Source organism: Streptomyces sp. NRRL S-920, from assembly GCF_000717945.1.
GTDB classification, from domain to species: domain Bacteria; phylum Actinomycetota; class Actinomycetes; order Streptomycetales; family Streptomycetaceae; genus Streptomyces; species Streptomyces alboniger.
The window spans coordinates 1-57,671 of sequence record NZ_JODF01000024.1; the positions used below are offsets into that span (position 1 = coordinate 1).

General features: G+C 71.5%; 49 protein-coding genes and 1 riboswitch. Of the genes, 37 read left to right on the forward strand and 12 right to left on the reverse strand.

From position 1 onward, the window contains the following. The coding region (locus IG54_RS0118740) for an alpha/beta hydrolase (protein ID WP_030785135.1) at nt 1–1,539 on the forward strand (1,539 nt) is incomplete at its 5' end. A gap of 31 nt (nt 1,540–1,570) precedes the next feature. Here the strand turns inward: IG54_RS0118740 and IG54_RS0118745 are convergent. The 4 genes from IG54_RS0118745 to gcvT all read right to left on the reverse strand — a co-directional run bounded on the left by IG54_RS0118745 (nt 1,571) and on the right by gcvT (nt 5,977). Continuing rightward, nucleotides 1,571–2,956: an L-serine ammonia-lyase gene (locus IG54_RS0118745; protein WP_030785138.1), complete on the reverse strand. Its 1,386-nt coding sequence runs from the start codon at nt 2,954–2,956 to the stop codon at nt 1,571–1,573. 180 nt (nt 2,957–3,136) lie between these two features. After that, nucleotides 3,137–4,396: a serine hydroxymethyltransferase gene (gene glyA / locus IG54_RS0118750; RefSeq protein ID WP_030785141.1), complete on the reverse strand. Its 1,260-nt coding sequence runs from the start codon at nt 4,394–4,396 to the stop codon at nt 3,137–3,139. 11 nt (nt 4,397–4,407) lie between these two features. After that, on the reverse strand, nt 4,408–4,785 hold the full coding sequence (gcvH, locus tag IG54_RS0118755; RefSeq protein WP_030785144.1) for a glycine cleavage system protein GcvH: 378 nt from the start codon (nt 4,783–4,785) through the stop codon (nt 4,408–4,410). A 58-nt stretch (nt 4,786–4,843) separates the two neighbouring features. Next, nucleotides 4,844–5,977, reverse strand: a complete 1,134-nt coding sequence (gene gcvT, locus IG54_RS0118760; RefSeq protein ID WP_030785147.1) for a glycine cleavage system aminomethyltransferase GcvT — start codon at nt 5,975–5,977, stop codon at nt 4,844–4,846. Nucleotides 5,978–6,127: 150 nt separating this feature from the next. Continuing rightward, nucleotides 6,128–6,233, reverse strand: a riboswitch (glycine riboswitch). A 131-nt stretch (nt 6,234–6,364) separates the two neighbouring features. Between gcvT and IG54_RS0118765 the strand changes: the two genes are divergently transcribed. The 11 genes from IG54_RS0118765 to IG54_RS0118815 all read left to right on the forward strand — a co-directional run bounded on the left by IG54_RS0118765 (nt 6,365) and on the right by IG54_RS0118815 (nt 18,341). After that, on the forward strand, nt 6,365–7,054 hold the full coding sequence (locus tag IG54_RS0118765; RefSeq protein WP_199809560.1) for an AAA family ATPase: 690 nt from the start codon (nt 6,365–6,367) through the stop codon (nt 7,052–7,054). A gap of 95 nt (nt 7,055–7,149) precedes the next feature. Then, nucleotides 7,150–7,932 carry an enhanced serine sensitivity protein SseB gene (locus IG54_RS0118770; protein ID WP_030785152.1) on the forward strand — a complete coding sequence of 261 codons (783 nt, stop codon included), beginning with the start codon at nt 7,150–7,152 and terminating at the stop codon, nt 7,930–7,932. Between the two features lie 104 nt (nt 7,933–8,036). Next, nucleotides 8,037–8,810: an enhanced serine sensitivity protein SseB C-terminal domain-containing protein gene (locus IG54_RS0118775; protein ID WP_030785155.1), complete on the forward strand. Its 774-nt coding sequence runs from the start codon at nt 8,037–8,039 to the stop codon at nt 8,808–8,810. Nucleotides 8,811–9,108: 298 nt separating this feature from the next. After that, complete coding sequence (locus tag IG54_RS0118780) at nt 9,109–10,113, forward strand: ABC transporter permease (protein ID WP_030785157.1); 1,005 nt, start codon at nt 9,109–9,111, stop codon at nt 10,111–10,113. A 103-nt stretch (nt 10,114–10,216) separates the two neighbouring features. Then, nucleotides 10,217–11,968: an ABC transporter substrate-binding protein gene (locus IG54_RS0118785; RefSeq protein WP_030785158.1), complete on the forward strand. Its 1,752-nt coding sequence runs from the start codon at nt 10,217–10,219 to the stop codon at nt 11,966–11,968. Nucleotides 11,969–12,100: 132 nt separating this feature from the next. Then, nucleotides 12,101–13,102 carry an ABC transporter permease gene (locus tag IG54_RS0118790; RefSeq protein ID WP_030785160.1) on the forward strand — a complete coding sequence of 334 codons (1,002 nt, stop codon included), beginning with the start codon at nt 12,101–12,103 and terminating at the stop codon, nt 13,100–13,102. Beyond that, nucleotides 13,099–14,196: an ABC transporter ATP-binding protein gene (locus tag IG54_RS0118795; protein ID WP_030785162.1), complete on the forward strand. Its 1,098-nt coding sequence runs from the start codon at nt 13,099–13,101 to the stop codon at nt 14,194–14,196. Before IG54_RS0118790 ends, IG54_RS0118795 begins: the two co-directional genes overlap by 4 nt. Nucleotides 14,197–14,240: 44 nt before the next feature. Further along, nucleotides 14,241–15,494 (forward strand): ABC transporter ATP-binding protein, encoded by a 1,254-nt coding sequence (locus tag IG54_RS0118800; protein WP_030785165.1) that lies wholly within the window; start codon nt 14,241–14,243, stop codon nt 15,492–15,494. A gap of 164 nt (nt 15,495–15,658) precedes the next feature. Beyond that, the gene (locus IG54_RS0118805) at nt 15,659–16,333 is read left to right on the forward strand and encodes a trimeric intracellular cation channel family protein (protein ID WP_030785168.1); all 675 of its coding nucleotides are present in this window, start codon (nt 15,659–15,661) and stop codon (nt 16,331–16,333) included. Nucleotides 16,334–16,378: 45 nt separating this feature from the next. Next, nucleotides 16,379–17,248 (forward strand): thioesterase family protein, encoded by an 870-nt coding sequence (locus tag IG54_RS0118810; RefSeq protein WP_030785170.1) that lies wholly within the window; start codon nt 16,379–16,381, stop codon nt 17,246–17,248. 88 nt (nt 17,249–17,336) lie between these two features. Continuing rightward, nucleotides 17,337–18,341 carry a helix-turn-helix transcriptional regulator gene (locus IG54_RS0118815; protein WP_030785173.1) on the forward strand — a complete coding sequence of 335 codons (1,005 nt, stop codon included), beginning with the start codon at nt 17,337–17,339 and terminating at the stop codon, nt 18,339–18,341. Here IG54_RS0118815 and IG54_RS0118820 read toward each other — a convergent pair. Both IG54_RS0118820 and IG54_RS39285 read right to left on the reverse strand, forming a co-directional pair. Beyond that, on the reverse strand, nt 18,301–19,146 hold the full coding sequence (locus IG54_RS0118820; protein WP_030785175.1) for an alpha/beta fold hydrolase: 846 nt from the start codon (nt 19,144–19,146) through the stop codon (nt 18,301–18,303). The genes IG54_RS0118815 and IG54_RS0118820 overlap by 41 nt on opposite strands. Nucleotides 19,147–19,263: 117 nt before the next feature. Further along, nucleotides 19,264–19,911: a TetR family transcriptional regulator gene (locus tag IG54_RS39285; RefSeq protein ID WP_051819656.1), complete on the reverse strand. Its 648-nt coding sequence runs from the start codon at nt 19,909–19,911 to the stop codon at nt 19,264–19,266. A gap of 109 nt (nt 19,912–20,020) precedes the next feature. Here IG54_RS39285 and IG54_RS42545 point away from each other — a divergent pair, with 109 nt between their 5' ends. From IG54_RS42545 to IG54_RS0118845, 3 genes are read left to right on the forward strand one after another with little or no spacing between them, the layout of a single operon-like run. Then, complete coding sequence (locus IG54_RS42545; RefSeq protein ID WP_199809561.1) at nt 20,021–20,191, forward strand: hypothetical protein; 171 nt, start codon at nt 20,021–20,023, stop codon at nt 20,189–20,191. 52 nt (nt 20,192–20,243) lie between these two features. Beyond that, on the forward strand, nt 20,244–20,582 hold the full coding sequence (locus tag IG54_RS0118840) for a hypothetical protein (RefSeq protein WP_051819657.1): 339 nt from the start codon (nt 20,244–20,246) through the stop codon (nt 20,580–20,582). A gap of 48 nt (nt 20,583–20,630) precedes the next feature. After that, nucleotides 20,631–21,800, forward strand: a complete 1,170-nt coding sequence (locus IG54_RS0118845) for a cysteine desulfurase family protein (protein WP_030785182.1) — start codon at nt 20,631–20,633, stop codon at nt 21,798–21,800. 15 nt (nt 21,801–21,815) lie between these two features. Here IG54_RS0118845 and IG54_RS0118850 read toward each other — a convergent pair whose 3' ends face one another. Beyond that, a complete protein-coding gene (locus IG54_RS0118850; protein ID WP_037897424.1) occupies nt 21,816–22,499 on the reverse strand; it encodes an N-acetylmuramoyl-L-alanine amidase in 684 nt (227 codons plus the stop codon). Nucleotides 22,500–22,566: 67 nt separating this feature from the next. Here IG54_RS0118850 and mnmA point away from each other — a divergent pair, with 67 nt between their 5' ends. Next, complete coding sequence (mnmA, locus tag IG54_RS0118855; RefSeq protein ID WP_030785188.1) at nt 22,567–23,697, forward strand: tRNA 2-thiouridine(34) synthase MnmA; 1,131 nt, start codon at nt 22,567–22,569, stop codon at nt 23,695–23,697. A 152-nt stretch (nt 23,698–23,849) separates the two neighbouring features. On the opposite strand, the gene IG54_RS0118860 is transcribed toward mnmA, so the two are convergent. After that, complete coding sequence (locus tag IG54_RS0118860; RefSeq protein ID WP_030785190.1) at nt 23,850–24,788, reverse strand: NADP-dependent oxidoreductase; 939 nt, start codon at nt 24,786–24,788, stop codon at nt 23,850–23,852. Between the two features lie 135 nt (nt 24,789–24,923). Here IG54_RS0118860 and IG54_RS0118865 point away from each other — a divergent pair, with 135 nt between their 5' ends. Continuing rightward, nucleotides 24,924–25,949: a GlxA family transcriptional regulator gene (locus tag IG54_RS0118865; RefSeq protein ID WP_051819658.1), complete on the forward strand. Its 1,026-nt coding sequence runs from the start codon at nt 24,924–24,926 to the stop codon at nt 25,947–25,949. Here the strand turns inward: IG54_RS0118865 and IG54_RS0118870 are convergent. After that, on the reverse strand, nt 25,919–26,251 hold the full coding sequence (locus IG54_RS0118870; protein ID WP_030785196.1) for a DUF427 domain-containing protein: 333 nt from the start codon (nt 26,249–26,251) through the stop codon (nt 25,919–25,921). The two genes, IG54_RS0118865 and IG54_RS0118870, sit on opposite strands and share 31 nt — an antisense overlap. 51 nt (nt 26,252–26,302) lie before the next feature. Between IG54_RS0118870 and IG54_RS0118875 the strand changes: the two genes are divergently transcribed. The 9 genes from IG54_RS0118875 (at nt 26,303) to gatB (ending at nt 37,174) form a co-directional block, all read left to right on the forward strand. Further along, nucleotides 26,303–26,848: a TIGR00730 family Rossman fold protein gene (locus tag IG54_RS0118875; protein WP_030785198.1), complete on the forward strand. Its 546-nt coding sequence runs from the start codon at nt 26,303–26,305 to the stop codon at nt 26,846–26,848. A 7-nt stretch (nt 26,849–26,855) separates the two neighbouring features. Further along, complete coding sequence (locus tag IG54_RS0118880; RefSeq protein ID WP_078594262.1) at nt 26,856–27,554, forward strand: SDR family oxidoreductase; 699 nt, start codon at nt 26,856–26,858, stop codon at nt 27,552–27,554. Then, nucleotides 27,551–28,561: a methionine synthase gene (locus IG54_RS0118885; protein ID WP_030785204.1), complete on the forward strand. Its 1,011-nt coding sequence runs from the start codon at nt 27,551–27,553 to the stop codon at nt 28,559–28,561. The genes IG54_RS0118880 and IG54_RS0118885 overlap by 4 nt, the downstream gene beginning before the upstream one ends. A gap of 30 nt (nt 28,562–28,591) precedes the next feature. Beyond that, nucleotides 28,592–30,775, forward strand: a complete 2,184-nt coding sequence (gene ligA / locus IG54_RS0118890) for an NAD-dependent DNA ligase LigA (protein ID WP_030785207.1) — start codon at nt 28,592–28,594, stop codon at nt 30,773–30,775. Between the two features lie 278 nt (nt 30,776–31,053). Then, nucleotides 31,054–33,411 carry a putative bifunctional diguanylate cyclase/phosphodiesterase gene (locus IG54_RS0118895; protein ID WP_420712265.1) on the forward strand — a complete coding sequence of 786 codons (2,358 nt, stop codon included), beginning with the start codon at nt 31,054–31,056 and terminating at the stop codon, nt 33,409–33,411. 201 nt (nt 33,412–33,612) lie between these two features. Then, on the forward strand, nt 33,613–33,909 hold the full coding sequence (gene gatC, locus IG54_RS0118900; protein ID WP_010984178.1) for an Asp-tRNA(Asn)/Glu-tRNA(Gln) amidotransferase subunit GatC: 297 nt from the start codon (nt 33,613–33,615) through the stop codon (nt 33,907–33,909). A gap of 4 nt (nt 33,910–33,913) precedes the next feature. Further along, nucleotides 33,914–35,407, forward strand: coding sequence for an Asp-tRNA(Asn)/Glu-tRNA(Gln) amidotransferase subunit GatA (gene gatA / locus IG54_RS0118905; protein ID WP_030785215.1), 1,494 nt, complete (start codon nt 33,914–33,916; stop codon nt 35,405–35,407). Next, nucleotides 35,404–35,643 carry a hypothetical protein gene (locus tag IG54_RS0118910; RefSeq protein ID WP_030785218.1) on the forward strand — a complete coding sequence of 80 codons (240 nt, stop codon included), beginning with the start codon at nt 35,404–35,406 and terminating at the stop codon, nt 35,641–35,643. The genes gatA and IG54_RS0118910 overlap by 4 nt, the downstream gene beginning before the upstream one ends. Before the next feature lie 16 nt (nt 35,644–35,659). Beyond that, entirely contained in the window at nt 35,660–37,174 is a 1,515-nt protein-coding gene (gene gatB / locus IG54_RS0118915) for an Asp-tRNA(Asn)/Glu-tRNA(Gln) amidotransferase subunit GatB (protein ID WP_030785220.1), read from the forward strand. A gap of 86 nt (nt 37,175–37,260) precedes the next feature. Here the strand turns inward: gatB and IG54_RS0118920 are convergent, their stop codons facing one another. Then, nucleotides 37,261–38,442, reverse strand: a complete 1,182-nt coding sequence (locus tag IG54_RS0118920) for an SMI1/KNR4 family protein (protein ID WP_234336246.1) — start codon at nt 38,440–38,442, stop codon at nt 37,261–37,263. Nucleotides 38,443–38,660: 218 nt separating this feature from the next. Between IG54_RS0118920 and IG54_RS0118925 the strand changes: the two genes are divergently transcribed. The 7 genes from IG54_RS0118925 (at nt 38,661) to IG54_RS39295 (ending at nt 48,328) form a co-directional block, all read left to right on the forward strand. Then, entirely contained in the window at nt 38,661–40,802 is a 2,142-nt protein-coding gene (locus tag IG54_RS0118925) for a phosphocholine-specific phospholipase C (protein ID WP_030785224.1), read from the forward strand. Between the two features lie 215 nt (nt 40,803–41,017). After that, nucleotides 41,018–43,294 carry an MMPL family transporter gene (locus IG54_RS0118930; protein WP_030785227.1) on the forward strand — a complete coding sequence of 759 codons (2,277 nt, stop codon included), beginning with the start codon at nt 41,018–41,020 and terminating at the stop codon, nt 43,292–43,294. Further along, nucleotides 43,263–43,838: a GNAT family N-acetyltransferase gene (locus IG54_RS0118935; RefSeq protein WP_030785231.1), complete on the forward strand. Its 576-nt coding sequence runs from the start codon at nt 43,263–43,265 to the stop codon at nt 43,836–43,838. Before IG54_RS0118930 ends, IG54_RS0118935 begins: the two co-directional genes overlap by 32 nt. 35 nt (nt 43,839–43,873) lie before the next feature. Continuing rightward, on the forward strand, nt 43,874–44,446 hold the full coding sequence (locus IG54_RS0118940; RefSeq protein WP_030785234.1) for a hypothetical protein: 573 nt from the start codon (nt 43,874–43,876) through the stop codon (nt 44,444–44,446). Between the two features lie 210 nt (nt 44,447–44,656). Then, complete coding sequence (locus IG54_RS39660; protein ID WP_030785236.1) at nt 44,657–44,836, forward strand: hypothetical protein; 180 nt, start codon at nt 44,657–44,659, stop codon at nt 44,834–44,836. A gap of 67 nt (nt 44,837–44,903) precedes the next feature. Next, nucleotides 44,904–47,984 (forward strand): helix-turn-helix transcriptional regulator, encoded by a 3,081-nt coding sequence (locus IG54_RS0118950; RefSeq protein WP_037897426.1) that lies wholly within the window; start codon nt 44,904–44,906, stop codon nt 47,982–47,984. An 80-nt stretch (nt 47,985–48,064) separates the two neighbouring features. Next, nucleotides 48,065–48,328 carry a DUF6191 domain-containing protein gene (locus IG54_RS39295; RefSeq protein WP_051819661.1) on the forward strand — a complete coding sequence of 88 codons (264 nt, stop codon included), beginning with the start codon at nt 48,065–48,067 and terminating at the stop codon, nt 48,326–48,328. 1 nt (nt 48,329) lies between these two features. Here IG54_RS39295 and IG54_RS0118960 read toward each other — a convergent pair whose 3' ends face one another. Together IG54_RS0118960 and IG54_RS0118965 are read right to left on the reverse strand one after the other, a co-directional pair. Further along, complete coding sequence (locus tag IG54_RS0118960; protein ID WP_106977040.1) at nt 48,330–49,490, reverse strand: PQQ-dependent sugar dehydrogenase; 1,161 nt, start codon at nt 49,488–49,490, stop codon at nt 48,330–48,332. Nucleotides 49,491–49,570: 80 nt separating this feature from the next. Continuing rightward, entirely contained in the window at nt 49,571–50,596 is a 1,026-nt protein-coding gene (locus IG54_RS0118965) for an aldo/keto reductase (protein ID WP_030785248.1), read from the reverse strand. A 117-nt stretch (nt 50,597–50,713) separates the two neighbouring features. Here IG54_RS0118965 and IG54_RS0118970 point away from each other — a divergent pair, with 117 nt between their 5' ends. The 4 genes from IG54_RS0118970 (at nt 50,714) to ilvN (ending at nt 57,668) form a co-directional block, all read left to right on the forward strand. Beyond that, nucleotides 50,714–51,667, forward strand: coding sequence for a 2-hydroxyacid dehydrogenase (locus IG54_RS0118970; RefSeq protein ID WP_030785251.1), 954 nt, complete (start codon nt 50,714–50,716; stop codon nt 51,665–51,667). A 344-nt stretch (nt 51,668–52,011) separates the two neighbouring features. Next, nucleotides 52,012–55,032 carry an EAL domain-containing protein gene (locus IG54_RS0118975; protein ID WP_037897428.1) on the forward strand — a complete coding sequence of 1,007 codons (3,021 nt, stop codon included), beginning with the start codon at nt 52,012–52,014 and terminating at the stop codon, nt 55,030–55,032. A gap of 233 nt (nt 55,033–55,265) precedes the next feature. Beyond that, entirely contained in the window at nt 55,266–57,113 is a 1,848-nt protein-coding gene (locus tag IG54_RS0118980; protein WP_030785257.1) for an acetolactate synthase large subunit, read from the forward strand. Between the two features lie 27 nt (nt 57,114–57,140). Then, the gene (ilvN, locus tag IG54_RS0118985) at nt 57,141–57,668 is read left to right on the forward strand and encodes an acetolactate synthase small subunit (protein WP_030785263.1); all 528 of its coding nucleotides are present in this window, start codon (nt 57,141–57,143) and stop codon (nt 57,666–57,668) included. Nucleotides 57,669–57,671: the final 3 nt, after the last annotated feature.

Here is a 57,671-nt window from a genome sequence, read left to right on the forward strand (position 1 = left end):
CTCACCGCCCTCGTCGCCCTCGCGCTCACCGCGTGCACCGCCGGGAGCGGGGAGGGCGGTCAGGCGGCCGGGGAGCGCGGTGAGACCTCGGGGCGGGCCGGGCTTCTGCGGTTTTATGGGCAGGAGCTGGCGTGGCGTCCGTGCGGGGACGGTCTGCGTTGTGCGCGGCTCACCGTTCCCCGGGACTACGCCCACCCACGGAACGGCAAGACCTTCGTCCTGCCGGTCGCGAAGGCGCCCACCGCGAAGGAGGGCGAGCGCATCGGCTCGCTCGTCTACAACCCGGGCGGCCCCGGAGCCTCCGGAGTGAGCGACCTCAAGTCGGACAGCGGCGAGGTCTTCAGCGAGGACGTGCGCGCCCGGTTCGACATCGTCTCCTTCGACCCGCGGGGCGTCGGCGGCAGCCGACCCGCCGTGACCTGCGCGGAGCCCGACGACGAGGGCATGGCGGACGATGCCCCGGCGCCCCTCATCCCCAGGACCCGTGCCGACCGCGCCCGCGCACTCGCCGCCGCCCGCGCCGACGCCGAGGCCTGCGCGAAGGGCAGCGGCGGCATCCTGCGCCAGGTCGGAACCGATGACGCGGCCCGCGACCTGGACATCCTGCGGGCGGCACTCGGCGACCGGAAGCTGACCTACCTCGGCTGGTCCTACGGCACGAGCCTCGGCACGTCGTACGCCGAACAGTTCCCGCACCGCGTCCGCGCCCTCGCCCTGGACGGCGCGTCCGACCCGTCCCTGAACTGGTCGCAGCGGGCCATCAGCCAAGGCGTCGGGTTCCGCAGGGCCGTCGAGGACTACGCCGAGTACTGCGCGGACATCGCGGGCGCCGCCTGCCCCGGCACGAGCCCGGCGGAGATATCCGGCGTGCTCGACGGGCTGTTCGAGGAGGCGGCGCGCGAGCCGCTGCCGGTCAGCGACGAAGAGGCGTACGAGGTCGACGCGCGGACCCTGCTCGATGTCGTCACGGACGCGATGTACAGCCCCGAGGACGACTGGGAGCCCCTCTCCGACGCGCTGGCCGAGGCCGCCGACGGCGACGCCACCCTCCTCGCCGAGATGGCGGAGGGCGACGACGCCTCCGGAGACGATGCCTCCGCGAAAGCCCGTACCAAGAGGCGCGAGGCCGGTAATGAGGACGAGGCCCTCCTCGCCGTCAGCTGCCTGGACACGCCCCACCCGCGTACGGCGGAGCCCTACTGGAAAGCCCTCGCACCCGCCGAGAAGGCCGCGGGCGTCTACGGCACATCGAGCGTCGTCGACGAACTGACCTGCAAGGACTGGCCCGCGGGCACGCAGCGCCCGCACCGCGTCCGCGCCGCGGGCGTCCCCCCGGTCCTGGTCGTGGGCACCACCGGCGACCCCGCGACGCCGTACGACGAGGCCCGCGGCCTCGCCGAGCAGTTCCCCGGCGGGATGCTCCTGACGTACGAGGGCGTGGGCCACACCGCGTACGGCCGCGGCAACGCCTGCGTCACGGACGCCGTGGACGACTACCTCATCGACCTGAAGCGGATCGGGGCCCGCACCACCTGCTGACCCGCGCGCGGCGCCCCGAACCGAGGACGCCTCAGCACTCGATGATGTTCACCGCGAGGCCGCCCCGCGCCGTCTCCTTGTACTTGACGCTCATGTCGGCGCCCGTGTCCTTCATGGTCTTGATGACCTTGTCGAGGGACACCTTGTGGGAGCCGTCGCCCCGCATCGCCATCTTCGCGGCGGTCACGGCCTTCACGGCCGCCATGCCGTTGCGCTCGATGCACGGGATCTGGACGAGGCCGCCGACCGGGTCGCAGGTCAGGCCGAGGTTGTGCTCCATGCCGATCTCGGCGGCGTTCTCGACCTTCTCCGGGGAGCCGCCGAGGACCTCGGCGAGCGCGCCCGCCGCCATCGAGCAGGCGGAACCGACCTCGCCCTGGCAGCCGACCTCGGCACCGGAGATCGAGGCGTTCTCCTTGAAGAGCATGCCGATCGCGCCCGCGGCCAGCAGGAAGCGGACCACGCCGTCCTCGTCGGCCCCGGGGATGAAGTTCATGTAGTAGTGCAGGACGGCGGGGATGATGCCCGCGGCGCCGTTCGTCGGGGCGGTCACCACGCGTCCGCCCGCGGCGTTCTCCTCGTTGACGGCCATGGCGTAGAGGGTGATCCACTCCATCGCGCGGGCCTGCGGGTCGCCCTCGGCGCGCAGCTGCCTGGCCGAGTTGGCGGCACGGCGGCGCACCTTGAGACCGCCCGGCAGGATGCCCTCGCGGGACATGCCGCGGGAGACGCACGCCTGCATGACCCGCCAGATGTCGAGGAGGCCCTCGCGGATCTCCTCCTCCGTGCGCCAGGCCTTCTCGTTCTCCAGCATCAGCGCGGAGATGGACAGGCCGGTCTCCTTGGCGAGCCGCAGCAGCTCGTCACCGGTGCGGAAGGGGTACTTCAACACCGTGTCGTCCGGCACGATCGGGTTCTCGCCCTCCGCGCCCTCTTGATTAAGCACGGTCTCGTCGACGACGAAGCCGCCGCCCACGGAGTAGTACGTCTTCTCCAGGACGAGGGCGCCCTCACGGTCGTACGCGAAGATCGTCATGCCGTTGGCGTGGTACGGCAGGGCCTTGCGGCGGTGCAGGACCAGGTCCTCGTCGAAGTCGAAGGCGATCTCGTGCGCGCCGAGGAGGTTGAGGCGTCCGCTGCTCCTGATCTCCTCGACACGGCCGTCGGCGCTCTCCACGTCCACCGTGCGGGGCGACTCGCCCTCCAGGCCGAGCAGGACGGCCTTCGGGGTGCCGTGGCCGTGGCCGGTCGCGCCGAGCGAGCCGTACAGCTCGGCCCGTATCGCGGTGGTGTGGGCCAGGAGGCCCTCGTTCTTGAGGCGGCTCGCGAACATGCGGGCGGCCCGCATCGGGCCGACCGTGTGGGAGCTGGACGGGCCGATGCCGATCGAGAACAGGTCGAAGACCGAGATGGCCACGGAAGACTCCAATGGTGGTTGGTAGACGCCGTCGTCTGCCGGGATGGTGCAGAAAGCAGCGGGGTGGTGCGGAAAGCAGGGCGTGAGCCGGGGCATGAGCCGGGGCACCGCACTCACTGTGTTCACTTCCAGTGTGCGCGGTGCCCCGAAGTTTCGTACGAGGAAAAGCGTACGAAAATGCTACAGGTTGGGGTACAGGGGGTGCTTGGCCGCCAGGGCCGAGACCCGCGCCTTGAGGGCGTCGGCGTCGAAGTCGGGCTTGAGGGCCTCGGCGATGACGTCGGCGACCTCCCGGAAGTCCTCCGCCTGGAAGCCGCGCGTGGCGAGCGCCGGGGTGCCGATCCGCAGGCCCGAGGTGACCATCGGGGGACGCGGGTCGTTCGGGATGGCGTTGCGGTTGACCGTGATGCCGACCTCGTGGAGGCGGTCCTCGGCCTGCTGCCCGTCCAGCTCGCTGTTGCGCAGGTCCACCAGGACCAGGTGCACGTCCGTGCCGCCGGACAGGACGTCGACGCCGACGGCCTTGGCGTCCTCCTGTACCAGGCGCTCGGCCAGGATGCGGGCGCCGTCCAGGGTGCGCTGCTGGCGCTCCTTGAACTCCTCGCTCGCGGCGACCTTGAACGAGACGGCCTTGGCGGCGATCACGTGTTCGAGCGGGCCGCCCTGGAAGCCGGGGAAGACCGCGGAGTTCAGCTTCTTCGCGAAGTCCTTGTTGCGGGCCAGGATGATGCCGCCGCGCGGACCGCCCAGCGTCTTGTGCGTGGTGGAGGTCACCACGTCCGCGAACGGCACCGGGTTGGGGTGCAGCCCGGCGGCGACCAGACCGGCGAAGTGCGCCATGTCGACCCACAGGTAGGCGCCGACCTCGTCGGCGATCCGGCGGAACTCCGCGAAGTCCAGCCGGCGCGGGTAGGCGGACCAGCCCGCGATGATCACCTTCGGGCTGTTCTCCTTGGCGAGGCGCTCGACCTCGGCCATGTCGACCAGACCGGCCTCGTCCACGTGGTACGGAACCACGTTGAACTGCTTGCCGGAGAAGTTCAGGCGCATGCCGTGGGTGAGGTGGCCGCCGTGCGCCAGGTCCAGGCCGAGGATCGTGTCGCCGGGCTGGGCGATCGCGAAGAGGGCCGCCTGGTTGGCGGAGGCGCCGGAGTGCGGCTGGACGTTGGCGTACTCGGCGCCGAACAGCTCCTTGACGCGGTCGATCGCGATCTGCTCGGCGACGTCGACGTGCTCGCAGCCGCCGTAGTAGCGGCGGCCGGGGTAGCCCTCGGCGTACTTGTTGGTGAGGACGGTGCCCTGGGCCTCCATGACGGCCACCGGAGCGAAGTTCTCCGAGGCGATCATTTCCAGGGTCGACTGCTGGCGGTGCAGCTCGGCGTCGACGGCGGCGGCGACGTCCGGGTCCAGCTCGTGGAGAGGGGTGTTCAGAAGCGACATCGGGGAGATCCTTAGCTGCCGGAGAACTCGGTGTACTCGTCCGCGGAGAGCAGGTCCTTCGGCTCCTCCGTGGTCCGGACCTTGAAGAGCCAACCGCCCTCGAACGGCGCGGAGTTCACCAGCGAGGGGTCTTCCACGACGTCCTGGTTGGCCTCGACGACCTCGCCGGTCACCGGGGAGTAGAGGTCGCTGACCGACTTGGTCGACTCCAGCTCACCGCAGGTCTCGCCCGCGGTCACGGTGTCACCGACCTCCGGAAGCTGCACGAAGACGACGTCGCCGAGCGCGTTGGCCGCGTGCTCGGTGATGCCGATCGTCGACACGCCCTCCTCGGCGGCCGACAGCCACTCGTGCTCCTTGCTGTAACGCAGCTGCTGGGGGTTGCTCATGACCTGAATTCTCCTGTACGCGGGTGGGTGCTGCGGAACGGGGAAGATGTGCGGGCAGTCACTTCTGGCGCTTGTAGAACGGCAGCGCCACGACCTCGTAGGGCTCGTGGGTACCGCGGATGTCCACGCCGACGCCGGGCGTGCCCGGGGCCGAGTGCTCCGCGTCGACGTACGCCATCGCGATCGGCTTGCCCAGCGTCGGGGACGGGGCACCCGAGGTGACCTCGCCGATGACCTTGCCGTCCGCGACCACCGAGAAGCCCGCGCGCGGGACGCGGCGGCCCGCGGCGATCAGGCCGACGAGCTTGCGCGGCGGGGCGGACTCGGCGCGCTCGGCGGCGGCCGCGAGCGCCGCGCGCCCCACGAACGTCTCGGAGCGCGACGTCTTCTCGAACTTCACGACCCGCCCGAGCCCCGCGTCGAACGGCGTCAGGTCGGCGGTCAGCTCGTGCCCGTACAGCGGCATGCCCGCCTCCAAACGCAGCGTGTCGCGGCAGGAGAGGCCCGCGGGGACCAGGCCGACCGGCGTGCCCGCCTCCATCAGCGCGCCCCACAGCTTCTCCGCGTCACCGGGGGCGACGAACAGTTCGAAGCCGTCCTCGCCGGTGTAGCCCGTGCGGGCGATCAGCGCGGGGACGCCCGCGACGGTGCCGGGCAGGCCCGCGTAGTACTTCAGGTTGTCCAGGTCGGCGTCCGTGAGGGACTTCAGGATGCCGGGGGACTCGGGGCCCTGGACGGCGAGCAGCGCGTAGGCGTCGCGGTCGTCGCGGACCGCCACGTCGAAGCTCTCGGCGCGGGCGGTGAGCGCGTCGAGCACGACCTGGGCGTTGGAGGCGTTGGCGACGACCATGTACTCGGGGGCCTCGGGCTCGCCGAGCCGGTAGACGATCAGGTCGTCCAGGATGCCGCCGTCCTCGGCGACGATCATCGTGTAGCGGGCGCGGCCGACGCCGATGGAGCCGATGTTGCCGACCAGCGCGAAGTTCAGGAAGTCCGCGGCCGCCGGGCCGGTGACGGTGATCTCGCCCATGTGGGAGAGGTCGAAGAGACCGGCCTTGGTGCGCACGGCGTTGTGCTCGTCGCGCTCGCTGCCGTACCGCAGCGGCATGTCCCAGCCCGCGAAGTCGGTCATGGTCGCGCCTAGCGACCGATGGACGGCGTCGAGGGCGGTCAGACGGGGGGCAGTGCTCATGAAGGGAACTCCCAGGGCATGACGGGCGAGGTCGATCCTCCCCATCTGTCATCGGAACCTGAGAGGTTCGCCGCGACCACTCGGCCTGCGAGGGTCATGGCTTGCACCTTGGGTGGAGCCGACGGCTGCCGGCCCGCTTTTCAGATGTGCCTCGCCCGCGCGGTACGGGGCCTGAGAGATTCAAGGGAGGGACTTGCTCCTTCGGCGCCCCGGAGCGTCGTACGACGCCTGCCGGGAACTCTCCCGCGCGGATTCAAACGGCCGGTATGGAGTTGGCGCGCACATCATTGCACGCGAGGTGGACGAGGGGGACTCATGGTCGAGTAATCCCCTTGTGCCGCATTACCTTCTCTTTACACTTGCCGGGGAAAGCAGTACGTGACCGCTATGGGGAGGCAGATCACGGTGCGCAGCAGGACGAGTGTGTACGCCACGACCACGGGGGTGGCGCTGCCCAAGCAGGCCGCCGCCCCGCTCGGGGAGGACTGCGGCCGGCTCCCCGTGGCCGTCGTCCGGGATCTGCGCCACCGGGCCGGGCACAGCCCCCACCGGCTCTCCTTCGACGAGGGCGACCTGGTCGTCGTCTCCGGGCTGCCCGGCGGCGGAAAGTCCACGCTGATGCGGCAGGCCGTCACAGGCCCCCGCATCGACTCCCAGGACACCCGCGACCGCTGGGCCCGCCGCATGCCGCGCCTGCTGCCGTACGCGCTCTACCGCCCCCTGGTCCGCCTCGCGCACTACGCGGCGCTGCGCCGCGTCCTGCGGTCCGGCGCCGGCGCCGTCGTGCACGACTGCGGCACCCAGCCCTGGGTGCGCCGCTGGCTCGCCCGCGAGGCCGCGCGGCGCGGCAGGACCCTGCACCTGCTCCTGCTCGACGTCCCCGCGGACACCGCCCTCGCCGGCCAGCGCGAGCGCGGCCGCGGCGTCTCCCGGTACGCCTTCGCGCGCCACCGCAGAACCGTCGGGCGGCTGGTCGGCGCCGCCGAGCGCGGCCGTCTGCCGCGCGGCTGCGGCTCGGCGGTGCTCCTCGACCGCGCGGCGGCGCAGGTCCTGCGGGGGATCGCCTTCGACCGCTGAGGACGCCCGACGCTAGGGTTTCGGCCGCAGGCAGCCGCGAACCGCGGGCAGCGGTCGTGAGCAGGGGTTGGACAGCGCGAGCAGGGGTTGGACAGATGGACTTTCCGGCGCAGGCACACGCCCATCCGTACGACGGATGGCCGGGCAATGAACTCGAAGAGGTCCTCGCGGCCTCCCTCGGTGCCCCCGCGTCGGCGGGCGCACGGATCGTGGAGGTCCTCGGCCGCAGCCGGATATGGATCCCGCTGCCGAACGGCGGTGGCCCCGACAGCGGCACCCTCGACCTGCCCACCCTGGAGATCGACGGCCAGGCGTACGTCCCCGTCTTCACCTCCGAACAGCAGTTCCGCCAGGCGCTCGGCGATGCGGCCGACCGCATGGGACACACGGTCGCGCCCGCCGTCGAGTTCGCCCGCGGCCTGCCCCCGCAGCTGGGCCTGGCCCTGAACCCCGACGGCACGGTCGGCGCCCCGCTGCCGCCCCCCGCGGTCGCCGAGCTGTGCCGGGCCGGGCGCACCCCGCTGGACGGGCCCACCACCGGCGGTCGCGTACGCCTCTTCGAGCCGGACTGGCAGGAGGACCCCGTGGACTTCCTCGCCGCGGCCGGCCGGGAGTTCGAGGCGGCCGGCGTCGTGCTCACGGCGCGCCGCTGCCTGGCCGCCATCGAGACGGACGACCCGACCCTCTTCGTCGGTGTCGAACTGTCCTCCTGGGAGGGCACCGCCCGCGACCTGCCGATGGAGGCCCTGGGCCGCGCCCTCGGCCAGGTCCCCGTGCCGTGGCCGGTGAACCTCGTCCTGCTCGACGTGGCGCAGGACCCGGTGGCCGACTGGCTGCGCGCGACGGTGCGGCCGTTCTACCACCGGATCGCCGCTTAAGCTGGTTCCATTCCTTGGGCCCAGTCGCTGGGCCCGTTCGCTGGGCCCGGTCCCCGGGCCCATTCCTCGGGTCCGTTGAGTTCGTCACGAAGGGGCGGTTACGGGTGAGTGCGTCGGGCACGGCCGCGGCCGGACAGGTGGAGCAGGTGCTGCGCCAGGTGACGCCGGGGCGTTACGACGCGTACGAGGCGCTCCTGCGCGCGCTCGCCGCCGACCAGGTGTGGATGCTGCTCTGGCACGGCCAGGCCGGCTCCCCCGACGCCCAGTACGGGAACATGGAGATCGAGGGCCTCGGCTACGCCCCCTGCGTGACCTCCGCCCAGGAACTGTCCGCGAGCGGCTGGAACCGCAGCTACGAAGTGGTGCGCGGCGTCGACGTCGCCCGCACCCTCTACCCCGACCACTACGGCCTGTGGCTGAATCCGCACGCCCCCGGCGGCGGCGTCGGCATCCCCTGGCTCGATCTGCGCCGCATCTCCACCGGCCTCGACCTGCTGCCCGCCGGGCCCCTCAGGCTCACCGAGCCGAGCATCGAGATCCCCCAGTTCTACGCCCTGTTGACGCAGAACGCGCACCGCACCCCCGCGGTCCGCTCGCTGCGCCGCGCCTGGGTGCAGCCCGCCCTCGGCGCGCCCTATCTGGCCATCGGCCTCGATGTGTACGACACGTCGCCGCCGTCGGTCGACGCGGTGCGGGCGATGATGCAGCAATCCATCGCGGCCGTCCCGGAGGGGCTGCCCGTCTCGACCGTCGCGATGTCCGACGACTACGACCCGGTCGCCATGTGGCTGCGGGCCAACGCCCGGCCGTTCTACGACCGCGACGCCCAGGCGGCCCCCGCCCCGGCGGGCGGGTACGGCTACCCCGCGCAGTACTGATCAGCGCGAACGGACGCGATGTCCGTTCTGATGCCGGTGGGGCCCTATGGGCTCCCGTGAAGCCTTGCACCCCAACTGCCCCGTGTTCGACCATCGTTCACCCGCGTCCGCATAACGGAACACCTCGATCAGCATCACGTTTGCGCATCCATTCCCCGTCAAGTCTGGTAACAGATCGCGACGTGGATGAAGACTCCCGCTCCAGGGGCCTTCGCCCCCTGCGTACGACGGACTGATCACGTCGCTACAGCGGCAAGTGCGGGCCGGTCACCACCGGTTGAGAGGGGTCCCTGCCACGATGACGGCACCATTGCATGACACACCTGCGGACGCGGACCCGACCGAGGACGTCGCCCCCGCAGCTGGTGCAGGGGTGAAGAAGGTCGAGGGCCGGTCCCTCAAGCAGATCGCCTGGAACCGGCTGAAGCAGGACAAGGTCGCCCTCGCCGGCGCCTTCGTCGTGCTGTTCCTCGTCCTGGTCGCCGTCTTCGCGCCCTTGATCGTGAGCCTGCTCGGCCACCCGCCCAACGACTTCCACCAGGAAGAGCTGGACGAGCTGACCAACCTCCCCAAGGGCGCGCTCGGCGGTATCAGCAGCGACTTCCTCCTCGGCGTGGAGCCCAACAAGGGCCGCGACATCTTCAGCCGGATCGTCTACGGGGCGCGCATCTCGCTGCTCGTGGCGTTCCTCGCGGCCGTGGTCGCCGTCGCGCTCGGCACGCTCTTCGGCATCATGGCGGGCTACTTCGGCGGCTGGGTCGACGCGCTGATCAGCCGTGTGATGGACGTGCTGCTGTCGTTCCCGCAGCTGCTCTTCATCATCTCCCTGGTCTCGGTCCTGCCGGACGATCTGCTCGGCCTCACCGGCAGCGGCGTCCGCGTCGGCATCCTCGTCCTGGTCATCGGCTTCTTCGGCTGGCCCTACGTCGGCCGGATCGTCCGCGGCCAGACGCTCTCGCTGCGGGAACGCGAGTACGTGGAAGCGGCCCGCAGCCTCGGCGGCGGAAAGCGCCACATCCTCTTCCGGGAACTGCTGCCCAACCTGGTCGCCCCGATCACCGTCTACGCGACGCTGATGATCCCGACCAACATCCTCACGGAGGCGGCCCTGAGCTTCCTCGGCGCCGGTGTGAAGCCGCCGACGGCCTCCTGGGGAGGCATGCTGCGCGACGCGCTCGAAACCTACGAGCACGACCCGATGTTCATGGTCGTCCCGGGTGTGACGATCTTCATCACCGTTCTGGCCTTCAACCTCTTCGGCGACGGGCTGCGTGACGCGCTCGACCCGAAGGGGACGCGCTAGAAACCCCCAACCGGCTCGCCCCTGCCGCATGTCAGGTGGCTCCACCCCATGGTTCTCCGGCAGCTCAAGGCCAGGGACCGCGAATCTCGGAGGTTACGAGAAAATGCCCACAGTTTCCTCGAAACGACGGCTCACCAGCGGTGCGGCCCTCGTCGTCGCGGCACTGGTGACCACCACGGCGTGCGGCGGCGGTGACGGTGACGGTGACTCGGAGGGTGCCGGCTACAACGCGGCGCTGAACAAGGTCGCCAACCCCTCGAAGAAGAAGGGGGGCACGCTGAAGATGGTCGGCAAGCAGGACCTCGACTCGGCCGACCCCCAGCGCGCCTACTACGGCATGTCCTGGGACTTCATGCGCTTCTACACCCGGCAGCTGGTGTCCTACGACACCAAGCCGGGCAAGGCGGGCACGAAGCTGGTCCCCGACCTCGCCACGTCCACCGCGAAGATCTCGGACGACGGCAAGACCTACACGTACAAGCTGCGGGATGGCCTGACCTGGGAGGACGGCTCCACGCTGACCTCCAAGGACATCAAGTACGGCATCGAGCGCGCGTGGGCGAAGGACACCATCACCGGTGGCCCGGGCTACATCAGGCAGGCGCTCGACCCGGACTCCAAGTACAAGGGTCCGTACAAGGACAAGGGCGGCCTGAAGGCGATCCAGACGCCCGACGACAAGACCATCATCTTCAAACTGCCCAAGCGCAACGGTGACTTCGAGCAGTTCCTCGCCATGCCGACCGGTTCGCCGGTGAAGCAGGCCAAGGACACCAAGGCGAAGTACACCGCGCGGCCGTTCTCCGCGGGCCCGTACAAGTTCCAGACGTACAAGTCCGGCAAGAAGATCGTGCTCGTCCGCAACGACAAGTGGAAGAAGTCCTCGGACCCGATCCGCGCGGCGCTGCCCGACAAGATCGACGTCACGATCTCCGCCAACCTGGAGGAGAACGACAAGAGGCTGATGGCGGGCGACTACGACGTCGACCTCAACGGCACGGGCATGACCCAGTCCGGTCGCGTCACCGCGTTCTCGAAGCACAAGGGCAACGTCGACAACATGCACACGTCCTTCGTGCGCTACGTCGCCCTGATCCACACCGCGAAGCCCTTCGACAACGTGCACTGCCGCAAGGCGGTCTTCTACGGCACGGACTTCGTGGGCCTCCAGCGGACCCGCGGCGGCAAGCTCGCGGCCGGTGACATCGCCAACAGCACCTTCCCCGTGGCGATCCCCGGTCACAGCGACTACGACCCGTACGGGGTGCTGGCGCGCAAGGGCAAGCCGGACGCCGCCAAGGCCAAGGAAGAGCTGAAGAAGTGCGGCAAGCCGAACGGCTTCAAGGCCAAGCTCACCGCCCGCAACAACAACCCGGGTGAGGTCGACGCCGCCGAGGCGCTCCAGGAGCAGCTGTTGAAGGTGGGCATCGACGTCAGCGTCGAGTCCCTGGACGGCGCCGACTCCGCCAGCATCACCGGCTCGCCCTCCGTCGTGAGGAAGCGCGGCTACAGCATGCAGATGAGCGGCTGGGGCCCGGACTTCCCCTCCGGCCAGGGATACGCGCAGCCGCTGTTCGACAGCCGTTACCTGATCGACAACGGCAACTACAACGAGTCGCAGATCAAGGACAAGAAGGTCGACGCGCTCTTCGACAAGGCGATCGCCGAGACCGACCCGGCCAAGGCCGGCGAGATCTACAAGCAGCTCGACAAGCGGATCCTCGACAACGCCGACTGGATGCCCTTCCTCTACGAGAAGAACATCACCTGGCGCGGGTCGCGGCTGACCAACGCCTACATGAACGACGCCTACAACGGCCGGTACGACTACGTCTCGCTCGGTGTCGTCAAGTAACCGACCCCGCATGACCCGTAGTTGACCGCCCCACCGCCGCCGAATCCCGCCAGTCCGAAGGGCAGGTGATGGCCCCGGGCGGTGGCCGGGACCCCTCACGAGGGGGTGCCGGCCACCGCCGGGCCGCGCACAGTGCTTGCTTATCTCATCCGGCGCCTGATCGCCGTCATCATCATGGTGCTGGTCGTACTGCTCGCGACCTTCACCATCTTCTTCATGCTGCCCAAGTGGGCGGGACAGGACATCGCCGTCCTCTTCGCCGGCAAGGCATCGGGTGCCGAGCAGCTCGAGGGCATCCGCGTCAAACTCGGTCTGGACGACCCGCTGCTCGTCCAGTTCTGGGACTTCATCAAGGGCATCCCGATGGGCCGTGACTACGTCAACGGAAGTGACGTCACGCACTGCCCCGCCCCCTGCTTCGGCTACTCGTTCCGTACCGAGGCGCCGGTCTGGGACACCCTCAAGGACGCCCTGCCCGTCACCGGCGCGCTCGCCGCCGGAGCCTGCGTGCTGTGGCTGGCCGGCGGTGTCATCACCGGTGTGATCTCCGCCCTGCGCCGCGGCACCATCTGGGACCGGGCCGCGATGACCACCGCGCTCGCCGGTGTCTCGCTGCCCGTCTTCTTCACCGGCATGATCGCGATGGGCGTCTTCGTCCACGAGCTGGGCTGGGTGAACATCGCCGACAGCCTCAGCACCGACGACTCGATCGACGTCTGGTTCCAGACGCTGATCCTGCCGTGGATCGTGCTCGCGTTCCTCAACGCCGCCATGTACGCCCGCCTCACGCGCGCCACGATGCTGGAGGTCCTCGGCGAGGACTACATCCGCACCGCGCGCGCCAAGGGCCTCGGCGAGGGCGTCGTCATCCGCAAGCACGCGCTGCGCTCCGCGATGACGCCGATCCTCACCGTCTTCGGCCTCGACCTCGGCGTCCTGATGGGCGGCGCGGTGCTCACCGAGTCCACCTTCAACCTGCCGGGTCTTGGCCTGGAGGCGGTCAAGGCCATCAGCACCAAGGACTTGCCCGTCATCCTCGGCGTCACCCTGTGTGCGGCGCTCGCGATCGCCGTGGCCAACCTCGTCGTCGACCTCCTGTACGCCGTCATCGACCCGCGAGTGAGGCTGGGATGACCGAACTGTCCAAGAGCGGAGCCGCGGTGGGCGAGCCCGTCACCGACTCGCCCGCTCCCTCCGCCTTCCTCGAGGTGCGCGACCTCAAGGTGCACTTCCCGACCGACGACGGCCTGGTCAGGTCCGTCGACGGGCTCAGCTTCCAGTTGGAGAAGGGCAAGACCCTCGGCATCGTGGGCGAGTCGGGCTCCGGCAAGTCGGTCACCTCGCTCGGCATCCTCGGCCTGCACACCGCCGGGCAGTACGGCCGCCGCAGGCCGCGGATCTCCGGTGAGATCTGGCTCAACGGCCAGGAGCTGCTGAGCGCCGACCCCGACGTGGTGCGCAAGCTGCGCGGCCGCGAGATGGCGATGATCTTCCAGGATCCGCTCTCCGCGCTGCACCCGTACTACTCCATCGGCAAGCAGATCACCGAGGCGTACCGGGTCCACAACGACGTCGACAAGAAGACCGCCCGCAAGCGCGCGATCGAGATGCTCGACCGGGTGGGCATCCCCCAGCCGGACAAGCGTGTCGACGCCTACCCGCACGAGTTCTCCGGCGGCATGCGCCAGCGCGCGATGATCGCCATGGCGCTCGTCAACAACCCCGAGCTGCTCATCGCGGACGAGCCGACCACCGCCCTGGACGTCACCGTCCAGGCGCAGATCCTCGACCTGATCCGGGATCTACAGAAGGAGTTCGGCTCCGCGGTCATCATGATCACGCACGATCTGGGTGTGGTCGCCGAGATGGCGGACGAGCTGCTGGTCATGTACGGCGGCCGGTGCGTCGAGCGCGGCACGGCCGAGAAGGTCTTCTACGAGCCCCAGCACCCCTACACCTGGGGCCTGTTGGGCTCGATGCCGCGCATCGACCGCGAGGAGACCGAGCGGCTCATCCCGGTCAAGGGCTCCCCGCCCAGCCTGATCAACCTGCCGAGCGGCTGCGCCTTCAACCCGCGCTGCCCCTACGCGGACATCCCCAAGGATCAGATCACCCGCCGCGAGCGCCCCGATCTGCGCGAGGTGGCCGCCGGGCACTACTCCGCCTGCCACATGCCGCAGGAAGAGCGCACCCGGATCTGGACCGAAGAGATTGCGCCGAAGCTGTGAAAGACGATGCGAAAGACCCGAAGGACACGGCGGAGGGCCAGGAGATGACGATCCCGGCGCGGACCCCGGCGCAGACCAAGGGCGCGACCGAGCCGCTGCTCAAGGTCGACGGCCTGGTGAAGCACTTCCCCATCAAGAAGGGGCTGCTCCAGCGCCAGGTCGCGGCGGTGCAGGCGGTCGACGGCCTGACCTTCGACGTACGCCCCGGTGAGACGCTCGGCGTGGTCGGCGAGTCCGGCTGCGGCAAGTCGACGATGGGCCGGCTCATCACCCGGCTGCTCGAACCGTCCAGCGGTCGCGTCGAGTTCGAGGGTACGGACATCACGCATCTGAACACCGCCAAGATGCGCCCGCTCCGCCGCGACGTGCAGATGATCTTCCAGGATCCGTACTCGTCGCTGAACCCCCGGCACACCATCGGCACGATCGTGGGCGCGCCCTTCAAGCTCCAGGGCGTCAAGCCCGAGGGCGGCGTGAAGAAGACCGTGCAGGAGATGCTGGAGCGCGTCGGCCTCAACCCCGAGCACTACAACCGCTATCCGCACGAATTCTCCGGCGGTCAGCGCCAGCGCATCGGCATCGCGCGTGCGCTGGCCCTGCGGCCCAAGCTCGTGGTGGCGGACGAGCCGGTCTCGGCCCTGGACGTCTCCATCCAGGCCCAGGTGGTCAACCTCCTGGACGACCTCCAGGACGAGCTGGGTCTCACGTACGTGATCATCGCGCACGACCTGTCGGTCATCCGGCACGTCTCGGACCGCATCGCGGTGATGTACCTCGGCAAGATCGTGGAACTGGCGGACCGCAAGGACCTCTACTCCACGCCGATGCACCCGTACACCAAGGCGCTGCTCTCCGCCGTGCCGGTGCCCGACCCCAGGCGGCGCGGCGCCAAGAGCGAGCGGATCCTGCTCCGCGGCGACGTCCCCTCGCCGATCGATCCGCCGAGCGGCTGCCGCTTCCACACGCGGTGCTGGAAGGCGACGGCGGTCTGCACGACGAAGGAGCCGCCGCTGATCCCGCTCGCCTCGGGCCACCAGGTGGCGTGCCACCACCCCGAGAGCGCGGAGGACCAGGCGCCCGAGGACACCGAGCTGCTGTCGGCCGCCAGGGACGCGATCGAGGTGGTGACGGTGGTCGCCAAGGCGGAGGAGACGGCGGCGGCGGAATCGGCCGCGCCGGCGAAATCGGCCGCGCCGGCGAAATCGGCCGAGGCAGCGGAATCGGCCGAGGCGGCCGCGCCGGCCGAGGCGGCCCCGGAGAAGCAGTCCTCCGACAAGCCCGCTTCTCCAGAGAAGTAGCGAGCCCGCCAATGGGAGGACGCGAGCACACCGCGTCCTCCCATTGCCGTGTCCCCGGCGGCCCTACGGGACAGAAGCACACAGAAACCCCAGCTCGGCGCCGCCGACGCGCACCGGAGGCGAGGGCGGCCAAGAGCCCGTCCCGCCGCGGGTAAGAATGGCGCGTGCTCCAGGACCTGTTCACACCCTCCGTCCAGCACGCGCTGGACATCGTGGGGATCTTCGTCTTCGCGATCTCCGGCGCGCTGCTCGCCGTGCGCAAGAACTTCGACGTCTTCGGCATCGCCGTCCTCGCCGAGGTCACGGCGCTGGGCGGAGGGCTCTTCCGCGACCTGGTCATCGGAGCGGTGCCCCCGGCCGCCTTCACCGACCTCGGCTACTTCATCACCCCGCTCGTCGCGGCCGCGCTGGTCTTCTTCCTCCACCCCGAGGTCGAGCGCACCCAGCTCGCGGTGAACGTGTTCGACGCGGCGGGTCTCGGCCTCTTCTGCGTCGCGGGCACGACCAAGGCGTACGACTACGGTCTCGGCCTCACCGCGTCGGCCGCCCTCGGCCTGATGACCGCGGTGGGCGGCGGTGTGCTGCGCGACATCGTCGCCAACGAAGTGCCCTCCCTGGTCCGCTGGGACCGCGACCTGTACGCCGTGCCCGCCATCGTGGGCGCCGCCATGGTCGCGCTGTGCATCCGGTACGACCAGCTGACGGCGTTCACCAGCGGCCTCGCCGCCGTGACGACGTTCGTCCTGCGTCTCCTGGCGCTGCACTACCACTGGCGGGCGCCGCGCGCCTGGAACCGCCGGTCGACGGCGACGGAGGCGGAGGTGCGGGAGACGCCGTAGAGCGGAAAGCTACCGCTCAGTAATTACATGTTGTACGTTGCTGCCATGGCAACGGCAGCATCCCTCCCGGCAGCGGTGCCCGCGAGCATCGGCGACAGCGAGTTCGACCGCGACACCGCGGTCACCCGGCGCGAGCCCGGCGTCTACGACACCCAACTCTCCGCGGGCTGGACGATCATCAGCGCCGTGAACGGCGGCTACCTCCTGGCCGTCATCGGCCGCGCCCTCGCCGACGCCCTGCCGCACGCCGACCCGTTCACCATCTCCGCGCACTACCTCACCGCGTCCAGCCCCGGACCCGCCGTGATCCGCACGGACGTGGTGCGCGCCGGCCGCTCCCTCTCCACCGGGCAGGCCTCCCTCTTCCAGTACGACGAGGAGGGCCGCGAGATCGAACGGATCCGTGTGCTCGCCTCGTACGGAGATCTCGACGCGCTCCCGGACGACGTCCGTACGACCGCGAAGCCGCCCGCGATCCCGCCCCTCGACCAGTGCTTCGGCGCCCAGGACGCCCCGGACCACCGCCCGGTGCCCGGCAGCTCCGCCATCGCCGACCGCCTCTTCCTCAAGCTCGACCCCGCCACCCTCGGCTGGGCGCTCGGACAGCCCTCGGGCAAGGGCGAGATGCGCGCCTGGTTCGGCCTCGTGGACGGCCGCGACGCCGACCCGCTGTCGCTGCTGCTCGCGGTGGACGCGCTGCCGCCGACCGCCTTCGAGATGGGCCTGAGCGGCTGGGTGCCCACGGTGGAACTCACGGTGCACGTCCGCCACCGCCCCGCCCCGGGCCCACTGCGGGTCGCCATCACCACGCGGAACCTCGCGGGCGGCTTCCTGGAGGAGGACGCCGAGGTCTGGGACAGCGAGGACCGCCTGGTCGCGCAGTCCCGCCAGCTGGCCAGGGCGCGGCTCTCCTAGGGGCAGAGGGGCAGAGGGGTAGCGGGGCAAAGGGCTGCCGGGGTGACAGGGGCATGCGGGGCGGCCGGCGTGGGAGATCCTGGACGGCGTGAAAGCTGACCGGCTGCTCTCGATCCTGCTGCTGCTCCAGACCCGTGGCCGGGTGCCCGCGCATGAACTCGCCGAGCGCCTGGAGGTCTCGGTCCGCACGATCTACCGTGACGTCGAGGCCCTGTCCGCCTCCGGAGTCCCGGTCTACGCCGAGCGCGGGCGGCACGGCGGCATCGAGCTGCTGGCCGGGTTCCGCACCGACGTGACGGGGCTGACCGCCGACGAGTCGCGGGCCCTGTTCGTCCTCGCCGCCCAGGGCGCGCACGCCGCGCTCGGCCTGGACGACGCGCTCGGCTCCGCGCTGCGCAAGGTCATGGCCGCACTGCCCGCCCCGCACCGGCCGGGCGCCGAGCTGGCGAGCCGCCGCATCCTCGTCGACGCCTCGCGCTGGATGGCGGGGCCGGGGCCGGGCGCCGATCTGGAGGTGCTCCAGGACGCCGTCTTCGCCGACCGCCGTCTGCGGCTGCGCTATCGGCACAGCGGCACCGCGGAGCCGAGGACGTACACCGTCGACCCGTACGGCCTGGTCTCCAAGGCGGGCGTCTGGTACCTCGTCGCCGACCTGCGCGGCGCCCCGCGCCTCTTCCGTGCCGACCGGGTCTGCTCGGCGGCCCTCACCGACGCCCCGGTCCAGCGCCGCGCCGGGGTCGAACTGGCTGACGTATGGGCGGTGTTGAAGCGGCAGGTGGAGCAGCGTCCGGGCGGCATCGAGGTGACGGCCCGGGTGCGCCGCTCCCGCTTCGAGCTGTTCCTGCGCCTCAACGGCACGGCGATCACCCACCTGCCCGAGGGTGAGGGCGAGGCTGTGGGTGACGGCGAGGCGGGCGCCGGTGAGTGGGTCACGGTCCGGCTGGCCTATCAATTCGTGGGCGAGGCCAAGACGTTGCTGCCCTTCGCCGATCACGTCGAGGTGCTCTCGCCGCCCGAGGTGCGTAACGAACTCGCGGCCGCCGCGGCGGCCGTCACCGCGATGTACGCAGGAAACGGTCCAGTTCACCGGTGAGTTCGGCGGGCGCGTCCTCCTGTACGAGGTGGCCCGCGCCCTCGATCAGGCGCAGCTCGGCGCCGGGGATCGCCCGGGCCAGCTCATGGCCGCGCTCCACCGGGATCCAGGTGTCCTCGACGCCCCAGCAGATGAGCACGGGAAGGTTCAACTCCCCGTACCTGCTTTGGATCTCGTCGGTGTAGCGCTGGTCGTTCTGCTCGATCTGCCGGTAGAAGGCGGGCCTGCCCTCGTCCGTGCACCAGGCGGCGACCAGCCGGTCGAGGACGGCGGGGTGCAGGCCGCGGTGGCTGGCGGAGCCGACGTACTCGCGGACGAGCGCTTCGTGCAGGTGGGGCGGCAGCTGCCCGAAGATCTCGGCGTGCGCGCCCAGCAGCCGGTAGGTGGGGGAGCCCCACGGGGCGAGGGCCACCGGGTCGACGAGGGCGAGGCGGTCGTAGCGGGCGCCGTGCAGCAGGTGTGCGCGCAGGGCGACACAGCCGCCGAAGTCGTGGGCGAGCACGGCGGGACGCTCAAGGCCCCAGTGGTCGAGCAGTTCGGCGAGGACGCGCCCCTGCGCGGCGAGCGACACGTCCTGCCCGTCCCGCATCTCGGATGCGCCATAACCGGCCAAGTCCCACACGTACACGCGGTGGTCGCGCGCGAGGGCACGGGCGACGCCCCGCCAGACGTACGACGAGAAGGGCGTGCCGTGGACCAGTACGACGGGCGGGGCGTCGGCGGGGCCGAGCGCGGCCCAGCGGATCGTGCCCGACGAGCTGGGGAAGGCGTGGTCGAGCGGCCAGGTGTCACGCGCGTTCGTCATGACCGTAAAGGGTAGTTGCCCCTTACGTGAGAGTCGAGGACCCGATGGCAGGCGAGGTCCCGTCGGCAGTCGAGGACGCGCCGACAGGGGACTTGGCGGGGGCCGCGACCCCGGTGTTCAGCGCTCGTCCAGCCAGTGGCGGCGGCCGAGGCCGACGAGCCGCAGCCGGCGGCGCGCGGTGGCCGCCACCCGCTCCGCGGCTTCCGGGTCGCCCTCCGCCTCCATGAGCGCCGACGCGGTCATCACCATGTGGTCGACGTACATCCCGGCGAGCATCAGGAGATCGTCCTCGGCCCAGCCCGCCGCCTCCGGCTCCCGGGCGAACTGGTCCTTCACCTCCTGGGCGAACAGAGCGAGCTGACCGCCTATCGCGGCGCGCACCGCCTGCACGCCGCCGTGCTTCTCGCGCGCGATGAAGCGGATGTGGGCGGGGTGGGTGCGGACGTAGGCGGCGATCAGTTCGACGGTGGCGGCGATGCGCTCCTCCCCGTCGTCCTCGCCCGCGCTGTCGCCGGTCGCGGAGAGCAGGGCGGTCAGTGCCGTGTGCAAGCTGCCGAGCGCCTCCTCGACGAGGGCGACGCCGAGGTCGGCGGTGTCGCGGAAGTGCCGGTAGAAGGCGGTCGGGGCGACCCCCACGGCACGGGTGACCTCGCGCAGGCCCAGGCTGCTGAGGCTCTGCTCCTCCAGCAGCTGGAGCGCCGCGTCGAGGAGCGCCTGCCGGGTCTTCTGCTTCTGGGCCTGCCGGATGCCGAGAGTGTGACTCATGCCATGCAGTTAACAACTGTTCTCCGAGTTTTGAAAGCGCGGAGCGGAGTACTCTCTAAGTGAGTGAACAGTTGTTACCACAAGCGTTCACCGATTGGAGAGGGATCTCATGCTTTTCCTTGTCGCCGCCCTGCTCCTGCTGGGTGTCGCCATGGGTTCCGTGGCCCACCTCCCGCTGCCGGTCACCCTGGTCGCCGCCGTGGTCATCGGCGCGTGGCTCGCAGTCTTCGCGATCCGCGAGCGCCACACGCGCTCCATGCGCCACACGCGCCACCACTGAGCGGCCGTAACCCCCGGCCCGCACGGCACCTCCATCCGCAAGGAGTCGGACCATGGCACTCACCACCGAACGCACCGCTGACCGCATCGCCGAACGCACCGCTGACCGCACCGCCGAGCCCGTGACCGGCCGCGCCCCCGAGCGCCCCACCGGACGCCGCGACACCGACGGCATGGCCGTCGCCTCCTTCGTCTGCGGCCTCCTCGGACTGCTCGTCCTGAACATCTTTCTCGGCCCCGTCGCGATCGTCCTCGCGGGCCTCGCCCTGCGCCGCGGCACCGCCCGGAGGGGCCGCGCGCTGCTCGGACTCGGGCTCGGCGTGGCCGACCTCGTCGTCCTCGCCTCGCTCGTCGCGATGGACAACACCGTGTCCTGGGGTGTCGCAGGCTGATACCGCCGGGTCGTCCGGCGCCGCACGGCTCGTAGAATCGTGCGCACCATGGCCTACCTCGACCACGCAGCGACCACCCCGATGCTCCCGGAGGCGATCGCGGCGATGACCGCGCAGATCGCCGCCACCGGCAACGCCTCCTCGCTGCACGCGGCGGGCCGCCGGGCGCGCCGAACCGTCGAGGAGGCCCGCGAGACGCTCGCCGAGTCGCTCGGCGCCCGGCCCAGCGAGGTGGTCTTCACCTCCGGCGGCACCGAGGCCGACAACCTCGCCGTGAAGGGCCTGTACTGGGCCCGCCGCGACGCGCGACCGGCCCGCACCCGCGTCCTCGCCAGCCCCGTCGAACACCACGCGGTCCTCGACGCCGTCCACTGGCTCGGCGAGCACGAGGGCGCCACCGTCGAGTACCTGCCCGTCGACGCCCACGGCCGCGTCCACCCCGACGCGCTGCGCGAGGCGATCGAGCGCGGCCCCGACGAGGTCGCCCTGGCCACCGTCATGTGGGCCAACAACGAAATCGGCACGATCCAGCCGATCCGTGAACTGGCCGACGTCGCCGCCGAGTTCGGCATCCCGCTGCACGCCGACGCCGTGCAGGCCTACGGACAGGTCCCCGTCGACTTCGACGCCTCCGGGCTCGCCGCGATGACCGTCTCCGGACACAAGATCGGCGGCCCGTACGGCATCGGGGCGCTGCTGCTCGGCCGGGAGTACAGCCCCGTGCCGGTGCTGCACGGCGGCGGCCAGGAGCGGCACGTGCGCTCCGGGACGCTGGACGTGCCCGCCATCGCCGCCTTCGCCGTCGCGGGGGAGTACGCGGCCGGGCACCGGGAGCGGTTCGCCGCGGAGATCGGCGCCCTGCGCGACGACCTGGTGGCCGCGGTCCGCTCGGCCGTCCCCGAGGCGATCCTCGGCGGCGACCCCTCCCCGGCGGGACGACTGCCCGCCAACGCCCACTTCACCTTCCCCGGCTGCGAGGGCGACTCCCTGCTGCTCCTCCTCGACGCGCAGGGGATCGAGTGCTCCACCGGGTCGGCGTGCACGGCGGGCATCGCCCAGCCCAGCCACGTCCTGCTCGCCACCGGCACCGACCCCGACCTCGCGCGCGGCACCCTGCGCTTCTCCTTCGGCCACACGTCGACCCAGGCGGACGTCGAGGCGGTCGCGGCGGCGATCGGCCCGGCGGTGGAGCGGGCACGCACAGCGGGCCTGAGCTGATCCGCCGGACAGGCCCTAGGCCTTCTTCCCGGCCCCTTCGAGCCGCTCGCGCGCGGCGCGGACCAGGCGCATGTACCGGTCCCAGTCCCAGTGCGGGCCGGGGTCCGTGTGGTCCGTGCCCGGCACCTCGACGTGCCCGATGACGTGCTCGCGGTCCACCGGGATGTCGTACCGCTCACATATTCCGGCCGTGAGCCGCGCCGACGAGGCGTACATCGCGGCGGTGAAGGACGACTTGTCGTCGACGAAGCCCTCGTGCTCGATGCCCACGCTGCGTTCGTTGTAGCCCCTGTCGCCCGCGTGGAACGCCACGTCCAGCTCGCGGATCATCTGCGCCACATGCCCGTCCTTGCGCACCACGTAGTGCGTGGCGGCGCGGTGGGCGGGGTCCTTGAAGACGCGCAGCGCCGTCGCGTACCCGCCTTGGACCACGTGGATGATGACGCGGTCGATGGTGTAGTCGTCGGGGCGGTCCGCGCGGCGCCAGTTGTAGGCCGAGGCGGCGGTCCACTGCGCGCCCCTGGCGTCGACCTCGCCCTCCTTGCGCTTCTTGACCACACCGGGCATGCGCCACCACAGCCGCCCCAGGTCGTCCCTGGCGAACACGGCCGTGCCGAAGGCGGCCGCGCCGCCCCCGATCAGCAGGGCGCGCCGGCTGACTCCCCGACCTCCTGGCTTCTGCCCCTCTGGTTCCCCCATACGATCGTCAACGCTTACTCACGGGCGTCCGGTTCCCGAGGGCCCGTACTCTGTTAGAGCTATGAATCTGACCGAGACCCCGCAGCCTCCCCAGCGCCCCCTCCGTGTCCTGGCCGCCATGTCCGGCGGCGTGGACTCCGCCGTCGCCGCCGCCCGGGCCGCCGAGGCCGGCCACGACGTGACGGGAGTGCACCTCGCGCTCTCGGCGAACCCCCAGTCGTTCCGCACGGGCGCCCGCGGCTGCTGCACCATCGAGGACTCGCGCGACGCCCGCCGCGCCGCGGACGTGATCGGCATCCCGTTCTACGTGTGGGACCTCGCCGAGCGCTTCCGCGAGGACGTGGTCGAGGACTTCGTCGCCGAGTACGAGGCGGGGCGCACCCCCAATCCGTGCCTGCGCTGCAACGAGAAGATCAAGTTCGCCGCGCTGCTCGACAAGGCCCTCGCCCTCGGTTTCGACGCGGTCGTCACCGGCCACTACGCCAAGGTGATCGTCCGGGAGGACGGCACCCGGGAGCTGCACCGCGCCTCCGACATGGCCAAGGACCAGAGCTACGTCCTCGGGGTCCTTGACGACAAGCAGCTCGCCCACGCGATGTTCCCCCTGGGGGACACGGTCACCACGAAGGAGGAGATCCGCGCGGAGGCCGAGCGCCGGGGGCTCGCGGTGGCCAAGAAGCCCGACAGCCACGACATCTGCTTCATCGCCGACGGCGACACCCAGGGCTTCCTCGCCGCCCGCCTCGGCAAGGCGGAGGGCGACATCGTCGACGAGTCCGGGACGGTCCTCGGCACGCACGAAGGGGCGTACGGCTACACCATCGGCCAGCGCAAGGGCCTGCGGATCGGCACCCCGGCCCCCGACGGCAAGCCGCGCTACGTCCTGGACATCTCCCCGGTGAACAACACGGTGACGGTCGGCCCGGCCGCCGCCCTGGACGTGACCGGCCTGGCCGCCGTCAAGCCCCGCTGGTGCGGGGCCGCGCCCGCCGGACCCGGCACGTACACGGCGCAGCTGCGGGCCCACGGCGGCGAGACCGAGGTCCGCGCCGAGCTGGTCGACGGCGAGCTGCGGGTCTCCTTCACCGAGCCCGTCCGGGGCGTGGCCCCCGGCCAGGCGATCGTGCTCTACGACGGCACGCGCGTGGTGGGCTCGGCGACGATCGCGACGACGGAGCGGGTGACGGCGGGCGTCTAGGACCTGCCCTAGGGCCTGTCCTAGGACCTGTCCGGCGGATCGCACCGCGGGCCGCGGGGCCCGCCGGACGGGCCCGAGGGCGTGTCCGCGAAGTCCCGCCTGCGTCGCGACGCCCGCCCTGCGGGCGAACGACGGGACTTCGGGGAGACTCCCTAGCCCGCGACCCGGAGCACGATCTTGCCCCGCGTGCGCCCCTGCTCGCCGTACGCGTGTGCCTTCGCGGCGTCCTCCAGGGGCAGCACCGTGTCGATCTCGACGCGCAGCTTGCCCTCCTCGACCAGGCGGGCGATCTCCAGGAGGCCCAGGCGGTCCGGCTCGACGACCGTCCAGCCCGTGTGGACACCGCGCTCCCTCGCGAGGCCGGCGTCCGGCAGGCCGCCCGGGTCGGGCAGTGTGACCAGGTGGCCGCCGGGGCGGATCACCTCCAGGGACCGCGTGCCGTACTCGCCGCCCACACCGTCCAGGACGACGTCCACGTCGCTCACCGCCTCGGTGAAGTCCACGCGCGCGTAGTCGACGACCTCGTCCGCGCCGAGGCCCCGCAGGAAGGCGTGCTTGTCCTCGCGGGCCGTCCCGATGACATACGCCCCGTGCGCCTTGGCGATCTGTACGGCCAGGTGGCCGACGCCGCCCGCCGCCGCGTGGATCAGCACGCGCTGCCCGGCGCGCAGGCCCGCCGTCTCGATCAGCCCCTGCCAGGCGGTGAGCGCCGCGAGCGGCAGCGCGGCGGCCTGGACGTGGTCGATGCCCGCGGGCTTGGGCGCGAAGCGCCGGGCGGGCGCGGCGACGTACTCGGCGTAACCGCCCGTCTGCTCGGGGAAGCGGGGCATCCCGAAGACCTCGTCACCGGGGGAGTACAGCGTGACCCCGGGGCCCACCTCCTCGACGACGCCCGACACGTCGTAGCCGAGGATCGGTGTGTCGCCCCAGCTGCCGAAGGCGCCCTCCGCGCGGGTCTTCCAGTCGACGGGGTTGACGCCCGCCGCGTGCACCCGGACCAGGATCTCGGTGAGGCCGGGTTCGGGGCGCTCGACCTCCACCGGCACCAGGTTCTCGGGGGCGCCCCAGGAGCGGGGGCTTACGGCACGCATCTTCATGGTCATCCTTCTGAGTTCTCGGTCGAGCTTCTGTGTTCTCGGTCGAGCCAATGGCTTGCGAACCCAGGGTGCGACGGGACCGACGAGCACGGTGCTGGCAGTTTGGCCATGATGTGACAGGATTCGGCCATGCAATCGGCCACGACTTCCGCGAACAGGCGCCACCGGGTGGCGGTCCTCGCGCTGGACGGCGCGTACGCCTTCGAGATGGGCATTCCCCCGCGGATCTTCGGGGCCGCCGAGGACGCCGAAGGACGCCCGCTGTACGACGTCGTCGTCTGCACGGTGGACGGCAGGCCGGTGCGCACCGACGCCGGCTTCCAGGTGACCGTCGAGCACGGGCCCGAGGCGCTCGCCGAAGCGGACACCGTGGTGATCCCGCCGACGGAGCGCCTTTGCGGCGGCACGGACGAAGGCCTCCTGCCGGGGCCGCTCGCCGCCGCGCTCGCCCGGGTGCGGCCGGGCACGCGCTGGGTGTCGTTCTGCACCGCGTCCTACGTCCTCGCCGCCGCGGGACTGCTCGACGGCCGCCCCGCGACCACGCACTGGAAGGAGGCCGACCACTTCCGGCGCACCTTCCCCCGGGTCGCGGTCGACGAGGACGTCCTGTTCGTGGACGACGGCGACATCCTGACGGCGGCCGGTGTGGGCGCGGGCGTCGACCTCTGCCTGCACCTGCTGCGCCGCGACCACGGCAGCGCCGTCGCCCATCGCGTGGCCCGCTTCTGCGTGGTCCCGCCCTGGCGCGAGGGCGGGCAGGCGCAGTACATCGAGCGGCCCGTTCCCGAGCCCACGCTCGCCACGACGGCCGCCACGCGCGCGTGGGCCCTCGAACGGCTCCAGGAGCCGCTGCCCCTGGGCGAGTTGGCCGCCCACGCGCGCATGAGCCTGCGGACCTTCACGCGCCGCTTCCAGGAGGAGGTCGGCATGCCTCCGGGGCGCTGGCTGACCGCCCAGCGCATCGAACTGGCCCGTCAGCTCCTGGAGTCGAGCGACCTTCCCGTGGACGTGGTCGCCCACCGGGCCGGGTTCGGCACCGGCAACTCCCTGCGCCAGCACATGCGCGCGGTGCTCGGCGTCTCACCGGCCGCCTACCGCAAGACGTTCACCGCCGCCACCGGCGGCTACTCCCGCCCGGTGACCTCGGCGTCGTAGAAGCAGTAGTGGTCCTTGACGGCGGCCACCTCGGGCTTCGGCTCCAAGTACGCCCACACCGCGTCCCGCGCGCCGGGCAGCGACCAGTAGGAGGCCGTGCCCTTGAACGGGCAGTGCGTGGTCGTCTCCGACGGTGTCAGCAGGTTCGTACGCACGTCCTCCGGGGGGAGGTAGTAGCGCACGGGGTAGCCCGTCTCGCGCAGCAGCAGCGGGCGGGTGCTCTCCGCCACCACCTGCCCCTCGTGCACCACGCGCACATGGTCCGTCCCCTGCTCGACGGTGATCCGGTGTCCCTTGGTCACGACGTACCCTCCTCGACAGGTGCTGTCAGTGTCGGACCGTACCGTGAGCGCATGAACATCTGTGTCTTCCTCTCCGCCGCCGACCTCGACGACCGCTACACCGCCCCGGCGAGGGAGTTCGCCGAACTGCTCGGCAAGGGCGGGCACACGCTGGTCTGGGGCGGGTCCGAGAGCGGTCTGATGAAGGTCGTGGCGGACGGTGTGCACGAGGCGGGCGGGCGGCTCGTCGGCGTCTCCGTCGACTTCCTCGGGGCCAAGGCCAGAGCCGTCACCGAGCCCGACGAGATGGTGATCGCCCGCGACCTCGCCGAGCGCAAGGCACTTCTCCTGGAGAAGGCCGACGCGATCGTGATCATGGTGGGCGGCACCGGCACGCTCGACGAGGCCACGGAGATCCTGGAGCTGAAGAAGCACGGCAAGCACACCAAGCCGGTCGTCCTGCTGAACTCCGCGGGCTTCTACGACGGCCTCAGGGAGCAGTTCCGGCGCATGGAGGACGAGGGCTTCCTGCCCGTGCCCCTCACCGACCTGGTCTTCTTCGCCGAGGAGCCCGTCGGCGCCCTGGCCTACCTGGAGGAATCATCGGGCACCCAGTGATGCGAGCATGGCGGGTATGGCTACACATGTGATCACCGGGGCCGGCTCCGGCATCGGCGCGGCCGTCGCCCGCCGTCTGCACGCACGCGGCGACGAACTGGTCCTGCACGCGCGGGACGCGGGCCGCGCCAAGGAGCTGGCCGCCGAGTTCCCCGGCGCGAGCACCCTCGTCGGCGACCTCTCCGACCCCGACAAGCTCTCCTGGGCCTTCGGGCACCAGTCGCTGCCCGCGCGCGTGGACTCCCTCCTGCACATCGCGGGCGTCGTCGACCTCGGCCCGGTCGGCGAGCTGACCCCCAAGGCCTGGCGCCACCAGCTCAACGTCAACCTCATCGCCCCCGCCGAGCTGACCCGCCACCTCCTGCCCCAACTCCGGACCGCCCAGGGGCACGTGGTCTTCGTCAACTCGGGCGCCGGCCTCAGCGCCCATGCCAACTGGTCCGCGTACGCCGCCTCCAAGCACGGCCTGAAGGCCCTCGCCGACTCCCTGCGCCAGGAGGAGCACGGCAACGGCGTCCGGGTCACCTCGGTCTACCCCGGCCGCACGGCGAGCGCCATGCAGGTCAAGGTCCACCAGCAGGAGGGCAAGGAGTACGACGCCTCCCGCTGGATCGACCCCGAGTCGGTCGCCACCACGATCCTCATGGCCCTGGACCTGCCGCGCGACGCGGAGGTCAACGACCTCACCGTGCGGCCGGGCCGATGAGCGCGCGGCTCTGGAGCCCGGCGACCGGCGTCGGGTCCATGCCCGGCGGCGACGCCCGCGAGGCCGCGAAGACCGTCACCGGAAGCTTCGACGGACCCGAGGAGGGCATGCCCCACCTCGCCGAGCTGCCCGCCCGCGGACCCGGCGCCGACATGATCGGCCGCACGGCCGGCATGCTCGTCGACCTGTACGCGCGCGTGGAGCCCAGCGGTTGGCGCGTCGGCGACCGTCCCGGGCGCGACACCCGGCGCGCGCGGGCCTGGCTCGGCGAGGACCTCGACGCCCTGGAGGAGTTCACCCAGGGGTACGAGGGACCGCTCAAGGTCCAGGCCGTCGGCCCCTGGACGCTCGCCGCGGCCCTGGAGCTGAGGAACGGCGAAGTGGCGCTCTCCGACCCGGGCGCCTGCCGTGACCTCGCGGGATCGCTGGCCGAGGGCCTGCGCGAACACCTCGCCGACCTGCGCCGCAGGGTGCCCGGCGCCCAGGTGGTGCTGCAACTCGACGAGCCCTCGCTCATCGCGGTGCTGCGCGGGCAGGTCAAGACCGCCAGCCAGTACCGCACCCACCGGGCCGTGGACCGACAGGTCGTGGAGGACACCCTCCGCGACGTGCTGGCCGTCCAGGACGGCGGGCCCACGATCGTCCACTCCTGCGCGCCCGACGTCCCCTTCGCGCTCCTGCGCCGCGCCGGGGCCCACGCGATCTCGTTCGACTTCTCACTGCTCACCGAGCGTGACGACGACGTCATCGGTGAGGCGGTCGAGGGCGGCACGAAGCTCTTCGCCGGTGTCGTGCCGGGCGTGGACGGCGGATTGTCAGACCCTGCCGGTAGCGTCATGGGTGTCAGGACGCTGTGGCGCAGGCTGGGGCTGAATCCGGGATCGCTCGCGGAGTCGGTCACGGTCACTCCGTCGTGCGGTCTCGCGGGGGCTTCTCCCGCGTATGCGCGCGAGGTGCTCGCCCACTGCGTCAAGGCGGCGAGATCGCTCGCAGACAACCCTGAGTAATTGGGTATGACGTAACGGGAGGACGAAACGGTGGCTGTCGAACAGCAAGGCTCTGTGCCCGCCGAGGCACGGGATCAGCATGCCCAGCTGGCCGAACAGATCGAGGAGCACCGCTTCCGGTACTACGTGAAGGACCAGCCCGTCGTCAGCGACGCCGAGTTCGACAAGCTCCTGCGTTCCCTCGAAGCCCTGGAGGAGGAGTATCCGGAGCTGCGGACGCCCGACTCGCCCACGCAGAAGGTCTCGGGTTCGTACGAGACGGAGTTCACGGCCGTCGAGCACCGCGAGCGCATGCTCTCCCTCGACAACGCCTTCGACGACGCGGAGCTGGCCTCCTGGGCCGACCGCGTCGCCAAGGACGTCGGCTCCCCGGGGTACCACTTCCTGTGCGAGCTGAAGGTCGACGGCCTCGCGGTCAACCTCACGTACGAGGACGGCAGGCTGACCCGCGCCGCCACCCGCGGCGACGGCCGCACCGGCGAGGACATCACGCCGAACGTCCGCACGATCGCGGACATCCCCCAGCGCCTCAAGGGCGACCGCGTCCCCGCCCTCGTCGAGATCCGCGGCGAGGTCTTCTTCCCCATGGAGAAGTTCGAGGAGCTGAACGCCCGCCTGGTGGAGGCGGGCGACAAGCCCTTCGCCAACCCCCGCAACGCGGCGGCGGGTTCGCTGCGCCAGAAGGACCCGCGCGTCACCGCGACCCGCCCGCTGCACATGGTCGTGCACGGCATCGGCGCCCGCGAGGGCTTCGACATCGACTGCCTCAGCCACGCCTACGACCTGCTCCACGAATGGGGCCTGCCCACCGCCCAGCACAACAAGGTGGTCGACGGCCTCGACGGGGTACGGGACTTCATCACGTACTTCGGAGACAACCGCCACTCCGTGGAGCACGAGATCGACGGCGTCGTCGTCAAGCTGGACGAGATCCCGCTGCAAGGACGCCTCGGCTCCACCTCGCGCGCCCCGCGCTGGGCGATCGCCTGGAAGTACGCGCCCGAGGAGGTCAACACCAAGCTGGTCAACATCCGCGTCGGCGTCGGCCGCACCGGGCGCGTCACGCCGTACGCCCAGGTGGAGCCCGTCACCGTCGCGGGCTCCGAGGTGGAGTTCGCGACCCTGCACAACCAGGACGTGGTGAAGAAGAAGGGCGTCTTCATCGGGGACACAGTGGTGCTGCGCAAGGCGGGCGACGTCATCCCGGAGATCCTCGGCCCCGTCGTGGACCTGCGGGACGGCACCGAGCGGGAGTTCGAGATGCCCAGCGAGTGCCCCGAGTGCGGCACGCCGCTGCGCCCGATGAAGGAGGCCGACATCGACCTCCGCTGCCCCAACGCCCAGTCGTGCCCGGCCCAGTTGCGTGAACGCCTCTTCTATCTGGCCGGCCGAAAGTCCCTCGACATCGAGAACTTCGGCTACGTCGCCGCGGCCGCGCTGACCAGACCCCTGGAGCCCGCCCAGCCGCCGATCCTCGACGAGGGGGACATCTTCGACCTGAAGGTCGAGGAGCTGCTGCCCATCAAGTCCTACGTCCTCGACCAGGACTCCGGCCTGCCCAAGCGCGACCCCAAGACCGGCGAGGAGAAGGTCGTCACCTTCTTCGCCAACCAGAAGGGCGAGGCGAAGAAGAACACCCTCGCCATGCTGGAGAACATCGCGGCGGCCAAGGAGCGCCCGCTCGCCCGCGTCCTCACCGGCCTCTCGATCCGGCACGTCGGCCCGGTGGCCGCCGAGGCGCTGGCCCGGGAGTTCCGCTCCATCGACCGCATCGAACAGGCCACCGAGGAGGAGCTGGCAGCGGTGGAGGGCGTCGGCCCGATCATCGCCGCCTCCCTCAAACAGTGGTTCACCGAGGAGTGGCACCGCGAGATCCTCCGCAAGTGGCGGGCGGCCGGGGTGCGCATGGAGGAGGAGTCGAGCGGAGAGGACGAGGGCCCCCGCCCCCTGGCGGGCCTCACCGTCGTCGTGACCGGAACGCTGGAGCACTACACCCGGGATGGCGCGAAAGAGGCGCTCCAGACCCGGGGCGCGAAGGTGACCGGTTCCGTTTCGAAGAAGACGTCTTTCGTGGTCGTCGGGGACAACCCCGGTTCGAAGTACGACAAGGCGATGCAGGTGAAGGTTCCGGTTCTCAACGAGGAAGGCTTCGTTGTGCTGCTGGAACAGGGACCGGACGCGGCGAGGGAAGTCGCGCTTCCGACCGAGGAGTAGCGGTTGAAGGCCACCCGTTCAGCGCATACCAGATGCATACGGGTGGCCGGGTCGCATTCGGGCAACCGTAGTCGACCGCTGCCCGTGGAAGCCTTCTGCGGCCTACTGTTGAGGTGTGCGCCTGCCGTGCCCCGCTGCGACCGGGGCATCTCCTGCTCAACAAGAGCGTGGAAGGGGGCATCCCCTGCTCGGCACGAGTTCGGGAGCAGTGCATCCCCTTGCTCGTCCAGAGCTGGGGAACGAATGTGCGGGCCCGGTCGACCTTGGGCCGAGTCCGTGTGGCGTGGGCACCGCCGGCTGTGAGAGGGACGGGAATGGAACCGACCGAGAGCGCCGCCCCGGACTCACCGCTGCGCGCGCGCCGGTGGCGCGCGCCGGGCACCTGGCTCCGCGGCCGCCGGACCGTGCAGTCCGCCGACCCGGGCTCCACCACACCGCAGGCCGGTGCGGTGAGCACCGCCATCGAACCCCGCGAGCGGGCCTGGACCTCGTCCGCGACCGGCCACGGCACGGAGAGCGCCGTGGCCCTGGCGGGCGGCCCCACCGCCCCGGAGCCCCGCGACCCCTGGCCGCTGCTGCCCATCGTGGTCGTCACGGCCGCCGCGGTGCTGCTCGGCACCGGCTTCGTCCAGGCCCTCACGGGCCGGCACACCCTCTTCCCCTCCGGGGCCGCGGGCTGGTCCCTCGCCGTCCTCACCGGCCTCATCGTCGGCCACCTCGTCGCCCTCGGCCGGGACCGCTGGTGGGGCGGCACGGGGTCCGGCGGGGCGCTCACCGTCGCCGTGCTCCTGCTCTACGGGTGGGTGCCCGCCGGCATGGTCAGCCTCACCGTCGTCGTCCTCGTCGGCGTCGCGCGCAGGCACCGCTGGCGCCAGGGCGTCCTGCACGGCGCCGTCGACATCCTCGGCATCGGTGCGGGCGCCCTCACCCTGGCCGCGTTCGGCACGTCACCGACAGCCGAATCGCCCTGGCTCCCCGAGACCTGGGACCTGTACACCGCCCCCGAGGTGGCCCTGGTCGCCGTCGCCTACCTCGTCGTCACGCGCGTACTGCTCTGGTACGTCCACGCCCCGCGCACCGGCGCCCTGCCGACCGTCACCCGAACGGCCCTGGTGCGCCAAGGACTTCTCGGCATCGCGCTGCTCGGCATCGCCCCGCTCATCTGCGTGGTGGCCACCTCGCTGCCGATCCTGCTGCCCCTCTTCGCGATCCCGCTGGTCGCGCTCGACTCCACCCTGTGGATCGCCCGCGCCCGCGCGGAGGAGCAGCTGAGGGACCCGCTCACCGGGCTGCCCAACCGGCAGTGGCTCCTTGAGCGGACCTGGACCGCCCTCGACGACGCCGAGCGGATCGGGGCGAGGTCCGCCCTGATGCTGATCGACATGGACCGCTTCCGGTCGGTCAACGACACGCTCGGGCACCTCGCCGGTGACCGGCTGCTGTTGCAGATAGCGGACCGGCTGCGGCTCGCGCTGCCGCGCGGCGCGGAGGCGGCCCGGCTCGGCGGCGACGAGTTCGCCGTGCTCCTCCCCATCGCCGACTCCACGACGTCCGCCACGCGCGTGGCCCGTCAGCTGGTCGCGGCGCTCGGCTCGCCCCTCGACCTGGACGGCCTGACCCTCGTCCTGGAGGCCAGCGCGGGCCTCGCCGTCTTCCCCGATCACGCGCTCGACGCGGAGGGGCTGCTGCGGCGGGCGGACGTGGCGATGTACCAGGCGAAGCGGGACCGCACGGGCGTCGAGGTGTACGAATCCAAGCGGGACTCCAACACCCCGGACCGGCTCGGCCTGTTGGGGGACCTGCGGCGGGCGCTGGACGCGGGCGACGTCGAGCTGCACTACCAGCCCAAGGTCCGCTTCGACGGCAAGGTCGCGGGCCTGGAGGCGCTGGTGCGCTGGGTGCACCCCGAGCGCGGCAAGGTGCCGCCGGACGAGTTCATCGCCATCGCCGAGTCGTCCGGACTCATGCCGCACCTGACGGAGTACGTCCTGGAGTCCGCCCTCGGCCAGGTCGCCAAGTGGCAGGCGCAGGGCCTGAAGGTCCCCGTCGCGGTCAACGTCTCACCGCGTGACGTCCACACCCCCGGCTTCGCGGGCGCGGTCGCGGCACGCCTGGCCCGGCACGGCGTCCCCGCGGGGGCGTTGCAACTGGAGATAACCGAGCACGTGCTCCTGGAGGACCCGCAGCGGGCCGCGGACACCCTGGCCGGGCTCACCGGGCACGGCGTCAAGATGTCGCTCGACGACTTCGGCACGGGGTACTCCTCGCTGGTCCACCTGCGGCGGCTGCCGGTGAGCGAGCTGAAGATCGACCGCTCCTTCGTGGCGCGGCTCGCCATCGACGACGAGGACGCCTCGATCGTCCGTTGCACGGTGGACCTCGCGCACTCCCTGGGGCTGCTCGTCGTCGCCGAGGGCGTCGAGGACGACGAGACGTGGGAGCGGCTGCGGGACCTCGGGTGCGACGCGGTGCAGGGGTGGCTGGTCGCCGCGGCGATGCCGCCCGACGAGACCACCGCGTGGCTGCGGGCGCGGGGCTCGCGCGGCTGGCGCCGCCCGGTGGACGTCGCGGCGGAGGCGGCGGCCCTCGCTGAAGGCTCCGACGTGGGGGAATCCTCGGGGCATGTGGTGAAGTAGGCGTCTGCCGCTCTCCCGTGCGGGGCTGCTCCTGGGGTACGAGGCGGTGCGGGGCACATGGGCGGGTGGGTGGGAGAGGCCCGCCGCGGAGCGGCGAGAAGCTTCCTACGGAGCCGCCGGGGGAAACCGTTTAACGGCCACGCCATCGCGCCCCATAGGATTGGGGTCACAACCCGCACACTCACCCCTGAGGATCGCCGCATGCCTGGCATCACGCGCGAGGAGGTCGCCCACCTCGCCCGCCTTGCACGTCTGGAGCTGAAGGCCGAGGAGCTCGACCACTTCGCCGGACAGCTCGACGACATCATCGGCGCGGTCGCCCGCGTCTCGGAGGTCGCCGACCAAGACGTACCGCCGACCTCGCACCCGCTGCCGCTGACGAACGTCATGCGCGCGGACGAGGTCCGTCCGTCGCTCACCCCCGAGCAGGCGCTCTCGGGCGCCCCCGCCCAGGAGCAGCAGCGTTTCAAGGTGCCGCAGATCCTGGGGGAGGACTAAGAACATGACGGACATCATCAAGCTCACCGCCGCCGAGATCGCGGCGAAAATCGCTTCCGGCGAGCTGACGGCCGTCGAGGTCACCGAGGCCCACCTGGCCCGCATCGACGCCGTCGACGAGAAGGTGCACGCCTTCCTGTACGTCGACCGCGAGGGCGCCCTCGCGCAGGCCCGCGCCGTCGACGAGAAGCGCGCCAGGGGCGAGAAGCTCGGCCCGCTGGCCGGCGTTCCCGTCGCGCTCAAGGACATCTTCACCACCGAGGGCATCCCGACCACGGTCGGCTCCAAGATCCTCGAGGGCTGGATCCCGCCGTACGACGCGACCGTCACCAAGAGGCTGAAGGCCGCCGACGTCGTCATCCTCGGCAAGACCAACATGGACGAGTTCGCCATGGGGTCCTCCACCGAGAACAGCGCCTTCGGCCCCACCGGCAACCCCTGGGACCTCACCCGCATCCCCGGCGGCTCCGGAGGCGGCTCGGCCGCCGCCCTCGCCGCCTACGAGGCCCCGCTGACCCTCGGCACGGACACCGGCGGCTCCATCCGCCAGCCCGCGGCCGTCACCGGCACGGTCGGCGTCAAGCCCACCTACGGCGGCGTCTCCCGCTACGGCATGGTCGCCTTCTCCAGCTCCCTGGACCAGGGCGGCCCCTGCGCCCGCACCGTCCTCGACGCCGCGCTGCTGCACGAGGCCATCGCAGGCCACGACGAGCTGGACTCGACGTCCATCGACGCCCCGGTCCCGCCGGTCGTCGAGGCCGCGCGCAACGGCTCCGTCCAGGGCATGCGCGTAGGCGTCGTCAAGCAGTTCCGCGGCGAGGGCTACCAGGCCGGTGTCGTCCAGCGCTTCGACGAGTCCGTCGAGCTGCTCAAGTCGCTCGGCGCCGAGATCGTCGAGCTGGACTGCCCGACGTTCGACCTGGCGCTGTCCGCGTACTACCTGATCGCGCCGTCCGAGTGCTCCTCGAACCTCGCCCGGTTCGACGCCATGCGCTACGGCCTGCGCGTCGGCGACGACGGTACGAAGTCCGCCGAGGACGTCACCGCGCTCACCCGCGAGGCCGGCTTCGGCGACGAGGTCAAGCGCCGCATCATCCTCGGCACGTACGCGCTCAGCTCCGGCTACTACGACGCGTACTACGGAAGCGCCCAGAAGGTCCGCACGCTCATCACCCGTGAGTTCGAGGCGGCCTTCGAGCAGGTCGACGTGATCGTCTCCCCGACGACCCCGACCACCGCCTTCCCGATCGGGGAGCGCGCCGACGACCCGATGGCCATGTACCTGGCCGACCTGTGCACCATCCCGACCAACCTGGCGGGCAACTCCGCCATGTCGCTGCCCTGCGGCCTCGCGCCGGAGGACGGCCTGCCCGTCGGATTGCAGATCATCGCCCCTGCCATGAAGGACGACCGCCTGTACAAGGTGGGTGCCGCCGTCGAGGCCGCCTTCGTGGAAAAGTGGGGTCACCCGCTGCTCGAGGAGGCACCGTCGCTGTGAGCGCTCTGAACAAGGCCAAGGGCTTCAAGAAGTCCAAGACCGGTACGTATCTGTCGATCGGCACCACCGCGTTCGGGGCGGTCTCCGTGCTCAAGCAGGCCAAGAAGGCCCGCTACGAACACGACACGCTCCGCCTCGTGGACGCCGTCGTGTCCGCTGCCGCCATCGCCACCGGCGTCGCGCTGCTCCTGCGGGAGCTCAAGCGCCTCGGCGACGACGACGTCCTGCTGGGCTGAGAGGGAAAGTTTCACCGTGACTGTCACTACCGACCTGGTGTCGTACGAGGAAGCCCTCGCGACGTACGACCCCGTCATGGGCCTTGAGGTCCATGTCGAGCTGGGCACCAAGACCAAGATGTTCTGCGGCTGCTCGACCACGCTCAAGCAGGGCGCGAACAGCCAGACCTGCCCGACCTGCCTCGGCCTGCCCGGCGCGCTGCCGGTCGTGAACGAGATCGGCGTCGAGTCCGCCATCAAGATCGGCCTCGCGCTGCACTGCGAGATCGCCGAGTGGTGCCGCTTCGCCCGGAAGAACTACTTCTATCCGGACATGCCGAAGAACTTCCAGACCTCCCAGTACGACGAGCCGATCGCCTTCAACGGCTATCTGGACGTCCAGCTGGAGGACGGCGAGGTCTTCCGCGTGGAGATCGAGCGCGCCCACATGGAGGAGGACACCGGCAAGTCCACGCACGTGGGCGGTGCGACGGGCCGTATCCACGGCGCCTCGCACTCGCTCCTGGACTACAACCGCGCCGGTATCCCGCTCATCGAGATCGTCACCAAGCCGATCGAGGGCGCGGGCGAGCGCGCCCCCGAGGTCGCCAAGGCGTACGTCGCCGAGCTGCGCGAGCTGATCAAGGCGCTCGGCGTCTCCGAGGCCCGCATGGACAAGGGCCAGATGCGCTGCGACGTGAACCTCTCCTTGCGTCCCAGGGGCCAGGAGAAGTTCGGCACGCGCAGCGAGACGAAGAACGTGAACTCGCTGCGTTCCGTGGAGCGCGCGGCGCGCTTCGAGATCCAGCGCCACGCGGCGGTGCTCTCCTCGGGCGGCACGATCATCCAGGAGACCCGTCACTTCCACGAGGAGGACGGCTCCACGACCTCCGGCCGCATCAAGGACAACGCCGAGGACTACCGGTACTTCCCGGAGCCCGACCTCGTCCCCGTCGCCCCGTCCCGCGAGTGGGTCGAGGAGCTGCGCGCCGGACTCCCGGAGCTGCCGCGGCTGCGCCGCAACCGGCTCCGCGAGGAGTGGGGCATCTCCGAGCACGACATGCAGTCGATCCTCAACGCCGACGCCATCGGCCCGATCGTCGCCACCGTCAACGCGGGCGCGGACGCCGCGTCGGCCCGCAAGTGGTGGATGGGCGAGCTGGCCCGCCACGCCAACGAGCAGGGCGTGGAGCTGGGCGCACTGCCGATCACCCCGGAGCACGTCGCCCGCGTCACCGAGCTGGTCGCCTCCGGTGACCTGAACGACAAGCTGGCCCGCCAGGTCATCGAGGGCGTTCTGAAGGGCGAGGGCACGCCGGACGAGGTCGTCGAGAAGCGCGGCCTGAAGGTCGTCTCGGACGAGGGTGCCCTCACAGCCGCCGTCGACGAGGCCATCGCCGGCAACGCCGCCATCGCCGAGAAGATCCGCGGCGGCAAGGTCGCGGCGGTCGGCGCCCTGGTCGGCGCGGTCATGAAGGCCACCCGCGGCCAGGCGGACGCGGCCCGCGTCAAGGAACTCATCCTGGAGAAGCTGGGCGTCAGCGAGGGCTGACGGTCTCTTCGCCCGCGGGAGGGGGCGGCGCACCCGACAGGGGCGCCGTCCCCTCCCGCGTACCCGGAGGCCCGGCGAGAGCACGGTCACCCGGCCCCGCGCGGTCCGAACGGCTCGAAGAACATGTACTCCAACGGGTCCTGGTCCGCGCGCAGTCCGTGGAAGCCGGCGGTGGCCGGGCCGTCGCCGCGCAGCCAGTCCAGCAGCGTCTCGGTGAAGTTCCCCGGCAGCGGCGGGCCTTGGTCACTGTGGCGCGGATCGACGGCGACGCGCCACTTGTCGGGCTCTCCCTCGGCGCACCAGCCGATCATGTCCCCGTCGATGGTCGAGGCGAACGGCAGGAAGCCGCCCGGCTCCGGCCAGGCGGGCAGGGGGTAGTACTGGGGATGCCCCTCACGCAGGTCGCGGTAGCCCTCCAGCATCTCCTCGACGCCGGCCGCGAGCCCGCGGCGGCTGCGCAGGTCCAGGGGAGCGGGCATGTCGAGCCACCAGCTCCAGTTCCCCGCGCCGTACCGCTCCGAGAGCGCCACGAAGTCCGGGGGCAGCCGGGTGCCGAGCCGCTCGAAGACCTGCTCCCAGGTGCCCTCGCCCAGGTGCGGGTCGAGCGGCGGGGGTATCAGCGCGGTGACCGCCGCCAGGCCCTCGCCCTCGGTGAGCGCGGCGTGCTGGCGGGCGTCGACGTACGCACCCCGGGGCGGCGGGGACCAGGGGCGGGCGCCGGCCAGCGGCGCCCAGGCGCGGACGGCCACACCCTCCCGCGCAGCTGCGCTCTCGCGGGCGGGCGCCGACAGCACGTCGAGCAGCGGGACTTCGTAAGACACCCAGGGCTCGCCCTCGCCGACGGCGATGGACGTGGTCAGGAGCACCACCGGCCACGCGTCCGGGTCCTTCGACACCGAGGTGTCCCAGAACAGGTGGTCGCCGCCCGCCGTCGTGGCGAGGGCGAGGAGGCCGCCCTCCTCGGGCAGGAAGCGGCGCCGTTCCCGGGTGAACATGCGCGGCCGGATCGCGGAGTGGCGGTGGGTCTCGACCACCCAGGCCCCGTATTCATACCGCCCGTCGGCGCTGACGCACGGGGTGTGCAGGCGGATGGCCGCGACGCCGTCACCTATCTCGACCGGGCCGTACGCCGAGACCAGCGCCTTGTAGTCAGCCGGGAGGGGGACTTCGAGCCAGGCCTCCACCGCGGCCCAGTCGACGGCGGGCACGGCGTCGGGCGGCGGGCCGGCCAGGTCCGTGAAGGCGGCGAGGCGCGCGGTGATCTCCATGCCTCCGAGGATGGCACCCCCCACTGACAACGCCCTCGCGAAGGGGGCGCCGACGCGGCCCGCCAACGCCCGCGCGTCCGGGACCTTTTGGACGTTCACCCCGACTTTGACCCTCGGCCTTCACAAGGAAACCGGACGTCACTAGCGTCCCGGCGGAACAGGTCAATGGATCACCAGCGGACCATTGGCTGTCGGCCAGGACTACTGGGAGGTCGTACGTGACTCCGGAGATTTCGCGCAGACGCCTGATGGCGATCGGCGGCGGCGCGCTCGGCGCGGCCACCGCCGGTTCCTTCCTGCCGCCCTCGCTGAGGGAGGCGCTCGCGCACGAGCCGCCGCGCGGCGGCGGTCTCGACTCGATCGAGCACGTCGTGATCCTGATGCAGGAGAACCGCTCCTTCGACCACTACTTCGGCTCCCTGCGCGGGGTACGCGGCTTCGGTGACCGCAACGCCATCCGGCTGCCCGGCGGCACATCGGTGTTCGAGCAGCCCGGCGGTGCGCACACCGTCCTGCCCTTCCCCGTCCGCGAGGCCGCGAGGACGCAAGCCAAGGACCTCCAGTACATCGGCGACCTGGACCACTCCTGGAGCGGCGGGGCCAAGGCCTGGCGCGACGGCTGGATGGACGGCTGGATCACCGCCAAGACGGCGGCCACCATGGCGTACTACACGCGCGAGGACATCCCGCTGCACTACGAACTCGCCGACACCTTCACCGTCTGCGACGCCTACCACTCCTCCATCCACACCTCCACCAGCCCCAACCGCAACCACCTGTGGAGCGGGAGGACGGGCTACGAGGCGAACGGCAAGCGGGCCGTCGGCAATGACGCGTACGCCGAGGGCACCCACCCCGGCTACGGCTGGGGCACGTACGCCGAGCGCCTGGAGAAGGCGGGCGTGAGCTGGCGGACGTACACGGAGTGGGAGAACTTCACCGACAACCAGATCGAGTTCTTCACCACCTTCAAGGCCATCGCCCGCAAGGCCCTGGCCAAGACCGGCCTCACCTTCATGGAGGCCTTCTACGCCAAGGTGCGCGACACCAGGGACGAGGCCGAGCGCGCCAAGCTGCTCGCCACCCTGGACGAGGGCGTCGCCACGCTGAGCAAGCGCGAGCGGTCCCTGTTCGAGCGCGGGCTGCGGCGCGTGCCGACCGGCAAGCTCGTCGAAAAGTTCGCCGAGGACGTCGCGGGCGGCAAGCTGGCGAAGGTCACCTATCTGGTGCCGTCCGCGGTGGACTCCGAGCACCCCGGCGTCTCCTCGCCGATCCACAGCGCGACCATCGTCTACAAGATCCTCGACGCCCTCGCCTCCCACCCCGAGGTGTGGCGCCGCACCGCCGTCTTCATCAACTACGACGAGAACGACGGCTTCTTCGACCACGTCCCGCCGCCCGTGCCCGGTGGCGACTCCGCCCAGGAGAAGGAGGAGCGCTGGGAAGGGAAGCCGACCGGGCTCGGCATGCGCGTGCCGATGCTCGTCGTCTCGCCGTGGACCGTCGGCGGCTACGTCTGCTCCGAGGTCTTCGACCACACCTCCGTCGTGCGCTTCCTGGAGAAGTGGACCGGTGTCAAGGAGCCCAACATCAGTGACTGGCGCCGCAAGGTCACCGGCGACCTCACCGGCGCCTTCGACTTCCGGCGCGCCCACCGGCAGCCGGACGTCGAGCGGCCCGGCCCGATCCCGGCATTCACTGGACGCTGGAAGCCCCAGCCGCCCCTGAAGCAAGCCATGCCGGTCCAGGAGCCCGGTGTCCGGCGTGCCCGCCCGCTGCCGTACCAGCCCGACGCCGACGTACGCCCCGCCGAGGACGGCACGCTCACGGTGCGGCTGCGCAACGGCGGCAGCTCCAGCGCGCACTTCGCGCTCTACCCCTACGCCGGCGAGTTCCCGGTGCCCCAGCACCAGGACGTCGTGCGCAAGGGCTCCTGGACCGTGCCGGTGCCGGGTGACACGTACGCGTTCACCGTCACGGGGCCGAACGGCTTCCGGCGCGAGTTCGCGGGCGGCACGGCAGGCGGAGGCAAGGGCGGCACGGCGGGCAAGGGCGGCAGCGACGGCGGCGCGCGGCTCGCCTCCGCGATCACCCGCCGCGAGATCCACCTCACCCTGGCCAGTCGCGGCCGCGCGGATCTGGTCTTCACGGTCAAGCCGCTCGGATACGTGGACGAGGAGGACATCCGGCGCCGGACGCGGACCGTCCGTGTCCGGGCGGGCAGCAGCCGTACCGTCGCCTGGCGGACCGAGGACGAGCACGGCTGGTACGACATCGAGGTCACCACCGACCGCGACACCGCCTTCCGGCGCCGCCTCATGGGCCACATAGAGAACGGACGCGTGAGCGTCTCGGGCTGACGCGACGCACGCGCGGGTGCGCGGAGGTTTCCCGAGGGACTTCCGCGCACACCTTGTGCCCTTGTGAGTATGGCCACGAAAGGGACTAAGGATCACCAAGGGCTGTCAAGGTGTTTCTGGCGCTCATGTCGCCGCTATGCGTTCTTTGCGGGCTGTTCAGTTGATTCACTGCTGTTCCCGATAAAGATCCACGAATCACCCCAGGGAGCCAGTACGTGGGAGCACTCGCACGGTGGTGCGTCAGGCACCGTCTTCTCGCCGTTCTGCTCTGGCTCCTCGCGCTCGGCGGCACCGCGACCGCCGCCACCGTCGCCGGATCCTCGTACTCGAACGACTACGAGGTCCCCGGCACCGAGTCCGGCCGCGCGACCCAGCTCCTGGACAAGGGGTTCCACGGCCTCGGCGGCGACAGCGACACCGTCGTCTGGCACACCGGCCCCGATGCCTCGGGGCGCGTCGCCGCCGTCCGCGCCGCCGATGTCGAGCAGACCATGTCCGAGACCCTGGACAAGCTCGCCGACCTGCCCGCCGTGGCCTCCGTGACCAGCCCGTACGACCGTGAGGGCGCGGGACGGATCAGCCAGGACGGCCGCACCGCCTACGCCACCCTCACCTTCCGCGCACAGGCCGACGACCTCGACAAGGCCGACGCCCAGCAGGTCGTCGACACCGCCAAGGCCGCCGAGTCCGAGGGCCTGGAGGTCGAACTCGGCGGCACCGCCATCGGGCTCACCGAGTCCAAGAGCGCGAAGGTCGCCGAGATCGTCGGGGTCGCCGTCGCCGCCGTCGTGCTCTTCCTGGCCTTCGGTTCGCTCGCCGCCTCGGTGCTGCCCATCGCCACCGCGCTGGTGTCCGTCGGCACCGCGTACGCGGGAATAGTGCTGCTCGGCCAGGTGATGACCGTCGCCGACTTCGCTCCGATGCTGGGCACGCTGATCGGCCTCGGAGTCGGCATCGACTACGCGTTGTTCATCGTGACCCGGCACCGCAAGGGCCTCAAACGCGGCCTGCCCGTCGCCGAGGCCGCCGAGCGGGCGGTGGCCACCACCGGGCGCGCGGTCGTCTTCGCGGGCGCCACCGTCTGCATCGCCCTGCTCGGCATGCTCATCCTGCGGCTCAGCTTCCTCAACGGCGTCGCGATCGCCGCCTCGCTCACCGTGATCCTCACCGTCGCCGCGTCCGTGACCCTGCTGCCCGCGCTGCTCTCCTGGATCGGGCCGCGCGCCCTCAGCCGCCGCGAACGCCGCAGGCTCACCGAGCAGGGGCCGCAGCCGGAGCTGCCGACCGGGCTCGCCGCCCGCTGGGCCGCCTTCGTCGAACGCCACCCGAAGCTCCTCGGCGGTATCGCCGTCCTCGTCATGGCCGTGCTCGCGCTGCCCGCGTTCGCCCTGCACCTGGGCACCTCCGACCAGGGCAACAACCCCGCGACCGCCACCACACGGCAGGCCTACGACCTGCTCGCCGACGGCTTCGGCCCCGGAGTCAACGGCCCCCTGACCCTGGTCAGCCAGGTCTACGGCGCGGGCGACCGCAACGCCCTCGACGACCTCGGCACCACACTGGAATCGACCGAGGGCGTCGCCTCCGTGACCCCGGTGACGTACGACGAGAACGGCCGCACCGCCTTCCTCACCGTCGTCCCCGACTCCTCCCCCCAGTCCGAGGCGACCAGCGACCTCGTCGACCGGCTGCGCGCGCACGTGCTGCCCGCGGCCGAGGCGGACAGCTCCCTGGACATCGCGGTCGGCGGCGTCACCGCGAGCTACGACGACTTCGCGGAGATCATCGTCGGGAAGCTGCCGCTCTTCGTGGGCGTCGTCATCGGGCTCGGCTGCGTCCTCCTCCTGCTGGCCTTCCGCTCCATCGGCATCCCGCTCAAGGCCGCCGTGATGAACGTCGCCGCCGTCGCCTCCGCGTTCGGGATCGTCGTCGCGATCTTCCAGTGGGGCTGGGGGAGCGAGCTGCTCGGCCTCGGCAGGGCCGGGCCGATCGAGCCCTTCCTGCCCGTGATCATGGTGTCCGTCCTCTTCGGGCTCTCCATGGACTACCAGGTGTTCCTGGTCAGCAGGATGTACGAGGAGTGGCTGGAGACCGGCGACAACCGGCGGGCCGTGCGGGTCGGCCTGGCCGAGACCAGCCGCGTGATCAACTCCGCGGCCGTGATCATGATCTCGGTCTTCCTCGCCTTCGTCCTCAGCGGCGACCGCGTCATCGCGATGTTCGGCATCGCGCTCGCGGCGGCCGTCGCCCTCGACGCCTTCGTCCTGCGGACGCTGCTGGTGCCGGCCCTCATGCACATGCTCGGCGGCGCCAACTGGTGGCTGCCGCGGCGCCTGGACCGCGTACTGCCGCGCATCAGCATCGAGCCGCCCGAAAGTCGCTCGAATCCGCGCGGCGGGCGTGCGAAGATCCCCGAGCGTCGGGACGAAGACGCGGACGCACAGGGGCTGAAGGAGCGGGATGTTCGCGATATCGCTGGCCGAGGGCGCTGAGCTGCGGCCGCTCGAGCCGTGGCAGGCGGCGGAGTTCATCGAGCACGTCGACCGGGCGCGCGAGTACGCGGGGCCGTGGGTGCCCTTCACCGTGGACGTGAAGGACCTGGAGACGGCGCGCGGCTTCCTGCGGAGATACGCCGAGAGGGCGGCCGCCGACACCGGGCGCCTCTACGGCATCTGGCTGGACGGCACGCTCGTCGGCGGTGCCCTCTTCCGGATCTTCGACACCAGCTCCGAGAGCTGCGAGCTGGGCGTCTGGCTGGAGCCGTCGGCCGCCGGGCGCGGGCTGGTGAACAAGGCCTCGCGGATCGTCATCGACTGGGCCGTCGAGCAGCGCGGCATGCACCGCGTGGAGTGGCTGGTCTCGTCCCGCAACGACCGCAGCAAGGCCGCCGCCCAGCGGCTCGGCTTCACCAGGGACGGCGTGCTGCGCGAGAGCTTCCCCTGGCAGGGGGTGCGGCACGACATGGAGGTGTGGTCCGTCCTCGCTCCGGAGTGGCGGGCGGTGCGGGACGCGGGGGCGGCGCGGGACGCGCGTTAAGAGTGCTCTCAGACTCCGTCCGTACGGTGCGGAGCATGGGTACTAAGACAGATGACGCGGCCGGTGCCAAGGGTGCCGCCGAGGCCGAGGCCGAAGTCGAGGCCGAGACCGGTGAAGTGACCGACACCGGTGAAGTGACCGACACCGACGCCGAAACCGGCATTGAGGCCGACGCCGATGCCGACGCCGAGGCCGTCGCGTCCGCCGGCTCCACCGGCGTCGGTCAGGGCGCCGCCGCCGTCGTCTCCGCCGCGCTCGGCGTGATCGGCCTCTCCGGCGGCTGGCTCGGCACGATCGCCGGGGCACGCTCGAACATCATGGGGCAGCTGGAGACCAAGCAGTCCGCGAGCGTCTCCGACCAGCTCCAGGCCATGTACGGCGACTCCTGGCAGGCCACCGCGCTGGTCGCCGGCATCTTCGCGCTCTCCGCGCTGGTCATCGGCTTCGTGGTGCTGGTCAGGCCCGCGTTCGGCGCCCCCGGCAAGGAGCAGGCGCCCTGGATCAAGTCCGTGGCGTGGGCGGGCGTCGCGCTCGGCGTGATCGGACTGATCCTCGCCGTGGCCAAGTACTCCGACCTGCTGCTCGGCCTGCCGTCGGCACCTTCCTGAGGCACTGGGTCCTTACGTAAGGCAGGGGCGGGTCAGGGGCTAAGGCCCCCGGCCCGCCCCTCGTCGTACCTAAGGCCCCCCGCCCTCGGGAGATGCGGAACCCGCCCGATGCGGCGGACCCCTCTGGGAGACGAGAGTGGAGACATCGCAGAGAGCGACACCGGCGATGACCACCACAACGCACCACCCAGACAAGCCGAGGGGTACAAGATGTTCGAGTACGAGATGTACCAGATGCGCGCCGCCGACCTCGTCCGGGAGGCCGACCGCCGCCGCCTGATCCGCGAGGCCCGCGGAAACCGCGCCGCCGCCCGCCGCTCCGGCCGCGACGAAGCCGGGGGGCGGGTGAGCGTGCCCCTCTGGAAGACCCGCTTCACACGGGCCGCCTGAGGTGAACGCGCCGGCGCCGGTGACCGCTCCGCGGATATCGGGTGCCGCATCGCGCGATCTCTGTGCGATGCTCGCGGGCGTGCAGACCAGGTCCGTCAGTCCCGTGTTCGTCGGCCGCTCCGACGAACTGGGCATTCTGAACGAAGCGCTCGCCCGTGCCACGGGAACCCCGCTCGAAGGAGCCGGGAACCCGGGCACGGGTGAGCCGCAGGCGTTGCTGCTCGGCGGCGAGGCGGGCGTCGGCAAGACCCGCCTCGTCGAGGAGTTCGTCGAAGCCGCCCAGAAGCGGGGCGCCGTCGTCGCGCTCGGCGGCTGCGTGGAGATCGGAGCCGACGGCCTGCCGTTCGCCCCCTTCTCCACCGCCCTGCGCGCCCTGCGCCGCCAACTGCCCGACGAACTGGCCGCGGCCGCCGAGGGACAGGAGGAGGAACTCGCCCGGATCCTGCCCGAACTGGCCGGCGCCGCCCCCCACCCCAACGGACCCGGCGGCGGAAACGACGAGCAGGGCATGGCGCGGCTCTTCGAACTCACCGCCCGCCTCCTGGAGCGCCTCTCCCGCGAACGCACCGTCGTCGTCGCCCTGGAGGACCTGCACTGGGCGGACGCCTCCACCCGCCACCTCCTCGCCTACCTCTTCCGCACCCTGCGCGGCGGCCGCCTCGTCCTCCTCGCCACCTACCGCGCCGACGACATCCACCGCCGCCACCCGCTGCGGCCCCTGCTCGCCGAACTGGACCGGCTGCGCACCGTGCGGCGCATCGAACTCGGCCGCTTCAGCAAGGACGAGGTCGCCCGCCAGATGGCCGGGATATTCGCCGCCGAACCCGAACAGTTCCTGGTGGACGAGATATTCGAGCGCTCCGACGGCAACGCCTTCTTCGTCGAGGAACTCGCCGTCGCCACCCACGGCGGCAGCTGCGCGGGCCTCACCGACTCCCTGCGCGACCTGCTCCTCGTACGCGTCGAGGAACTGCCCGAGGACACCCAGAGGGTGGCGCGGATCGTCGCCGAGGGCGGCTCCACCGTCGAGTACGAACTGCTCGCCGAGGTCGCCGGGCTCGGCGAGGACGACCTGATCGAGGCCCTGCGGGCCGCCGTCGGCGCGAACATCCTGCTCGCCTCGCCCGACGGCGACGGCTACCGCTTCCGGCACTCCCTGGTCCGCGAGGCCGTCAGCGACGACCTGCTGCCCGGCGAACGCTCCCGCATCAACCGCCGCTTCGCCGAGGCCCTGGAGGCCGACCCGGCACTTGTCGCCGCCGACCAGCGCGCCGCCCGCCTCGCCACCTACTGGTATTACGCGCACGACGCGGCCAAGGCCCTGCCCGCCGTCCTCAGAGCCTCCGTCGAGGCCCGCCACCGGCACGCGTACGCCGAGCAACTGCGCCTGCTCGAACGGGCGATGGAGCTGTGGGACGACGCCCCCGCCGGTGTCCGCGCGGAACTGCGCCCCGCCGACTACGTCGAGGGCTACCCCGCCTGCGGCTGCGACCCCACCACCCCGCTGAGCTATCTGGACCTGATGGCGGAGGCCACCGTCGCCGGACGCCTGTGCGGGGAACGCGACCGCGCCCTGAAGAGCACCAAGCGCGCCCTGCGCCTCCTGGACGGCGAGAACGACCCCCTGCGCTCCGCCTGGTTCTGGGTCCAGCGCTCCCGCCTCGTCTCCACCCTCGGCCGCGGCGACGGCTGGGCCGAGATCGCCAGGGCTCAGGAGCTGATGCGCGGCCTGCCGCCCTCCGAGGTGCACGCGGACGTACTCGTCTACCGCGCCTCCTGGGGCATGCTGCACGACCCCGGCCCGGAGACCATGGCCGCCGCCGAACGGGCCGTCGAGTTCGCCCGCATGGTCAAGGCCGACACCATCGAGCTGAACGCCCGGCTCACCCGCGGCAACCTCCTCATCGAGGCGGGCGACCCGGAAGCCGGCCTCGCCGAGATGTACGAGGTCAGGGACCGCGTCGTCGAGCAGGGCCTGGTCACCGACCTCGGCCGCGCCCACATCAACCTCCCTTCCGCCCTGGAAGGCGTCGGCCGCTCCGCCGAGGCGGTGAAGGTCGCGATGGAGGGCATCGAGTTCTGCCGCAAGTACGGCCTGGTGGACACCGAGGGCTGGATCTGGGCCAACGCCGCCGAAGCCCTCGTCTCCCTGGGCCGCTGGGACGAGGCCGCCGAGGCCGTCGCCCACACCCACCGCTGCGTGCACAGTTCCAAGCCCCGGGGCTCCGCCGAGCAGTGCTCGGCACGCATGGCGCTCTTCCGCGGCGACCTCGACGCCGCGACCCGCCACCTCCAGGCCGCCCACCACCACTACGGCACCCATGACCCGCAGCCGCAGTACACGCTGCCGCTGGCCCGGATCGCCCTCGGCATCGCCGCGGCCGAGGGGCGCGTCCTGGACGGCCGCGCCCAGGCCGAGGACCACCTCGCCTCCGGGCTTCCCTTCGGCACCTACAAGTACGGCTGGCCGCTGCTGCTCACCGCCGCCGCGATGGAGGCCGACGCCCGCGGCCTGCCCGCCGCCGAACAGGGCCGCCCCGCCGCCCTCGAACGTATCCGCAAGGTGACCAGGTCCCTCGCCACACCGATTCCGCTCTGGCGCGCCTACGACGAGTGGACCCGCGCCGAACTGCTGCGCGCCGAGGGCCGTGACGGCCCCGCCGACTGGGCCGCCGTGGTCGCCGCCGTCGAACCCCTCGACCGGCCCTACGACCTCGCCCAGGTCCGCCTGCGCCTGGCCGAGGCACTCCTCGCCCCGGACGGCACCGACCGCGACCGCGCCGCCCACCTGCTGCGCCAGGCGGCCCAGGAGGCCGAGCGGCTCGGCGCGCGGCCGCTCATCGACTCGATCACCGGGCTCGCCCAGCGGGCCCGCCTCACCCTGCGCCCCGCCGAGGGCACGCCCGCCCCCGCCGCCCCCGCCGACCCCGTCGAGGCGCTCGGTCTGACCAGCCGGGAGCGGGACGTCCTGCGCCTGGTCGCGGTGGGCCGCAGCAACCGCCAGATCGCCGAGGAACTGTTCATCTCCCCGAAGACGGCGAGCGTCCACGTCTCCAACATCCTCGCCAAGCTGTCCGTGACCGGCCGGGGCGAGGCCGCAGCCCTGGCCCATCGGCTGCGGCTCTTCCCACCCGCGAGCCGCGGCTGACCCGCGCCTCTTCGCTCCCGGCCGGTTTCGCGGGCCCTCACTTACGCTTGACGGCAGGAACTCGGCTCCAGGGAGGCGCAGTGTTCAACGCGATAGAGGCTCTGTTCGCGCCGGGGCGCAAGCACACCGACGACGAGCAGAAGCGTCTGGAGATGACCCGCGTCGACCTCGCCGACGGCGATCCCGGACGCGGGCCGATCGATCTGACCTCGGGCAAGGTGGTCGTACGCCCACCGGTCCCGGCACCCCGCACGGACGGGACGCCGGACTCCGACGAGACGCCCGGCTCCCACGAGACGCCCGGCTCCCACGAGGCGCCCGGCTCCGACGAGGCCCGTGGCTGACCTACTCCACCTCCACCTCCAGGATCTTGTCGTCCCCCTTCTCCGGTGTCCCCCGCGAGTCCGTCTCGCTCGTCACCAGCCACAGCTTCTTCCCGCCCGCCGCGAGCACCGTGCGCAGCCGGCCGTGGTCGCCCTTCAGGAACGCCTGGGGTTCCGGCTCGCCCGTCACGCCCCGCACCGGGATGCGCCACAGCCGCTCGCCGCGCAGGCCCGCCATCCAGACCGAGCCCTCGGCGTAGGCGACACCGCTCGGTGAGGCCTCCGAGGTCTTCCACTGGGCGATGGGATCGCGGAACCCGGTCTTGCCCGCCTTGCCCTCGGCGTCCGGCCAGCCGTAGTTCTCACCGGCCTTGATCTCGTTCAGCTCGTCCCAGGTGTCCTGGCCGAACTCCGAGGCCCACAGCCTCTTCTGCTCGTCCCAGGCCAGGCCCTGCACATTGCGGTGGCCCAGCGAATAGACGGGGGACGCGTCGAAGGGGTTGTCGGGGGCGGGCTCCCCGTCCGGGGTCAGCCGCAGGATCTTGCCGCCCAGGGACTTCTTGTCCTGGGACAGATCCGTGTCGCCCGTCTCGCCCACGCCCGCGTACAGCATCTTGTCGGGGCCGAAGGCGATCCGGCCACCGTTGTGGATCATGCCCTTGGGGATGCCCTTGAAGACCGTGTCCGGTGCGCCGAGCTGCTTGCCGGACGGCTTCTTCTCGTCGTACAGCATGCGGGCGACGCGGTTGTCGGACTCCGTCGTGAAGTACGCGTACACCATGTGGTCCGAGGCGTACGAGGGAGAGAGCGCGAGGCCCATCAGGCCGCCCTCGCCGCCGGGGGAGACGCCGGGGACCTCGCCCAGCTCCGTCTTCTTGCCCGTCGTACCGTCGACGCGGGTGATCGTGCCCTCGTCGCGCGAGGAGACCAGAAGGTCCCCGCCGGGCAGCGCGGCGAGACCCCAGGGGGACTTCAGGCCCGTGGCGAGGGTGCGGGTGACCTTCGCCGAGCCCTTCTCCGGTGGGGGTTCGGCGCCCGGCTTCCCGGTGGGGGACTTCCGCGCGCTCTCCTTCTTCGAGGGGCTCTCGCGGTGGTCCGGGCCGTCCGTGCCGCCGGACGAACATCCGGCCGCGAGGGCGAGGACGGCAGCGGTCAACACGGCCGTGACAGCAGGTCGTTGCACGATCAGGATCCCTTCGACGCAGCGCTTGTCCTGTTCATACACCTCTCACGCCCCGCGGGTGCCCATCGCGGCGCGCCTCCTCAGTCCCAGGACCCCAGAGCCGCGGGCAGCGCGCCTATCTCCGCCAGGTCCACCCCGGTCAGCCGCACCTGGGCCGCCCGCGCGTTCTCCACCGCCCAGCGCTCCCGCTTCGCCCCCGGGATCGGCACCACATGCCGCCCCTGCGCGAGCACCCACGCCAGCGCGATCTGCGCCGGTGTCGCCCCGTGCCGCTCCGCCACCCGGCGCAGCCCCACCACCAGCGGCTGGTTGGCCGCCATCATCTCGGCGGTGAAGCGCGGGTGCCGGGCCCGCAGATCGTCCGGCTCGAACCCCTGACCGGGCGTCAGCGTCCCGGTGAGGAAACCATTCCCCAGCGGCATCGCCGCGAGGAAACCCACCCCGCGCGCCACGCACCACGGCAGCAGCGCCTCCAGCGCCTCCGGCGACCACACCGACAGCTCGGCCTCCACCGCGCTCACCGGAAAGACCTGCTGCACCCGCTCCAGCTGCCGGATCGTCACATCGTGCAGCCCGGCCCGGGGCCGCCCCGGCGCCGTACGCCGATGAGCGCGCGCTCCCACCGCACAGAGCCCGAGGGCCCGCACCTTCCCGGCGGCGACGAGTTCGGCCATCGCGCCCCACGTCTCCTCGATGGGCACCTCGGGGTCGGCGCGGTGCAGTTGGTACAGGTCGATCGTCTCGGTCTGGAGGCGCCGCAGCGAGGCGTCGCAGGCCCGCTTCACATAGCCGGGGCGGCCGTTGGCGACGATGTGCTGCTCGCCCACGAGCAGTCCGCACTTCGTCGACACGAACGCCTCGCCGCGCCGCTCCTTGAGCACCCGGCCGACCAGCAGTTCGTTGGTGAACGGCCCGTACATGTCCGCGGTGTCCAGCAGCGTGAGACCCGCACCGGCGGCGCCGGTGGCGTCCAGCGCGGCGTGCACGGTGCGCAGCGACGCGTCGCCGCGCTGCCGCGAGCCGGTGTATGCCCAGCTCATCGGCATGCAGCCGAGTCCGACGGCGCCCACCCCGAGCGCCCCCGCGCCGATCGTCCTGCGCTCCACCTGGCCGTACCCTCCCACTCCTCGTCCGGAGATCACCCAAACTATCCGCTGCCGCCCCGGCCCCGGGCGCGGCCTCCCGCGGGCCGCATGTGACCTGCGCGTATTAGCCTCCAGGTCATGACGACAGATGTATGGCTTCCGTTCGAAGCGCACGAGATCGAAGGGCTGCCCGGGGCGTCTGAGGCGGGCCTCAACTACCGCTACTGGGACGGCGGTCCGGACTTCCCCGCGGACCCGGCCGACTGCGCCTTCTATGTGGTGCCCTATCTGAAGGGCGACGAGGTGTCCGTCCGCCCCCTGCCCGCGATGACGTCCGTACGCGTCGTGCAGACACTGACCGCGGGCATCGACCACCTGGACTCGGGGCTCGGGTCCCTCGCGCCCGGCGTGCGGCTGTGCAACGCGCGCGGGGTGCACGAGGCCAGCACCGCCGAACTGGCCATCGGCCTGATCCTGGCGTCGTTGCGGGGCATTCCGCGCTTCGTCGAGGGGCAGCGGGCCGAGGAGTGGCGGGCCGGGTTCTATCCGGCGCTCGCCGACAAGTCCGTGCTCATCGTGGGCTATGGATCGATCGGTTCCGCCATCGAGGACAGGCTCACCCCTTTCGAATGTGCGCGGGTAGCGCGCGTCGCGCGCTCTGCCCGTGCCGCGGAGCGCGGCCCCGTGCATCCGCTCACCGAACTGCCGTCACTGCTGCCCGCGGCCGACGTCGTCGTGCTCTCCACGCCGCTCACCGAGGACACCCGAGGCCTGGTGGGCGCCGACTTCCTGGCCCGTATGAAGGACGGCGCGCTGCTCGTGAACGTCGCCCGCGGCCCCGTCGTCGACACCGGGGCCCTCCTCGCCGAACTGGAGTCCGGCCGCCTCACCGCCGCCCTCGACGTGACCGACCCGGAACCGCTGCCCGCAGGTCACCCCTTGTGGCACGCTCCTGGAGTGCTCATCAGCCCGCACGTGGGCGGCTCCTCGTCCGCGTACCTCCCCCGCGCCCGCCGTCTGCTGGCCGCGCAACTGACCAAGTACGCCACCGGACAACCCCTCGACAACGTCGTACGGATCACCGGCAGTTGATCACCTGGCGTCGTTTTGCGCACGCTCCGCACTCGAATGCGTGCGCCCCGTGTCCACTTCCCCTCCGGTAGTCACGGAGCGTAGAGGAGCTATGTCCCTGTGTGACGAGCCTGGTGTATCGTCCCGACAGGGGACGCGCCGTGGACCATGCGGCGCCGGGGATTGAGGCACGGACTGCGAGGGGGGCGACGGGCGATGTATGGCCTATGGGCGGACGATCCGACACGGCGGGACAGCCGCCGCCGACTCTCGCGCACGCCGATGCGCACACACCAGCGGCCGTACGGGCACGGCCGGCGCCTGGACCGCACGGACACGGGGGCGGCGCGGACCAGGGCCGTCCGGTGAGCGCCCCGCCGACCACGCCCGTCCTTCAGACGGGTCCGGCCACGGCACCGCCGCCCGCGAGGGCGCCACAGGCCCGCTACCCCCTGCCGGGCGGCCGCGGCCTCGCCTCCCAGCTCGTGCTGCTGCTCGTCTGCGGTGGGTACGCACTGGGCTCCGCGCTCGGCTGGGGCTCGGGCCGACTCGCCCTGATCATGGGCGACTTCGGCCTCAGCATCGCCGCCGCGGCCGCCGCGATCTCCTGCTTCCGCTACTCCCGCACCCGCCGCAGCCGCTTTCGACCCGCATGGCTGCTCTTCGCGCTCTCCTCCGCGATGGCCTCCCTCGGCAACGCCGTCTGGGGCTGGTACGAGGTCGTGCTCCAGCAGGAGGTGCCGAGCCCCGGCCTCGCCGACCTGTTCTTCCTGTGCTTCGCCCCGCCCGCCATCATCGGCCTGCTCGTGCTCGCCAAGCGACCGGTGACCAAGGCGGGCTGGGGCTGCCTCGCCCTCGACTCCTGGCTGATCGGGGGCTCGCTCCTCACGCTCTCCTGGAGCCTCGCCCTCGCCCACACCGCGCAGTTCGAGGGCCAGACCGTCGCGCACGCCGCGCTCTCGCTCGCCTACCCGCTCCTCGACATCGCGCTGGTCAGCATGGTCCTCGCGCTGCACTTCAGACGGTCATCCGCCAACCGCACGGCGGTGAACACCGCGATCGGCGCGCTCGCCCTGACCGTGATGTGCGACGCGGTGTTCACCTCGCCCCTGCTGCACGCCAGTTACCGCTCGGGCCAGCTCCTCGACGCAGGCTGGTTCGCCGGCTCGCTGCTCCTCGCGTACGCCCCCTGGGCCGCCCCCTGCCACGCGCGCGGGGGAGCCGGGCAGGACCACGCGCGCGGGGCGGCCCTCGCCGAGCCCGAGGACGCGCGGTCCGCGGCCACCCGGCCGATCGCCGGATCCCTGGCCGCCCTCACGCCGTATCTCGCCGCCGCCGTCTGCACCTTGGGGATCCTCTACAACGTCCTCAGCGGACGCAGCGTCGACCGCGTCGTGCTCTTCACGGCGGGCACCGTCGTGCTCGCCCTCGTCGCACGCCAGGGCATCATGCTCCTGGACAACATCACCCTCACCCAGGAGCTGGCCCAGAAGGAGAACCACTTCCGCTCCCTGGTCCAGGGCTCCAGCGACGTCATCATGATCGCCGCGCCGAACGGCATCCTGCGCTACGTGAGCCCGGCCGCGGCCGGGGTCTACGGCCGCGACGCCGAGGAACTGGTCGGTTCGGAACTGGCCTCGCTGATACACCCGGAGGACCTCGGCCGGGTCGTCCACGAGGTCCGCAGATTCCTCGCGGCCAACCCCGTGGAGGAGCCCACCACCCGCATCGAATGCCGCTTCCGCTCCGGCCACGGCGACTGGCTGAACGTGGAATCCACCGTCAACCGCCACCACGGCGGCCTCATCTTCAACAGCAGGGACGTCACCGAACGGGTCCGCCTCCAGGCGCAGTTGCAGCACAACGCCGAGCACGACCCGCTCACCGACCTGCCCAACCGCGCCCTGTTCACCCGGCGCGTGAGCCAGGCGCTGACCGGCCGCAGAGTGACCGACCGCGGCACGGCCGTGCTCTTCATCGACCTCGACGGTTTCAAGGCGGTCAACGACACCATCGGCCACCAGGCCGGTGACGAACTGCTCATCCAGGCGGCGCGCAGACTTCAGGAGGCGGTGCGTTCGGGCGACACCGCCTCCCGGCTCGGCGGCGATGAGTTCGCGGCTCTCATCGTCGGCGACGGGACAAGGGACCAGGCCGCCAGGGAACAGCACATCTACGAACTCGCCGACCGGCTGAGAATCACCCTCTCCCAGCCCTACGCCATCGACGGCAACGACGTGCGCGTCGCCGCGTCCATCGGCGTGGCCTTCGCCGAACCGGGCATCGGAGCGGGGGAGCTGCTGCGCAACGCCGACCTCGCGATGTACCGCGCCAAGGCCGCGGGCAAGGGCCGCGTCGAGCTGTACGCCCCCCAGATGCAGGCCGACGTCGCCCGCAAGGCCGAGCTGGCCACCCGGCTGCGCTCCGCGCTGCACGACGGCGAGTTCGCGCTGCTCCACCAGCCCGTGGTCTCCCTCGACGACGGCCGGATCACGGCGGTCGCCGCACAGGCCCGCTGGCGCTCGGCGCAGGGCATCCTCTTCACGCCCGCCGAGTTCCTGCGGGTGTCCGATGCCGGGGGCGGCAGGGACGCGGGAAGCGGCAGAGAGGGCGACCGCGCGGCCGAGCTGGGCCGCTGGATGCTCGAAGAGGCCGTCGAGCAGGCCGCCGAGCGCGGCCGCACCGGCCACGCGGTGCCGGTGGCCGTCCGGATGAGCGCCCGGCGCCTCCTGGACCGCTCCATGCCCCTCGGCTCCATCGAGGCGCTCCTGACCCGACACGGGCTGCCCTCCGGGGCGCTCATCATCGAGCTGGCCGACAGCGACCCCCGGGTCTCGCTGGACGACCTGGAGCGCCGTCTCACGGCCCTGCGCAGACTGGGCGTACGCATCGCCCTGGACGGCTTCGGCAGCGGCTATGCCGCGATCACGGCGCTGCGCCGGCTCCCCGTCGACGTACTGAAGCTGGACCGCGGCCTGATCGAGGGCGTCGTCGAGTCCGCGCGGCTGCACAAGATCACCGCGGGGCTGCTGCGCATCGCGAACGACCTCGGGCTGCTCTCCGTGGCCGACGGCGTCGACCTGCCCGAGCAGGTGATCGCGCTGCGCGCCATGGGCTGCACGCACGGGCAGGGCATGGCGTTCTCCGGGCCGCTCGACGAGTACCGGCTGCGCAGGGCCCTCGCGCTCGGCGAGTACCCCGTGCCCCGCGGCCCCGCGGAGCCGGTCCTGGCGGGCGGACCCGCGAGGACGTACGTCAGCAGCCCTCCGGGCGCCTTCGCGGTCAGCTCCCCGGGCGCCTTCGCGGGCGGCCCGACCGCGACGTACGCGGGAGGTCCTGCGGTCTACGCCCGTTCACATAATGAGACCCCCATCCCACCTACTTGACAGGTACTGCGTGCCGGGGGGAGGGTCAGAGCCATGCGCACCCGAATTCTCGTACTTGGAAAGCGCGTCGGCTGAAGCTGGGACCGACCGGTCCGAACACCGGATCCCAGCGACCGCACCCGGCGCGCTCCCCTCGCTTGCCTCACGGCACGAGGGGTTTTTTGTTGCACTGGCACCCGCCAAAACCCTGCGAAACCCCCGCGAAAACCCTCAGCTTCGAGAAGAGAATGCCGATGACCGAGCAGGCCACCGGGGCCCACCATCCGCAGCCGCGGCCCCGATCCTCAGGACAGCAGTCCGTCCCCGTCGAGCACGTCACGGGCGCGCAGTCCCTCATTCGTTCTCTCGAGGAGGTCGGGGCCGACACGGTGTTCGGCATCCCCGGCGGCGCCATCCTTCCCGCGTACGACCCGATGATGGACTCCACCCGGGTCAGGCACGTCCTGGTCCGGCACGAGCAGGGCGCGGGCCACGCCGCCACCGGCTACGCCCAGGCCACCGGCAAGGTCGGCGTCTGCATGGCGACCAGCGGCCCCGGCGCCACGAACCTCGTCACGCCGATCGCCGACGCCCACATGGACTCCGTCCCGATGGTCGCGATCACCGGGCAGGTGGCCTCCAAGGCGATCGGCACGGACGCCTTCCAGGAGGCGGACATCGTCGGCATCACGATGCCGATCACCAAGCACAACTTCCTGGTCACCAAGGCCGAGGACATCCCGCGCACCATCGCCGAGGCCTTCCACATCGCCTCGACGGGCCGCCCGGGCCCGGTCCTCGTGGACATCGCGAAGGACGCCCTCCAGGCGCGCACCACGTTCTCCTGGCCGCCGCAGCAGGACCTGCCCGGCTACCGCCCGGTGACCAAGCCGCACGCCAAGCAGATCCGCGAGGCCGCCAAGCTCATCACCGCGGCCAAGCGCCCCGTCCTGTACGTCGGCGGCGGCGTCCTGAAGGCTCGGGCCACCGCCGAGCTGAAGGTCCTCGCCGAGCTGACCGGAGCGCCCGTCACCACCACCCTGATGGCGCTCGGCGCGTTCCCCGACAGCCACCCGCTGCACGTGGGAATGCCGGGCATGCACGGTGCGGTCACCGCCGTCACCGCGCTACAGAAGGCCGACCTGATCGTCGCCCTCGGCGCCCGCTTCGACGACCGCGTCACCGGCAAGCTGGACAGCTTCGCGCCCTTCGCGAAGATCGTCCACGCCGACATCGACCCGGCCGAGATCGGCAAGAACCGCGCGGCCGACGTGCCGATCGTCGGCGACGCCCGCGAGGTCATCGCCGACCTCGTCCAGGCCGTCCAGGCCGAGCACACCGAGGGTCACACCGGCGACTACTCCGCCTGGTGGAACGACCTCAACCGCTGGCGCGAGACCTACCCCCTCGGCTACACCCAGCCCGAGGACGGCTCGCTCTCCCCGCAGCAGGTCATCGAGCGCGTCGGCCAACTGGCCCCCGAGGACACGATCTTCGCGGCGGGCGTCGGCCAGCACCAGATGTGGGCCGCGCACTTCATCCAGTACGACAAGCCGGCGACCTGGCTCAACTCCGGCGGCGCCGGGACGATGGGCTACGCGGTCCCGGCCGCGATGGGCGCCAAGGCCGGTCAGCCCGGCCGCACCGTCTGGGCGATCGACGGCGACGGCTGCTTCCAGATGACCAATCAGGAGCTGACCACCTGCGCCCTGAACAACATCCCGATCAAGGTCGCGATCATCAACAACGGCGCCCTCGGGATGGTCCGCCAGTGGCAGACCCTGTTCTACAACCAGCGTTACTCCAACACCGTCCTGCACAGCGGCCCCGAGGACATCGGCCCCAACAAGGGCACCCGCGTCCCGGACTTCGTGAAGCTGTCGGAGGCTATGGGCTGTGTGGCGCTGCGCTGCGAGCGCCCCGAGGACCTGGACAAGGTCATCGCCGAGGCCAACGCCATCAACGACCGCCCGGTCGTCGTCGACTTCATCGTCCACGAGGACGCCCAGGTCTGGCCGATGGTCGCCGCCGGCACCTCGAACGACGAGGTCATGGCCGCCCGCGGGGTCCGCCCCGACTTCGGCGACAACGAAGACGACTGAGCGAGAGCGAAAGAGAGACCACGCGCCATGTCCACCAAGCACACGCTCTCCGTCCTGGTCGAGAACAAGCCCGGCGTCCTCGCCCGGATCACCGCCCTGTTCTCGCGCCGCGGCTTCAACATCGACTCGCTCGCCGTGGGCGTCACCGAGCACCCCGACATCTCCCGCATCACCATCGTGGTGAACGTCGAGGACCTGCCGCTCGAACAGGTCACCAAACAGCTCAACAAGCTCGTCAACGTCCTGAAGATCGTCGAACTGGAGCCGGGCGCCGCCGTGGCGCGCGAACTCGTCCTGGCGAAGGTCCGCGCCGACAACGAGACCCGCTCCCAGATCGTCGAGATCGTCCAGCTCTTCCGCGCCAAGACCGTGGACGTCTCCCCGGAGGCCGTCACCATCGAGGCCACCGGCAGCAGCGACAAGCTGGAGGCCATGCTCAAGATGCTGGAGCCCTTCGGCATCAAGGAGCTGGTCCAGTCCGGCACCATCGCGATCGGCCGCGGCTCCCGCTCCATCACGGACCGCAGCCTGCGGGCGCTCGACCGCTCCGCCTGACCC

Excerpts from the sequence above, each read along its gene's own strand:
- glyA (WP_030785141.1), bottom strand. The coding sequence starts at position 4,396 with ATGTCGCTTCTGAACACCCCTCTCCACGAGCTGGACCCGGACGTCGCC.
- gcvH (WP_030785144.1), bottom strand. The coding sequence starts at position 4,785 with ATGAGCAACCCCCAGCAGCTGCGTTACAGCAAGGAGCACGAGTGGCTG.
- gcvT (WP_030785147.1), bottom strand. The coding sequence starts at position 5,977 with ATGAGCACTGCCCCCCGTCTGACCGCCCTCGACGCCGTCCATCGGTCG.
- IG54_RS0118765 (WP_199809560.1), top strand. The coding sequence starts at position 6,365 with ATGGGGAGGCAGATCACGGTGCGCAGCAGGACGAGTGTGTACGCCACG.
- IG54_RS0118770 (WP_030785152.1), top strand. The coding sequence starts at position 7,150 with ATGGACTTTCCGGCGCAGGCACACGCCCATCCGTACGACGGATGGCCG.
- IG54_RS0118780 (WP_030785157.1), top strand. The coding sequence starts at position 9,109 with ATGACGGCACCATTGCATGACACACCTGCGGACGCGGACCCGACCGAG.
- IG54_RS0118785 (WP_030785158.1), top strand. The coding sequence starts at position 10,217 with ATGCCCACAGTTTCCTCGAAACGACGGCTCACCAGCGGTGCGGCCCTC.
- IG54_RS0118795 (WP_030785162.1), top strand. The coding sequence starts at position 13,099 with ATGACCGAACTGTCCAAGAGCGGAGCCGCGGTGGGCGAGCCCGTCACC.
- IG54_RS0118800 (WP_030785165.1), top strand. The coding sequence starts at position 14,241 with ATGACGATCCCGGCGCGGACCCCGGCGCAGACCAAGGGCGCGACCGAG.
- IG54_RS0118810 (WP_030785170.1), top strand. The coding sequence starts at position 16,379 with ATGGCAACGGCAGCATCCCTCCCGGCAGCGGTGCCCGCGAGCATCGGC.
- IG54_RS0118820 (WP_030785175.1), bottom strand. The coding sequence starts at position 19,146 with ATGACGAACGCGCGTGACACCTGGCCGCTCGACCACGCCTTCCCCAGC.
- IG54_RS39285 (WP_051819656.1), bottom strand. The coding sequence starts at position 19,911 with ATGAGTCACACTCTCGGCATCCGGCAGGCCCAGAAGCAGAAGACCCGG.
- IG54_RS42545 (WP_199809561.1), top strand. The coding sequence starts at position 20,021 with ATGCTTTTCCTTGTCGCCGCCCTGCTCCTGCTGGGTGTCGCCATGGGT.
- IG54_RS0118840 (WP_051819657.1), top strand. The coding sequence starts at position 20,244 with ATGGCACTCACCACCGAACGCACCGCTGACCGCATCGCCGAACGCACC.
- IG54_RS0118845 (WP_030785182.1), top strand. The coding sequence starts at position 20,631 with ATGGCCTACCTCGACCACGCAGCGACCACCCCGATGCTCCCGGAGGCG.
- IG54_RS0118850 (WP_037897424.1), bottom strand. The coding sequence starts at position 22,499 with ATGGGGGAACCAGAGGGGCAGAAGCCAGGAGGTCGGGGAGTCAGCCGG.
- IG54_RS0118860 (WP_030785190.1), bottom strand. The coding sequence starts at position 24,788 with ATGCGTGCCGTAAGCCCCCGCTCCTGGGGCGCCCCCGAGAACCTGGTG.
- IG54_RS0118865 (WP_051819658.1), top strand. The coding sequence starts at position 24,924 with ATGCAATCGGCCACGACTTCCGCGAACAGGCGCCACCGGGTGGCGGTC.
- IG54_RS0118875 (WP_030785198.1), top strand. The coding sequence starts at position 26,303 with ATGAACATCTGTGTCTTCCTCTCCGCCGCCGACCTCGACGACCGCTAC.
- IG54_RS0118880 (WP_078594262.1), top strand. The coding sequence starts at position 26,856 with ATGGCGGGTATGGCTACACATGTGATCACCGGGGCCGGCTCCGGCATC.
- IG54_RS0118885 (WP_030785204.1), top strand. The coding sequence starts at position 27,551 with ATGAGCGCGCGGCTCTGGAGCCCGGCGACCGGCGTCGGGTCCATGCCC.
- gatC (WP_010984178.1), top strand. The coding sequence starts at position 33,613 with ATGCCTGGCATCACGCGCGAGGAGGTCGCCCACCTCGCCCGCCTTGCA.
- gatA (WP_030785215.1), top strand. The coding sequence starts at position 33,914 with ATGACGGACATCATCAAGCTCACCGCCGCCGAGATCGCGGCGAAAATC.
- IG54_RS0118920 (WP_234336246.1), bottom strand. The coding sequence starts at position 38,442 with ATGGAGATCACCGCGCGCCTCGCCGCCTTCACGGACCTGGCCGGCCCG.
- IG54_RS0118935 (WP_030785231.1), top strand. The coding sequence starts at position 43,263 with ATGTTCGCGATATCGCTGGCCGAGGGCGCTGAGCTGCGGCCGCTCGAG.
- IG54_RS0118940 (WP_030785234.1), top strand. The coding sequence starts at position 43,874 with ATGGGTACTAAGACAGATGACGCGGCCGGTGCCAAGGGTGCCGCCGAG.
- IG54_RS39660 (WP_030785236.1), top strand. The coding sequence starts at position 44,657 with ATGTTCGAGTACGAGATGTACCAGATGCGCGCCGCCGACCTCGTCCGG.
- IG54_RS0118950 (WP_037897426.1), top strand. The coding sequence starts at position 44,904 with ATGCTCGCGGGCGTGCAGACCAGGTCCGTCAGTCCCGTGTTCGTCGGC.
- IG54_RS0118970 (WP_030785251.1), top strand. The coding sequence starts at position 50,714 with ATGACGACAGATGTATGGCTTCCGTTCGAAGCGCACGAGATCGAAGGG.
- IG54_RS0118980 (WP_030785257.1), top strand. The coding sequence starts at position 55,266 with ATGACCGAGCAGGCCACCGGGGCCCACCATCCGCAGCCGCGGCCCCGA.
- ilvN (WP_030785263.1), top strand. The coding sequence starts at position 57,141 with ATGTCCACCAAGCACACGCTCTCCGTCCTGGTCGAGAACAAGCCCGGC.